General features: G+C 71.9%; 48 protein-coding genes (2 of these 48 cut by a window edge). 18 read left to right on the top strand and 30 right to left on the bottom strand.

The window, feature by feature from the left end; genetic code table 11:
• From JE024_RS09700 to thyX, 3 genes are all read right to left on the bottom strand, one after another.
• Positions 1-1,344 carry the 5' portion of a ribonuclease J gene (locus JE024_RS09700; protein ID WP_205373196.1) on the bottom strand. The gene continues 342 nt to the left of window position 1, outside the view, so 1,344 of the gene's 1,686 nt are visible here — the first part of the coding sequence; the start codon lies at positions 1,342-1,344; its stop codon lies beyond the left edge, outside the window.
• 137 nt (positions 1,345-1,481) lie between these two features.
• Positions 1,482-2,405 (bottom strand): 4-hydroxy-tetrahydrodipicolinate synthase, encoded by a 924-nt coding sequence (gene dapA / locus JE024_RS09705; RefSeq protein ID WP_205373197.1) that lies wholly within the window; start codon positions 2,403-2,405, stop codon positions 1,482-1,484.
• A 188-nt stretch (positions 2,406-2,593) separates the two neighbouring features.
• On the bottom strand, positions 2,594-3,334 hold the full coding sequence (thyX, locus tag JE024_RS09710; RefSeq protein WP_205373198.1) for an FAD-dependent thymidylate synthase: 741 nt from the start codon (positions 3,332-3,334) through the stop codon (positions 2,594-2,596).
• 227 nt (positions 3,335-3,561) lie between these two features.
• Between thyX and JE024_RS09715 the strand changes: the two genes are divergently transcribed.
• Together JE024_RS09715 and JE024_RS09720 are read left to right on the top strand one after the other, a co-directional pair.
• On the top strand, positions 3,562-3,801 hold the full coding sequence (locus tag JE024_RS09715) for a hypothetical protein (RefSeq protein WP_205373199.1): 240 nt from the start codon (positions 3,562-3,564) through the stop codon (positions 3,799-3,801).
• Positions 3,802-3,900: 99 nt separating this feature from the next.
• The gene (locus JE024_RS09720; RefSeq protein ID WP_205373200.1) at positions 3,901-4,449 is read left to right on the top strand and encodes an SCO5741 family PH domain-containing membrane protein; all 549 of its coding nucleotides are present in this window, start codon (positions 3,901-3,903) and stop codon (positions 4,447-4,449) included.
• Between the two features lie 98 nt (positions 4,450-4,547).
• Here the strand turns inward: JE024_RS09720 and JE024_RS09725 are convergent, their stop codons facing one another.
• The 6 genes from JE024_RS09725 to eccD all read right to left on the bottom strand — a co-directional run bounded on the left by JE024_RS09725 (position 4,548) and on the right by eccD (position 11,639).
• Positions 4,548-5,000 carry a tetratricopeptide repeat protein gene (locus JE024_RS09725; RefSeq protein WP_205373201.1) on the bottom strand — a complete coding sequence of 151 codons (453 nt, stop codon included), beginning with the start codon at positions 4,998-5,000 and terminating at the stop codon, positions 4,548-4,550.
• Positions 5,001-5,012: 12 nt separating this feature from the next.
• The gene (gene dapB / locus JE024_RS09730; RefSeq protein WP_205373202.1) at positions 5,013-5,765 is read right to left on the bottom strand and encodes a 4-hydroxy-tetrahydrodipicolinate reductase; all 753 of its coding nucleotides are present in this window, start codon (positions 5,763-5,765) and stop codon (positions 5,013-5,015) included.
• Positions 5,766-5,784: 19 nt separating this feature from the next.
• Positions 5,785-7,164, bottom strand: a complete 1,380-nt coding sequence (locus JE024_RS09735; protein WP_205373203.1) for a M16 family metallopeptidase — start codon at positions 7,162-7,164, stop codon at positions 5,785-5,787.
• A complete protein-coding gene (locus JE024_RS09740; protein ID WP_205373204.1) occupies positions 7,161-9,401 on the bottom strand; it encodes a polyribonucleotide nucleotidyltransferase in 2,241 nt (746 codons plus the stop codon). Before JE024_RS09740 ends, JE024_RS09735 begins: the two co-directional genes overlap by 4 nt.
• A gap of 281 nt (positions 9,402-9,682) precedes the next feature.
• Positions 9,683-9,973 (bottom strand): 30S ribosomal protein S15, encoded by a 291-nt coding sequence (gene rpsO, locus JE024_RS09745; protein ID WP_205373205.1) that lies wholly within the window; start codon positions 9,971-9,973, stop codon positions 9,683-9,685.
• 166 nt (positions 9,974-10,139) lie between these two features.
• The gene (eccD, locus tag JE024_RS09750) at positions 10,140-11,639 is read right to left on the bottom strand and encodes a type VII secretion integral membrane protein EccD (protein WP_372449788.1); all 1,500 of its coding nucleotides are present in this window, start codon (positions 11,637-11,639) and stop codon (positions 10,140-10,142) included.
• Between the two features lie 223 nt (positions 11,640-11,862).
• Between eccD and eccCa the strand changes: the two genes are divergently transcribed.
• From eccCa to JE024_RS09770, 4 genes are all read left to right on the top strand, one after another.
• Positions 11,863-15,837, top strand: coding sequence for a type VII secretion protein EccCa (eccCa, locus tag JE024_RS09755; protein ID WP_205373207.1), 3,975 nt, complete (start codon positions 11,863-11,865; stop codon positions 15,835-15,837).
• A gap of 187 nt (positions 15,838-16,024) precedes the next feature.
• Positions 16,025-16,525, top strand: a complete 501-nt coding sequence (locus JE024_RS09760; RefSeq protein WP_205373208.1) for a hypothetical protein — start codon at positions 16,025-16,027, stop codon at positions 16,523-16,525.
• Positions 16,525-18,801, top strand: coding sequence for a DUF6571 family protein (locus tag JE024_RS09765; protein WP_205373209.1), 2,277 nt, complete (start codon positions 16,525-16,527; stop codon positions 18,799-18,801). The genes JE024_RS09760 and JE024_RS09765 overlap by 1 nt, the downstream gene beginning before the upstream one ends.
• Positions 18,798-19,397 (top strand): hypothetical protein, encoded by a 600-nt coding sequence (locus JE024_RS09770; RefSeq protein WP_205373210.1) that lies wholly within the window; start codon positions 18,798-18,800, stop codon positions 19,395-19,397. The genes JE024_RS09765 and JE024_RS09770 overlap by 4 nt, the downstream gene beginning before the upstream one ends.
• Positions 19,398-19,497: 100 nt before the next feature.
• Here JE024_RS09770 and JE024_RS09775 read toward each other — a convergent pair whose 3' ends face one another.
• The 7 genes from JE024_RS09775 to eccB form a co-directional block, all read right to left on the bottom strand.
• Entirely contained in the window at positions 19,498-19,800 is a 303-nt protein-coding gene (locus JE024_RS09775; RefSeq protein WP_147988414.1) for a WXG100 family type VII secretion target, read from the bottom strand.
• Between the two features lie 69 nt (positions 19,801-19,869).
• Positions 19,870-20,223 carry a WXG100 family type VII secretion target gene (locus tag JE024_RS09780; RefSeq protein WP_205373211.1) on the bottom strand — a complete coding sequence of 118 codons (354 nt, stop codon included), beginning with the start codon at positions 20,221-20,223 and terminating at the stop codon, positions 19,870-19,872.
• A 120-nt stretch (positions 20,224-20,343) separates the two neighbouring features.
• A complete protein-coding gene (locus tag JE024_RS09785; RefSeq protein ID WP_244882734.1) occupies positions 20,344-21,612 on the bottom strand; it encodes a S8 family serine peptidase in 1,269 nt (422 codons plus the stop codon).
• 25 nt (positions 21,613-21,637) lie between these two features.
• On the bottom strand, positions 21,638-23,434 hold the full coding sequence (locus JE024_RS09790) for a YML083C domain-containing protein (protein WP_205373212.1): 1,797 nt from the start codon (positions 23,432-23,434) through the stop codon (positions 21,638-21,640).
• 6 nt (positions 23,435-23,440) lie between these two features.
• On the bottom strand, positions 23,441-23,881 hold the full coding sequence (locus JE024_RS09795; protein ID WP_205373213.1) for a DUF2563 family protein: 441 nt from the start codon (positions 23,879-23,881) through the stop codon (positions 23,441-23,443).
• Positions 23,882-24,116: 235 nt separating this feature from the next.
• Positions 24,117-25,391, bottom strand: a complete 1,275-nt coding sequence (mycP, locus tag JE024_RS09800) for a type VII secretion-associated serine protease mycosin (RefSeq protein WP_205373214.1) — start codon at positions 25,389-25,391, stop codon at positions 24,117-24,119.
• Positions 25,392-25,402: 11 nt separating this feature from the next.
• Positions 25,403-26,926: a type VII secretion protein EccB gene (gene eccB / locus JE024_RS09805; protein ID WP_205373215.1), complete on the bottom strand. Its 1,524-nt coding sequence runs from the start codon at positions 26,924-26,926 to the stop codon at positions 25,403-25,405.
• 179 nt (positions 26,927-27,105) lie between these two features.
• Here eccB and eccE point away from each other — a divergent pair, with 179 nt between their 5' ends.
• The 9 genes from eccE to JE024_RS09850 all read left to right on the top strand — a co-directional run bounded on the left by eccE (position 27,106) and on the right by JE024_RS09850 (position 39,529).
• Positions 27,106-28,458, top strand: coding sequence for a type VII secretion protein EccE (gene eccE, locus JE024_RS09810; protein ID WP_205373216.1), 1,353 nt, complete (start codon positions 27,106-27,108; stop codon positions 28,456-28,458).
• Positions 28,458-29,174, top strand: coding sequence for a hypothetical protein (locus JE024_RS09815; protein ID WP_205373217.1), 717 nt, complete (start codon positions 28,458-28,460; stop codon positions 29,172-29,174). Before eccE ends, JE024_RS09815 begins: the two co-directional genes overlap by 1 nt.
• Positions 29,175-29,486: 312 nt before the next feature.
• Positions 29,487-29,720, top strand: a complete 234-nt coding sequence (locus tag JE024_RS09820; protein WP_205376472.1) for a DUF397 domain-containing protein — start codon at positions 29,487-29,489, stop codon at positions 29,718-29,720.
• 264 nt (positions 29,721-29,984) lie between these two features.
• On the top strand, positions 29,985-33,473 hold the full coding sequence (locus tag JE024_RS09825) for an SCO5717 family growth-regulating ATPase (RefSeq protein WP_205373218.1): 3,489 nt from the start codon (positions 29,985-29,987) through the stop codon (positions 33,471-33,473).
• 200 nt (positions 33,474-33,673) lie between these two features.
• Positions 33,674-35,548, top strand: a complete 1,875-nt coding sequence (locus JE024_RS09830) for an ABC transporter substrate-binding protein (RefSeq protein ID WP_205373219.1) — start codon at positions 33,674-33,676, stop codon at positions 35,546-35,548.
• 3 nt (positions 35,549-35,551) lie between these two features.
• Positions 35,552-36,607 (top strand): ABC transporter permease, encoded by a 1,056-nt coding sequence (locus tag JE024_RS09835; protein ID WP_205373220.1) that lies wholly within the window; start codon positions 35,552-35,554, stop codon positions 36,605-36,607.
• Positions 36,604-37,533: an ABC transporter permease gene (locus tag JE024_RS09840; protein ID WP_205373221.1), complete on the top strand. Its 930-nt coding sequence runs from the start codon at positions 36,604-36,606 to the stop codon at positions 37,531-37,533. The genes JE024_RS09835 and JE024_RS09840 overlap by 4 nt, the downstream gene beginning before the upstream one ends.
• Entirely contained in the window at positions 37,530-38,507 is a 978-nt protein-coding gene (locus JE024_RS09845) for an ABC transporter ATP-binding protein (RefSeq protein ID WP_205373222.1), read from the top strand. Before JE024_RS09840 ends, JE024_RS09845 begins: the two co-directional genes overlap by 4 nt.
• On the top strand, positions 38,504-39,529 hold the full coding sequence (locus JE024_RS09850; protein ID WP_507232743.1) for an oligopeptide/dipeptide ABC transporter ATP-binding protein: 1,026 nt from the start codon (positions 38,504-38,506) through the stop codon (positions 39,527-39,529). The genes JE024_RS09845 and JE024_RS09850 overlap by 4 nt, the downstream gene beginning before the upstream one ends.
• An 89-nt stretch (positions 39,530-39,618) precedes the next feature.
• Here the strand turns inward: JE024_RS09850 and JE024_RS09855 are convergent, their stop codons facing one another.
• The 8 genes from JE024_RS09855 to rimP all read right to left on the bottom strand — a co-directional run bounded on the left by JE024_RS09855 (position 39,619) and on the right by rimP (position 47,869).
• Entirely contained in the window at positions 39,619-40,560 is a 942-nt protein-coding gene (locus JE024_RS09855; protein ID WP_205373223.1) for a bifunctional riboflavin kinase/FAD synthetase, read from the bottom strand.
• Positions 40,561-40,899: 339 nt separating this feature from the next.
• Positions 40,900-41,799: a tRNA pseudouridine(55) synthase TruB gene (gene truB, locus JE024_RS09860; RefSeq protein ID WP_205373224.1), complete on the bottom strand. Its 900-nt coding sequence runs from the start codon at positions 41,797-41,799 to the stop codon at positions 40,900-40,902.
• Positions 41,796-42,233: a 30S ribosome-binding factor RbfA gene (gene rbfA / locus JE024_RS09865; RefSeq protein ID WP_205373225.1), complete on the bottom strand. Its 438-nt coding sequence runs from the start codon at positions 42,231-42,233 to the stop codon at positions 41,796-41,798. The genes truB and rbfA overlap by 4 nt, the downstream gene beginning before the upstream one ends.
• Positions 42,234-42,300: 67 nt before the next feature.
• Positions 42,301-42,594 (bottom strand): DUF503 domain-containing protein, encoded by a 294-nt coding sequence (locus JE024_RS09870; protein ID WP_205373226.1) that lies wholly within the window; start codon positions 42,592-42,594, stop codon positions 42,301-42,303.
• A 134-nt stretch (positions 42,595-42,728) separates the two neighbouring features.
• Positions 42,729-45,797 (bottom strand): translation initiation factor IF-2, encoded by a 3,069-nt coding sequence (infB, locus tag JE024_RS09875; RefSeq protein ID WP_205373227.1) that lies wholly within the window; start codon positions 45,795-45,797, stop codon positions 42,729-42,731.
• A gap of 154 nt (positions 45,798-45,951) precedes the next feature.
• Positions 45,952-46,230: a YlxR family protein gene (locus JE024_RS09880; protein ID WP_205373228.1), complete on the bottom strand. Its 279-nt coding sequence runs from the start codon at positions 46,228-46,230 to the stop codon at positions 45,952-45,954.
• A 137-nt stretch (positions 46,231-46,367) separates the two neighbouring features.
• Entirely contained in the window at positions 46,368-47,369 is a 1,002-nt protein-coding gene (gene nusA / locus JE024_RS09885) for a transcription termination factor NusA (protein WP_205373229.1), read from the bottom strand.
• A 2-nt stretch (positions 47,370-47,371) separates the two neighbouring features.
• Positions 47,372-47,869, bottom strand: a complete 498-nt coding sequence (gene rimP / locus JE024_RS09890; RefSeq protein WP_205373230.1) for a ribosome maturation factor RimP — start codon at positions 47,867-47,869, stop codon at positions 47,372-47,374.
• Positions 47,870-47,993: 124 nt separating this feature from the next.
• Here rimP and JE024_RS09895 point away from each other — a divergent pair, with 124 nt between their 5' ends.
• The 3 genes from JE024_RS09895 to JE024_RS09905 are packed head-to-tail and all read left to right on the top strand — an operon-like array spanning position 47,994 to position 49,926.
• Positions 47,994-48,584, top strand: coding sequence for a hypothetical protein (locus tag JE024_RS09895; protein WP_417842778.1), 591 nt, complete (start codon positions 47,994-47,996; stop codon positions 48,582-48,584).
• Complete coding sequence (locus tag JE024_RS09900; protein WP_205373231.1) at positions 48,581-49,030, top strand: ferritin-like domain-containing protein; 450 nt, start codon at positions 48,581-48,583, stop codon at positions 49,028-49,030. Before JE024_RS09895 ends, JE024_RS09900 begins: the two co-directional genes overlap by 4 nt.
• Before the next feature lie 29 nt (positions 49,031-49,059).
• A complete protein-coding gene (locus JE024_RS09905) occupies positions 49,060-49,926 on the top strand; it encodes an aminoglycoside phosphotransferase family protein (protein ID WP_205373232.1) in 867 nt (288 codons plus the stop codon).
• Between the two features lie 454 nt (positions 49,927-50,380).
• Here JE024_RS09905 and JE024_RS09910 read toward each other — a convergent pair whose 3' ends face one another.
• From JE024_RS09910 to dxr, 6 genes are all read right to left on the bottom strand, one after another.
• Positions 50,381-52,075: a proline--tRNA ligase gene (locus JE024_RS09910; RefSeq protein WP_205373233.1), complete on the bottom strand. Its 1,695-nt coding sequence runs from the start codon at positions 52,073-52,075 to the stop codon at positions 50,381-50,383.
• Positions 52,076-52,140: 65 nt separating this feature from the next.
• Positions 52,141-52,701 carry a GNAT family N-acetyltransferase gene (locus JE024_RS09915; RefSeq protein ID WP_205373234.1) on the bottom strand — a complete coding sequence of 187 codons (561 nt, stop codon included), beginning with the start codon at positions 52,699-52,701 and terminating at the stop codon, positions 52,141-52,143.
• Positions 52,702-52,782: 81 nt separating this feature from the next.
• Positions 52,783-53,625, bottom strand: a complete 843-nt coding sequence (locus JE024_RS09920; protein ID WP_205376475.1) for a GNAT family N-acetyltransferase — start codon at positions 53,623-53,625, stop codon at positions 52,783-52,785.
• Between the two features lie 177 nt (positions 53,626-53,802).
• Positions 53,803-54,960 carry a flavodoxin-dependent (E)-4-hydroxy-3-methylbut-2-enyl-diphosphate synthase gene (ispG, locus tag JE024_RS09925; protein ID WP_205373235.1) on the bottom strand — a complete coding sequence of 386 codons (1,158 nt, stop codon included), beginning with the start codon at positions 54,958-54,960 and terminating at the stop codon, positions 53,803-53,805.
• Positions 54,961-55,122: 162 nt separating this feature from the next.
• Complete coding sequence (locus JE024_RS09930) at positions 55,123-56,421, bottom strand: M50 family metallopeptidase (RefSeq protein ID WP_205373236.1); 1,299 nt, start codon at positions 56,419-56,421, stop codon at positions 55,123-55,125.
• Positions 56,418-57,671: the 3' portion of a 1-deoxy-D-xylulose-5-phosphate reductoisomerase gene (dxr, locus tag JE024_RS09935; RefSeq protein WP_205373237.1), read on the bottom strand. 18 nt of this gene lie beyond the right edge of the window; 1,254 of the gene's 1,272 nt are visible here — the last part of the coding sequence; the start codon falls outside the window, past its right edge; it ends in the stop codon at positions 56,418-56,420. The genes JE024_RS09930 and dxr overlap by 4 nt, the downstream gene beginning before the upstream one ends.

Here is a 57,671-nt window from a genome sequence, read left to right on the forward strand (position 1 = left end):
GTAACCGGCCTGGACCTTGCCGACGATCCGGGCCTTGCCGTCGACGAGGTCGACGACGACGCCGTCCTCGGCGATCACGATGTGGTCCTTCGGCACTCCGGTGAGCGCGCCCAGTTCGGCGTTGGCGCGCAGGTGGCGCCACTCGCCGTGCACCGGCATCAGGTTCTTCGGCTTGCAGATGTTGTAGAAGTACAGCAGCTCGCCGGCCGAGGCGTGGCCCGAGACGTGCACCTTGGCATTGCCCTTGTGGACGACGTTCGCGCCCCAGCGGGTCAGACCGTTGATCACGCGGTAGACCGCGTTCTCGTTGCCCGGGATGAGCGACGAGGCCAGGATGACGGTGTCTCCCTGGACGATGCGGATCTGGTGGTCGCGGTTGGCCATCCGGGACAGTGCGGCCATGGGCTCGCCCTGGGATCCGGTGCAGACGAGCACGACCTCGTGGTCCGGCAGGTCGTCGAGCGTCTTGACGTCGACGACGAGGCCGGCCGGGACCCGCAGATAGCCCAGGTCACGGGCGATGCCCATGTTGCGGACCATCGATCGGCCGACGAAGGCGACCCGCCTGCCGTACTCGTGGGCGGCGTCCAGGATCTGCTGGATGCGGTGCACATGGCTGGCGAAGCTGGCGACGATGATGCGCTTCTGCGCGTTGGCGAAGACCGTGCGCAGCACGTTGGAGATGTCGCGCTCCGGCGGGACGAAGCCCGGGACCTCGGCGTTGGTCGAGTCCGACAGCAGGAGGTCGATGCCCTCCTCGCTGAGCCGTGCGAAGGCGTGCAGGTCGGTGAGCCTGCGGTCCAGCGGGAGCTGGTCCATCTTGAAGTCGCCGGTGTGGACGACCATGCCCGCGGGGGTGCGGATGGCGACGGCCAGCGCGTCCGGGATGGAGTGGTTGACCGCGATGAATTCGCAGTCGAAGGGCCCGATGCGCTCGCGGTGGCCTTCGGTGACCTCCAGCGTGTAGGGGCGGATGCGGTGCTCCTGGAGCTTGGCCTCGATCAGGGCGAGGGTCAGCTTGGAGCCGATCAGCGGGATGTCCGGCTTCAGCCGGAGCAGGAACGGGACGCCGCCGATGTGGTCCTCGTGCCCGTGGGTCAGGACGATGCCCTCGATGTCGTCGAGGCGGTTCCGGAGGGTGGTGAAGTCCGGCAGGATCAGGTCGATGCCGGGCTGCTCCTCCTCGGGGAAGAGGACGCCGCAGTCGACGACGAGCAGGCGGCCGTCGTACTCGAAGACCGTCATGTTGCGGCCGATCTCGCCGAGACCGCCCAGCGGGGTGACGCGCAGTCCGCCCTTGGGAAGCTTCGGCGGTGCGCCGAGTTCGGGATGCGGATGACTCAAAAGACTCTCCTCACCACATACGCCACGTACCGCAGAGGCACGTGGCGTACATGACATTCGTGCACTTGCTGTTGTCAGTTTCCGGCCGGGTCCGGGTGTCGGCGGTGTGCCGTGGCGGTCGCGCCGGCCGGTTTCGCCTATTCAGTTGTGAAGTCTGTGTCCTTGAGCTGTACCCCGCCCGCGGCCAGGTCGAGCTTGAGCTGCCGGGTTTCTTCCGGGGAAAGGCCGACGAGCGGCAGCCGGAGCGGGCCGGCGGGCAGTCCCTGGAGGGTGAGCGCGGCCTTGGAGGTGATCACGCCCTGGGTGCGGAACATCCCGGTGAAGACGGGGAGCAGCTTCTGGTGGATCTCCGTCGCCTTCTGGACGTCGCCGCCGCGGTGGGCGTCGAGCAGTGCGCGCAGCTCCGGGGTGACGACGTGGCCGACCACGGAGACGAAGCCGACGGCGCCGACGGACAGCAGCGGCAGGTTCAGCATGTCGTCGCCCGAGTACCAGGCGAGACCGCTGCGGGCGATGGCCCAGCTCGCGCGGCCGAGGTCGCCCTTGGCGTCCTTGTTGGCGACGATCCGCGGGTGGGCGGCGAGGCGGACGATCGTCTCGGTGTCGATCGGGACGCCGCTGCGGCCGGGGATGTCGTAGAGCATGACGGGCAGTTCCGTCGCGTCGGCGATGGCCGAGAAGTGGCGGAACAGGCCCTCCTGCGGGGGCTTGTTGTAGTAGGGCGTCACGGCCAGCAGGCCGTGTGCGCCGGCGCGCTCGGCGGCGCGGGCGAGCTCGACGCTGTGGCGGGTGTCGTTGGTGCCGATGCCGGCGACGATGTGCGCACGGTCTCCGACGGCTTCCAGGACCGCTCGTACGAGCTGGTCTTTCTCCGCGTCGCTGGTGGTGGGCGACTCGCCGGTGGTCCCGTTGAGGATCAGACCGTCGTTGCCCACGTCCACGAGGTGGGCGGCGAGGCGCTGGGCGCCGTCGAGGTCGAGAGCGCCGTCCGCCGTGAAGGGCGTGACCATGGCGGTGAGGACCCGGCCGAAGGGGGTCTGCGGAGTGGAGATCGGAGCCATGGGTAACACGCTACTCGCTGCTCAGTGCAGGGTGTCCCCTCGGGGGACGTGACGTACGACGTGGCATGGGGAACCCGGCACTGCCTGCTCGGGGGTTCAAGCAGTGCCGGGCCCGTTTGATCAGCCTAGATGAACTTTACGAAACGCCGCAATACGGACACTTCGCCACAAGGTGCGCACACCTGTACCTACGGAGCGATCCGGCCGTTGGCGTTGAACGCCGCGTAGGTCAGCGGCATGAGCTTCGCCCAGTGCTGCTCCATCCTCTCGCCCACCATCTCGATCTCCCGCTGCGGGAACGAGGGCACCTTCGCGTCCTCGTGCTGGGTGCGCAGGCCGAGGAAGTGCATCAGCGAGCGCGCGTTGCACGTGGCGTACATGGACGAGAAGAGGCCGACCGGGAGCACCGCGCGGGCCACCTCGCGGGCGACGCCGGCGGCGAGCATCTCCTGGTACGCCTCGTACGCCCGGACGTAGGAGTCCTCCATCACCCGGCCGGTCAGCTCCTGCTGCGCCTCGGTGCCCTCGACGAAGACGTACTTGCCGGGGCGGCCCTCCTGGACGAGCTTGCGCTCGGCGCCGGGGACGTAGAAGACCGGGTCCAGCTCCCTGTAGCGGCCGGACTCCTCGTTGTAGGACCAGCCGACGCGGTGGCGCATGAACTCGCGGAAGACGAAGATCGGGGCGCTGATGAAGAAGGTCATCGAGTTGTGCTCGAACGGGCTGCCGTGCCGGTCCCGCATCAGGTAGTTGATGAGCCCCTTGGAACGCTCGGGGTCCTTCGAGAGCTCGTCGAGCGACTGCTCACCCGCGGTGGAGACCCGGGCGGCCCACAGCACGTCGGAGTCGCCGGCGGTGTGCTTCACCAGCTCGACCGTGACATCACTGCGGAAGCTGGGCTTGACGTTCTCTGCGGGGGTCTCGCTCACCGGCGGTCCTTCCAATTGCGTCGCTCGGGCGGCGACCACTCTACGGCGCGCCGGGAGAGGCGAGGGGCCCGGCAGGCGCCCCCAGGTGTCGTTGGGCCGATCCGGGGAATTCGGGCACCAAACGACGCGTATGCACGTCTGTACGGATAGAAGCGTTCCGCTGTGTACGGATGACAGCGTTCCGTCCCGAACCCCGCAAGGCCCGAATCCCGCAAGGAGAGTCCCTGATGTTCCGGCGCGAGGCCGTCCCGTTCACGTTCGTCGCCGAGGCCGACGCGTTCCGCAGCAATGTCGCTCCCCCGCCCAGGGAGCGGGCCAGTGCCTCGCAGGTGGTGGCGCGCACGATGATCGGGCTCACCGTGGTGGCCGGGCTCGTCGGCTCGCTGCTGCTCGGCATGCCCGCCCTGGAGTCGGGCACCTCCTCGCCGGGGCACTCGCAGTCGTCGGAGGCCTCGGACCGCCGCTGAGCCACCCCCATGGCCCCCCAGGGGTGGTCCCGTCCGGAGCACCTCGGTAGCCTCACCGGGCACAGCCGAATCAAGCGTGCTGGTGAGTGAGGATCGCTCGTGCCCCTGCCCTTCCTGACGGCCGACCGTGCTTTCGACGCGCAAGCGGACGACATCGCGCTGCCCTTCGACGACCACGACCGCTGGCGGCGCCCGTACCGCCCGGGGCCGTGGCGGGTCGGAGCCGCGGCGCTGGTGCTGCTGCTGGCGTCGTTCGTGCTGATGGCCTCCATGATCATCGCGTTCGCCGGGGCCCTGTCCGGCGCCGCCGTCTGCATGGCGCTCGGTGCGCTCATCGTCCTGGTGGCCCTGCGGCTGCTGCGGATGGGCACCTGGGTGAGCCGGCACGGGGTGCGGCGGGTCGCGTTCTTCACGACCTCGACCGTCGCCTGGAACCGCTCGACCGCGCTGCGGACGGTGCAGCAGCCGGTGCGCTGGCTCGGTCTGCCGCGCACGGTGCAGGGGCAGGCGCTGCTCCTGGTCACCCGTGACGGCAACCCCGTCCCGCTGATGACGGACCACGACGCCGACTTCCTGTCGCGCCTGGAGGCGTTCGACCGGGCGGCCGACACCGTCGAGGCGTGGGGCGCCGAGTACCGGGCCGGCTGACACCCCCGGCACCCGTACACACGAAGCGAAACGGACCGGTCCGGGCGGCTCACCGCCCGGACCGGTCCGTTTCGCATGCCCTCCGCGCCGCCGGACGGTCAGCCGGGGACGGGCTTGCCGTCGTGGAGTGCGATGGCCCGCTGCATAGCCCGCCGGGCCCGCGGCGTGTCACGGGCGTCGTGGTACGCCACGGCGAGCCGGAACCAGCAGCGCCAGTCGTCCGGGGAGTCCTCCGTCTCGGCGCGGCGCCTGTCGAAGACGGCGTCGGCGGAGTCCCGGTCGATCCGGCCGGCCGGGGTGCGGACGAGTTCGTCGACGGGCAGGCCGCCCTCCGCGTCCAGCTCCGCGGCGAGCTGGTTGGCGCGGGTGACGAACCGGGTGTTCTTCCAGAGGAACCAGACACCGATCACCGGCAGGATCAGCACCGCGGCACCGAAGACGACGGTGAGGGCGGTGCCCTGGCGGAGGAGCATCACGCCGCGGCTGCCGGCCAGGACGAAGTAGACGACCAGGACGGCCGCCGTGACGAAGTAGGTGATCTTTGCGCGCATCCGAGGTACCGGTCAGCCCAGGTCGAGGAAGTGCTCCAGGCCGAAGGTGAGGCCGGGAGCGGAGGTGACACGGCGGACGCCGAGCAGGATGCCCGGCATGAAGCTGCTGTGGTGCAGCGAGTCGTGCCGGATGGTCAGGGTCTCGCCCTCGCCGCCGAGCAGGACCTCCTGGTGGGCCAGGAGGCCGCGCAGCCGCACGGCGTGCACCGGGACGCCGTCGACGTCCGCGCCGCGGGCGCCGTCCAGGGCGGTCACCGTGGCGTCGGGCTGCGCGGCGAGCCCGGCCTGGGCACGGGCCGCGGCGATGAGCTGGGCGGTGCGGGTGGCGGTGCCCGAGGGGGCGTCCACCTTGTTCGGGTGGTGGAGCTCGACGACCTCCACCGACTCGAAGTACCGCGCCGCCTGCTGGGCGAAGGCCATGGTGAGGACGGCGCCGATGGAGAAGTTCGGCGCGATGAGCACACCGGTTCCCGGGGAGGCGGCCAGCGAGGTGTCGAGCTGCGCGAGGCGCTCGTCGGTCCAGCCGGTGGTGCCGACGACGGCGTGGATGCCGTGCCGGACGCAGAAGTCGAGGTTGCCCATCACGGACGCCGGGGTCGTCAGCTCCACCACGACCTCGGCGCCCGAGTCGACGAGCGACTCCAGCTTGTCGCCGCGGCCGAGGGCCCCGACCAGTTCCATGTCGTCGGCGGCCTCGACCGCCCGGACGGCTTCGGAGCCGATACGGCCCCTGGCGCCGAGGACGGCCACGCGCAGCTTGCTCATCGATGTGCTTCCTTACCGGTTAGGAGACCGCTTCGTGCAGGCGGTCGGCCTGCTTGTCCTTCAAGGGGCCGATGACCGACAGCGACGGACGCTGCCCCAGCACGTCCCCGGCCACCGCGCGCACCTCGTCGGGCGTGACCGCGGATATCCGGGCGAGCATCTCGTCGACCGACATCTGGGTGCCCCAGCACAGCTCGCTCTTGCCGATGCGGTTCATCAGCGCGCCGGTGTCCTCCAGGCCGAGGACCGTGGAGCCGGAGAGCTGGCCGATCGCCCGGCCGATCTCCTCGTCGGAAAGGCCCTCCGAGGCCACCCGGTCCAGCTCGCCTCGGCAGATCTTCAGCACGTCGTGGACCTGGCTGGGCCGGCAGCCTGCGTAGACGCCGAAGAGGCCGGTGTCGGCGAAGCCCGAGGTGTACGAGTACACGCTGTAGGCGAGGCCCCGCTTCTCGCGGACCTCCTGGAACAGCCGGGAGGACATGCCGCCGCCGAGCGCCGTGTTGAGCACCCCGAGCGCCCAGCGGCGGTCGTCGGTGCGGGCCAGGCCGGGCATGCCGAGGACGACATGGGCCTGCTCCGTCCGGCGGTTCAGGTGCTCCACCCGGCCCGCGGTGCGCAGGGCGCGCCGTCCGTCGCGGGGCGCGATCGGCACGGCGTCCGTGCGGTCGAGCGCGCCGGCGCGCTCGAAGGCGCGGCGGACCTGGCGCACGACCGTGGCGTGGTCGACGTTGCCCGCGGCCGCGACCACCAGATGGGTGGGGTCGTAGTGCTTGCGGTAGAAGCGGCGGACCCGGTCGGCGGTCAGGGCGTTCACCGTGTCGACGGTGCCGAGGACCGGGCGGCCCAGCGGGGTGTCGCCGTACATGGTGTGCGCGAACAGGTCGTGCACGCAGTCGCCCGGATCGTCCTCCGTCATCGCGATCTCCTCGAGGATGACGCCGCGCTCGGCGTCCACGTCCTCCTGGAGGATCAGCGACCCGGTGAGCATGTCGCACACCACGTCGATGGCGAGCGGCAGGTCCGTGTCGAGCACGCGTGCGTAGTAGCACGTGTACTCCTTGGCCGTGAACGCGTTCATCTCGCCGCCGACGGCGTCGATAGCGGAGGAGATGTCCAGCGCGGAGCGGCGGCGGGTGCCCTTGAACAGCAGGTGTTCGAGGTAGTGGGTGGCGCCGCCGAGGGAGGGCGTCTCGTCGCGGGAGCCGACGTGCGCCCAGATGCCGAAGGTGGCGGAGCGCACCGACGGCAGGGTCTCGGTGACGACGCGCAGACCGCCGGGCAGGACCGTGCGGCGGACGGTGCCGATGCCGTCCTTGCCCTTGAGCAGTGTTTGGGTACGGGCGACGGCCCGCGCCTCCGAGGAGGTGCGGGCCGTCGCCTGCGGACTACGGGACGTCACTTGTCGGTGCCCCCGGCGGAGCCGTCGTCCGATGCCGTCTTCTTCTCGTCGCCCTCTTCGCCCTCGACCACGGGGATGAGGGAGAGCTTGCCGCGGGAGTCGATCTCGGCGATCTCGACCTGGACCTTGGCGCCCACACCGAGCACGTCCTCGACGTTCTCCACGCGCTTGCCGCCGGCGAGCTTGCGGATCTGCGAGATGTGCAGCAGGCCGTCCTTGCCGGGCATCAGGGAGACGAACGCGCCGAAGGTCGTCGTCTTCACGACGGTGCCCAGGTAGCGCTCGCCGACCTCCGGCATGGTCGGGTTGGCGATGCCGTTGATCGTGGCGCGGGCGGCCTCGGCCTGCGAGCCCTGGGCGGCACCGATGTAGATGGTGCCGTCGTCCTCGATCGTGATGTCGGCGCCGGTGTCCTCCTGGATCTGGTTGATCATCTTGCCCTTGGGGCCGATGACCTCGCCGATCTTGTCCACGGGGATCTTGACGGTGATGATCCGCGGGGCGTTGGGGGACATCTCGTCCGGGACGTCGATGGCCTCGTTCATCACGTCCAGGATGTGCAGACGCGCGTCACGGGCCTGCTTCAGCGCGGCGGCCAGGACCGAGGCGGGGATGCCGTCGAGCTTGGTGTCGAGCTGGAGCGCGGTGACGAAGGTCTTGGTGCCGGCGACCTTGAAGTCCATGTCACCGAAGGCGTCCTCCGCACCGAGGATGTCGGTGAGGGCGACGTAGTGGGTCTGGCCCTCGATCTCCTCGGAGATCAGGCCCATGGCGATACCGGCGACGGGGGCCTTCAGCGGCACACCGGCGTTCAGCAGCGACATGGTGGAGGCGCAGACCGAGCCCATGGACGTCGAGCCGTTGGAGCCCAGCGCCTCGGAGACCTGGCGGATCGCGTAGGGGAACTCCTCGCGCGTCGGCAGCACCGGCACGATGGCGCGCTCGGCGAGCGCGCCGTGGCCGATCTCGCGGCGCTTGGGCGAGCCCACGCGGCCGGTCTCACCGACGGAGTACGGCGGGAAGTTGTAGTTGTGCATGTAGCGCTTGCGGGTCACCGGGGAGAGGGTGTCCAGCTGCTGCTCCATGCGGAGCATGTTGAGGGTGGTGACGCCCAGGATCTGGGTCTCGCCACGCTCGAACAGCGCCGAGCCGTGCACGCGCGGGATGGCCTCGACCTCGGCGGCGAGCGTACGGATGTCCGTGATGCCGCGGCCGTCGATGCGGACCTTGTCCTTGATGATCCGCTCGCGGACCAGCTTCTTGGTCAGCGCGCGGTAGGCCCCGGCGATCTCCTTCTCGCGGCCCTCGAAGGCCGGGAGGAGCTTCTCGGCGGCGAGCTCCTTGATGCGGTCGAGCTCGGTCTCGCGCTCCTGCTTGCCGGCGATGGTGAGCGCCTGGGCGAGCTCGCTCTTGACCGCGGAGGTCAGCGCCTCCAGGACGTCGTCCTGGTAGTCGAGGAAGACCGGGAACTCGCCGGTGGGCTTGGCGGCCTTGGCGGCGAGGTCGGCCTGCGCCTTGCACAGGACCTTGATGAAGGGCTTCGCGGCCTCGAGACCGGCGGCGACGACCTCCTCGGTCGGCGCCTCGGCGCCGCCCTTGACGAGCTCGATCGTCTTCTCGGTGGCCTCGGCCTCGACCATCATGATCGCGACGTCGCCGTCCTCCAGGACGCGGCCCGCGACGACCATGTCGAAGACGGCGTCCTCGAGCTCGGTGTGCGTCGGGAAGGCGACCCACTGGCCCTTGATCAGCGCGACACGGGTGCCGCCGATGGGGCCGGAGAAGGGCAGGCCGGCGAGCTGCGTGGAGCAGGAGGCGGCGTTGATCGCGATCACGTCGTAGAGGTGATCGGGGTTGAGCGCCATGATCGTCTCGACGATCTGGATCTCGTTGCGCAGGCCCTTCTTGAAGGAGGGGCGCAGCGGGCGGTCGATCAGGCGGCAGGTGAGGATCGCGTCCTCGGAGGGGCGGCCCTCCCGGCGGAAGAAGGAGCCGGGGATCTTGCCGGCCGCGTACATCCGCTCCTCGACGTCCACCGTGAGGGGGAAGAAGTCGAGCTGGTCCTTGGGCTTCTTGGAGGCGGTGGTGGCCGAGAGCACCATGGTGTCGTCGTCCAGGTACGCCACGGCGGAGCCGGCGGCCTGCTTGGCGAGGCGGCCCGTCTCGAAGCGGATGGTGCGGGTGCCGAAGGTGCCGTTGTCGATGACGGCCTCGGCGTAGTGGGTCTCGTTCTCCACTAGCGATGTCTCCTACGTTCGTCTTTTCGTCCGCCGCCCGTGTGGCGGCGGACCGTCTGCGGGAGAAGCGCCTTGTGTGCGGGCCGGTCTTCGATCGAAGCACCCGGTTCTGTGTCGTCCGGGGGCCACTACCGAGGACCGGCGGCGATCAGGCGTCTTCTCGCGCGCCGAATGGTGCGTTGTGTGACCAGACTAAGTGCCGTGCCGTACGTCGCGCACGCACAGACGCATGTACGGCAAAGGGAGCGGTCCCTGTCGGGAACCGCTCCCCTGCGTGCGAGCTACTTGGCGCCGCCGGCCGCACCGCGGCGGATGCCGAGGCGGTCGACCAGCGTACGGAAGCGCTGGATGTCCTTCTTGGCCAGGTACTGCAGAAGGCGGCGACGCTGGCCGACGAGGATCAGCAGACCACGACGGGAGTGGTGGTCGTGCTTGTGCGTCTTGAGGTGCTCGGTCAGGTCCGAGATGCGGCGGGACAGCATCGCGACCTGGACCTCGGGGGAGCCGGTGTCGCCCTCCTTGGTGCCGAACTCGCTGATGAGCTGCTTCTTCGTAGCGGCGTCGAGAGACACTCGGTACTCCTCATGATGTTCTGTGCGCCCGCGAGTGCCCCTGGTCTTGGTCTCAGGGGAGCTTCCGTGACTCGGAGGCGAAGGTCCGATGGGCGCGGATCCCAGAGGCACCGAGGCTTCCGGGAACGCGTACACAAACGGCCGTCGTACAGCGTACCAGCCCGGATCAGGAGGTCAGCGCGCGGATGGAGTGGTAGACGTCGAAGACGGCGAGGGTCAGCGGCACCAGCGTCAGCAGGACGAACGTCTCCGCGACCTCCAGGAAGCGGCCCCAGAAGGGGGTGACCCCCTTGCGGGGCACCACCAGGCCGATCGCGGTGATGACCGCGGCGACGCCGGCGATGGCGGCGGACAGCCAGACGGTGCGGATGTCCAGCGCGGTGCCGTCGCCCTTGAAGGCGGCCTGGATCATCTCCACCGGCGGGTTGAGGCACAGGCCGAGCCCGAGGAGCACCAGGGCGCCCAGCCCGGCGGCGAGGGCGCAGCCGACCTGCGCGGTGTAGCGGAAGAGGTGGGCGCGCATCAGCATGGCGACGCCGGTCGCGAGGGCGAGGAGCTGGCCCCAGACGCTGTCGGAGAAACCGAGCACCGCCGCGGCGCCGACGGCGACCAGGGCGCAGCCGCCGACCAGGCCGACCAGCAGCTCGTGGCCGCGGCGGGCCTGCGCGGCGATCCGGACGGCGTCCACCGGGCCCTGCTGCTGCTCGGGGTCGGAGCCGTAGCCGCCGGCGCCGGAGCGGGGCGGCTCGAAGCCGATCGGCAGGCGGGCGAAGCGGGTGGAGAGCCCGGGCAGGAAGGCGAGGAGCCCCACGGCGACCGGGGCGCAGACGGCGGCGGTCTCGGAGGGCCGCAGCTCGGTCAGGATGGCGACGAAGGTGACCAGCAGGCCGATGGCCGAGGCGAAGACGAAGGCGACGAAGGGGCCGTCGCCGGCCGGGGCCAGGATGGTGAGGACGACGGAGCACAGCAGGACGGCCGCGCAGGCGAGCAGGAACTGCAGCTTGCCGATGCCCTCGCCCTGGCCGAGCGGCAGCAGGCCGGCGCCGGCGACCCCGGCGTTCGCCATCGCACCGACGCCGAGCGCGACCGCGGAGCCGCGGTCGTCGTAGACCCGCACGCGCACACCGGCGAGCGCGAGCAGCAGGACGGCGGTGACCGCGGCAAGGATGCCGGGCAGCCCGTGCATGTCGTGGCGGGGGTCCGCCGACCAGAGCACGAAGGCGAGCAGCACCATCAGGACCGAGCCGCCGACGAGGCCGGCGCCGCGCATCAGCGCGTCGCTCCACAGGGTGCGGTCCTTGGCGACGGCGGAGGCGACCGCGTCGGACACGTCGTCGAAGACGGCGGGCGGCAGCGAGTCGGCGAAGGGGCGCAGCGAGAGCAGTTCGCCGTCGAGGATCCGCTGCGCGGACAGCGAGCGGCCGCCGTCGAGCACGGTGCCGTCCCGGCGCACCAGGTGGTAGCCGACGGGGGCGCCCTGCTCGGGGGTCTGGCCGGAGAGGCGCAGGATCTCCGGGTACAGGTCGGCGACGGCGATGTCCTCGGGCAGCGCGACGTCGACGCGGCCGTCGGGTGCCACCACCGTGACCCGGCAGAATCCCGTGCCGCCGCCGGACACGGTCGCGGGCGCGGACCGGGGTCCGCCGGTAGTGGCTGGGGCCGTCATACTCACCTGTTGCTTCCCCTCGTGGTGATCCTGGCCGGCTGGCCTGACAATGCGCTCCGAATGACCCTTTTTTTGCGGTAGTTCATGGCTGCGCAAATCCGTCGCGCCACCCTACCGCCCACCCGTCACTGCTGACGCAAGTAGGATCCCTGACCGCGGAGGGGGCCCGTCGCCACGGGGGCGCCGATAGGAAGTTTCCCTCCGCCAAGGGAATTGGTGAGCTGTGAGTCAGATCGTCGTCAAGCGCCCACCACGGGCCCTGCCGTCCGAAGTGCCCGGCGAGCAGGTGCAGCTGCAACCACCGCCCGAGCTGCCCCGCGGACAGCAGGAGGGCGCCCTGATGCAGCTCCTGCCGATGCTCGGCATGGGCGGTTCGGTCGTCTTCTTCTTCATGACGCCGAACCCGATCATGCGGATCATGGGCATGGTGATGATCGCGTCCACGGTCGCCATGGCCATCGCCATGCTCGTGCGCTACCGGCGCGGCACCCAGGGGCAGCTCGCCGACCTGCGGCGCGACTATCTGAAGTATCTGACGCAGACCCGCCGTTCCGTGCTGCGCACCGCTCACCTCCAGCGTGACGCCCAGTTCTATCTGCACCCGTCGCCCGAGCAGCTCTGGGCGCTGGTCGCCGAGGGCAGCCGGGTCTGGGAGCGGCGGGTGGCCGACGTCGACTTCGCGCAGGTGCGCATCGGGCTCGGCAGCCAGCAGCTCGCGACCCCGCTCATCGAGCCCGACACCGCGCCCGTCGACGAGCTGGAGCCGCTCACCGCGGGGGCGATGCAGCAGTTCCTGAACGCCCACGGCACGGTGGACAACCTGCCCATGGCGGTGTCGCTGCGGGCCTTCTACCACCTGACCGTCACCGGGGACGCCGAGTCCGCCCGGTCGGCGACCCGTGCCATGGTCGGCTCGCTGGCGGCGCTGCACTCCCCCGAGGACCTGGTCGTCGCCGTGGCGACGGCGACGACCGCGGCGCCCGGGTGGGAGTGGACGAAGTGGCTCCCGCACGTCCAGGACACCGGGCCCGGCGACGGGGCCGGCTCCCGCCGTCTGATCACCACGGACCCGCGCGAACTCCAGGACATGCTCGCCACCCGCCTGGAGGGCCGCCCGCGTTTCCAGGCCGGCGGCCACCCGCTCCTCGACCAGCCGCACATCGTGGTCGTGCTCGACGGTCAGTCGGTGCCGCAGGCGTCCGCGCTCGCCGCCCCCGAGGGCCTCCAGGGCGTGACCATCATCGAGGTGGTGCCCGGGGACCAGAACGGCCCGCGCGGCGGACTCTCGGTGACCGTGCACCCCGACTCGCTGCAGCTGGAGTCCGGGCACGGCCTCGTCTACGACGGTGCCCCCGACCGTCTGGGACTGGAGGCCGCCGAGGCTCTCGCCCGGCAGCTCGCGCCGCTGCGCATAGGAAGCGGCGGGGACGACGACGAACCGCTGCTCGCCAACCTCGACTTCACCGACCTGCTCAACCTCGGCGACGCCGCCTCCGTCGACGTGGCCCGCACCTGGCGGCCGCGCTCGCAGTCCGAGCGGCTGCGCGTGCCGATCGGCGTCGGCGAGGACGGCAGCCCCGTGATGCTCGACCTCAAGGAGGCCGCGCAGGAGGGCATGGGCCCGCACGGTCTGTGCGTCGGCGCCACCGGATCCGGCAAGTCGGAGCTGCTGCGCACCCTGGTGCTCGGCCTGGCCGTGACCCACTCCTCGGAGACGCTGAACTTCGTCCTCGCCGACTTCAAGGGCGGCGCCACCTTCGCCGGCATGTCGCAGATGCCGCACGTGGCCGCGGTCATCACCAACCTCGCCGACGACCTCACCCTGGTCGACCGCATGGGCGACTCCATCCGCGGCGAGCTCAACCGCCGGCAGGAGATGCTGCGCGACGCGGGCAACTACGCCAACATCCACGACTACGAGAAGGCCCGTGCCGCGGGCGCCCCGCTCCAGCCGATCCCCTCGCTGGTGCTGGTGATCGACGAGTTCAGCGAACTGCTGACCGCGATGCCGGACTTCATCGAGATGTTCGTGCAGATCGGCCGTATCGGCCGGTCGCTCGGCGTGCACCTGCTGCTCGCCTCGCAGCGGCTGGAGGAGGGACGGCTGCGCGGCCTGGAGACGTATCTGTCGTACCGGATCGGTCTGCGGACGTTCTCCGCCGCCGAGTCGCGCGCGGCGATCGGCGTGCCGGACGCGTACACCCTTCCCAACGTCCCCGGTTCCGGCTTCCTGAAGTACGGCACCGACGAGATGGTGCGCTTCAAGGCCGCGTACGTCTCGGGCGTCTACCGCACCAACCAGCACGCCGCCGTCCCCGGCGGTCCGCTGCCCGTCGACCGGCGCCCCGTCGTGTTCACCGCGGCTCCGGTGGCGGTCCGCTACGTCGAGCCCGCCGCGCAGCCCCGCGTCCCGGACGCGCGGGCACCGGAGGACGACGCGCTCGCCGACTCCGTCCTGGACGTGATCGTCCGCCGGCTGGAGGGCCGGGGCGCCGAGGCGCACCAGGTGTGGCTGCCCCCGCTGGACAACCCGCCGCCGCTGGACGAGATCCTGCCGGGGCTCGCCGGGGTGGAGGGCCGCGGACTCACCCAGCCCGGGTTCGAGGGCGCGGGCAAGCTGGTCGTCCCGCTGGGCGTCGTCGACAAGCCCTTCGAGCAGCGACGTGACGTGCTGTACCGGGACTTCTCCGGTGCGGCGGGCCACATGCAGATCATCGGCGGTCCGCAGTCCGGCAAGTCGACGCTGCTGCGGACGCTCGTGTCCGCGTTCGCGCTCACCCACACCCCGCAGGAGGTGCAGTTCTACGGGCTGGACTTCGGCGGCGGCGGCATGTCCTCCATCGCGGGCCTGCCGCACGTCGGCGGGATCGCCTCCCGGCTGGACCCCGAGCGGGTGCGGCGCACCGTGGCCGAGGTCTACGGCATCCTGTCCCGGCGCGAGGAGTACTTCCGCAGCGCCGGCATCGACTCCATCAACACCTACCGCAGGCTGCGCGCCCGGGGCGAGATCTCGACGACCGAGCAGCCGTGGGGCGACGTCTTCCTCGTCATCGACGGCTGGGGCAACTTCCGCAACGACTACGAGGGCCTGGAGTCCGCCGTGGTCGACATGGCGGTGCGCGGGCTCGGCTACGGCATCCACGTCATCCTCACCGCCTCGCGGTCGATGGACGTGCGGTCGAACATCAAGGACCAGCTGCTGAACCGGCTGGAGCTGCGGCTCGGCGACACCATGGACTCCGAGGTCGACCGCAAGCTCGCCGTCAACGTGCCGCAGGGGGTGCCCGGCCGCGGCCTGGTCCCCGAGAAGCTGCACTTCATGGCGTCCGTGCCGCGCATCGACAGCATCCAGTCGGACAGCGACCTCGCCGAGGCCACCGCGGCCATGGTGCAGGAGATCAGCCGCCACTGGACGGGGCCCACGGCGCCGAAGGTGCGGCTGCTGCCGCGCGAGTTCCCCGCACAGCAGCTCCCCGCCGGCTTCGCCGAGCCGCGGCGCGGGGTGGCGTTCGCGATCGACGAGAACAACCTGGAGCCGGTCTTCGTCGACTTCGAGCGCGACCCGTTCTTCCTGGTGTTCGGCGAGAGCGAGTCCGGCAAGTCGAACCTGCTGAGGCTGCTCATCAAGCAGATCACGGAGCGGTACGACGGGAACTCCGCGAAGTTCTTCGTGATCGACAACCGGCGCGCCCTGCTCGACGTCACCCCCGCCTCGCACCTCGCCGAGTACGTGCCCATGTCCAACAACATGGAGCACCATGTGGACGCCCTCGCGGAGCTGATGCAGCGCCGCGCGCCGTCCGCCGAGGTCACCGCCCAGCAGCTGCGGGACCGGAGCTGGTGGCAGGGGCCGGACGTGTTCGTGGTCGTCGACGACTACGACCTGGTCTCCACGTCGAGCGGCAACCCGCTGGCGAAGCTGGCGGAGATGCTGCCGTTCGCGCGGGACGTGGGCGTGCGCTTCGTCATCGCCCGCAGCTCGGCGGGCGCCGCCCGGGCGGGCTACGAGGCGTTCATGCAGCGCATGATGGAGCTCGGCGCCCAGGGCGTGCTGCTGTCGGGCGACCCGACGGAGGGTGATGTGCTCGGCGGCGTCCGGATGCGGCCGATGCCGCCCGGCCGCGGCGTCTTCATCTCCCGCCAGCGGGGGAACCCGCTGGTGCAGACGGGGTTGGTGCCGACGGAGTACTCGTCGTGACCGGGGCGGCCGCCCGCGAGAGGTTCGCGGGCGGCCGCCTTCGTGCGGGAGCCGGCCGTGGACGGCCCGGCCCGCACGGCGACGCGACGCGGGCCGTGAACGCCCCTTGCGGACCGTCACGGCCCATCGCATAGGTTGAAACCGGAATTCGAACGTCCATCGTTGTACGGGGGAAGGAGCCCTGCGAATGGCTTGGGACGAGTGGGACCAGCTGAAGGCATCGGCGGCCGACAAGGGGTCGGCGCAGATGCAGCTCAACGGCATACCGGACGAGGACAAACCCAACTCGGGCAACCCGAACGCAGGGGATCTGAGAGTCGACCAGCAGGATCTCGCCGCCATCGGCGACGAGGCCTTCAAGCTGTACAACCGGCTCTGGAAGGAGGCCCGGGTCACCAGCACGGACACCACGGCCAGCGACCTGTCCGGGCAGGGTTTCGCGCTCGGGGCAGCGCTGCAGCACGTGTCGACCCGCTGGGACAAGCAGCTGGGTTCCGTGATGGACGCCTGCGCGCTCATCTCCAACCACATGGACTACACCAAGAACGCCCACGCCGGGGACGAGGTCTTCATCGCCCGGCGGGTCAGCTCGATCCACACGCTCGACGCGGGCTTCGACGAGGCGTGGGCGGCGCCCGGGAAGCCCAACGGCATCTACGGCGAGAAGCCGAAGAAGGACGAGGACTGATGAACTTCGACGACCTTCATTCGGCGAACTTCAAGACGCTCGACGACACGGTCGGCGACTGGACGTCCATGATCACCAAGCTGGGCGAACTCAAGCGGGACGCCGACGACGGGCTTCGCAAGAAGGCGCTCAAGGCGAACTGGGCGGGCGACAACGCCACCATCAGCCGTGAGTTCGTCGGCAAGACGGCCGGGGAGTTCGGCGACGCGGTGACCCAGGCGACCTCGATCCGCGACATCATGCGGGACACGAGGGACGAGCTCAAGACGCAGCAGCGGCTGCTCAAGGAGGCCGTCGAGCGCGGCCGGGGCAAGCATCTGTCGGTCACCTCGTCCGGCGGCGGATTCACCGTCCGGGAGAACCCGGACCAGAAGGCGCCCGGCGGGCAGGAGGACGTCACCGGCCTCCGCAACGAGCTCCAGGGGATCCTGGACAAGGCCACCGAGATCGACACCACGGCCTCCACGTCGCTCAAGGCGCTCGTCGACCTCACGGACCACGGGTTCTCCGACGCGGTGTACAAGGACCGTGACTCGGCGACCGCGGCGATCAAGGACGCCGAACGGCTGGCCGCCATCGCGAAGAAGAAGCCCGAGGACCTCACGCCCGCGGACTTCGACGCGCTCAACAACGGTCTGAAGACGCACGCCGGCGACCCGATCTTCGCCGAGCACTTCGCGGACAAGCTGGGGGCCAAGGGCACACTCGACTTCTGGGCGGGTCTCAACGACCCGCGTCTCGCCTACGAGGTCGGCTCCGAAAGGGTCGAGAAGTACGGCGAACTCCAGAAGAACCTGAGCCTGACCCTCGCCCAGGCCACCCAGGCGGACACCCCCGAGATGTCCCGCTGGAAGGTGGACATGGTGAACCTCGGGGACCAGCCGGTCTCCAAGAACGGCTCCACCATGGGTTTCCAGGTGATGAGCAACCTCATGCGGTGGGGCGACTACGACGACCGCTTCCTCACCGACTACGGCAGCAAGCTCATCGAGACCGAGAAGAAGCTGACCGACAACGGCCGGCACGAGCCCATGGCCTGGCACCAGATGGGCATGGACCCCATGCTCAACCGGACGGGCACGGACTCGGGCGGCGACCCGATGACGGGCTTCATGAAGGCGCTCGCCAACAGCCCCGGCGCGGCGACGGACTTCTTCAACGCCGACTTCGTCACCAAGGACGAGGACCACGAGTTCGAGCGGGACACCGACGGCAACGGCAAGAACGGCAAGGTCGGACTCAGCAACTTCGAGTACCTCTTCGAGGAGCGGGACTGGCCTCAGGACAGGGACGACAAGGGCGAGGAGAGCATCACCGGCCGCAACAACCTCGCCATGGCGCTGGAGGCGGCCACGACCGGGCACCCGGCGGGGCAGATGCCGACGGAGGACACGCCTCCGCACTCGCCGGAGCAGGCCCGGCTCATGTCGGACATCGTCGCGTCCGTCGCGGACGACCCCAAGCGGCTCACGGACCACTCCTACATGTCCGACAGCATCGGGCAGATCACCTCGGAGTATCTGCCGGACATCAACCGCGCGATGGCGGACGACCCGCACGGCAACACCGAGAAACTCTTCCCGCTCGTCGGCACCCAGGCCGATCTCAACCACCAGGACGTCAACGCCCTGCTGATCACCGTGGGCCAGAGCCCCGACGGCTATGCCGCCGTCGAAGTCGGCCAGAAGGCCTACATGGCCGGCCTCCTGGACTACCACCTCAACCCGGACCTGCCCGCCGACCAGCGGTATCCGCATTCGCCGCAGGAGACCGTCGAGGCGATCACCCGTCGTTCGGGGGAGGTCAGCGGTTCGCTCGCCATCGGCATGCAGGAAGCCGTGCTGGGCGACGCCTCCAAGGAGGCGAAGGAGTTCTCCGACTCGGTCTCCCAGCAGAAGAACGCCTGGTCCGGGGCGATCGGGACGGGCATCGGCGTGGGCGTCAGCTTCATCGCCACGCCTGTGGGCGGAGCTGTCGCGGGCGGTGTGGCGAGCACGGTCACCGGCATGGTCCTGGAGCACATCTTCCAGCAGTCCGAGACCGACGTCCTGACCGAGGCGAGTCAGGACGCCGGCGAACTCTGGGAGAAGAGCCGGGACATGAACGCCGAGCAGAACCAGCTCGCCGCGATCAGGGCCGCCGAGGCCCACGGCGTCGACTACCGGGACCAGATCGCCGACTGGGCCCTGACCGGGCGCGACAACGGGTTCAACGACGCCGCGGTGAACGCCCGGCACATGGCGGACCATCTGACGACGGAGGTGCCCGCATCATGAGCTCGCCCCACGCCCCGACCGCCTCCGCACCGGATCGGACCGCGCGCCGCGGCCGTGTCCGCCGCGTCGCGGGAGCCGCTGTGGTCGCCGCCTCCCTCGCGCTGGCGGGGACCGCCTGCTCGGGCGACGCGGAGAAGCGGTCCTTCACCGTGCCGTCGGACCTGTGCGGAACACCGGTGCCCACGGCGGCCCTGGACCCGGTGCTGCCGACGAGCGGCGAGAAGCTGACGGCCGACGCGGAATCGCAGGAGGTCGGGGACACGCACTGCCGCGTCGCCGTCGACGGCGAGAGCGTGCTGAGTGTCTTCTCCGAACGGCGGGCGGACCCGTCGGTGGCGAAGGTGGCCCGGGGCAACCCGCACATGGACCTCTCCGAGCACACCAGCGAGGACGGTACCTATATGTGGTCCGGCCAGGGGGGTGTGCGCAGCATCGCGTGCCCGGCCGTCTCGAAGGACCATCCGGACCGGGGCCACGTGTTCGTCCGGGTGCTCATCTACGACGAGAAGCGTGCCGACGCCGACGCGGCGAAGGACCTCGTACTCGCCGTCGCGAAGTCCGTCGCCGCATCGGAGGAGTGCACCTCCGGCGCGTAGGGACCGTGTCCCGCGCCGGACACACCAGGGGGTGGGCACCCCTCGCGCGTGCCCACCCCTGTGCGGTGTCCCGAAGCGTCCGGCCGAGGCCGGGAACGGATCAGGCGAAGTAGCTGGCGGCCTTCTTGTCGCCGCCCATGTAGTCGCCGCCCGCGTTGGCCACGACCTGGCCGATCTGCATCAGGGCCTTGTGGATGTCGGCGGCCTCCTTGTCCCACTTCACCTGCTCCTGGACGTACGCGTTGTGCGCCTCGCCCTCCCAGCCGGCGGCGACGGTGGCCATGGCCGTCTTGATCTCCCGAAGGTCCTCTTCGAGCTTCTTGGCCTGGTTGCCCAGCGTGGTCGCCGCCACGTCGAGGCCGTCGTACTTGACGACGAGCTCGTCGCCGGAGTTCATGCCCATGATTCCCTCATCTCACGTTGTGTGGTCACCCGGCGGGCCTCCGCCCGGGTGGAGTGCGCCCAGCGGGCTCTAGAGGCCGGCGAGACCGGACTTGGGAGCGGCGTTGGTGCCGACGCCGAGGTCGACGTTGATCGCCTGCACGGCGGCGCGGACGTCGTCCTCGGTGCCGTCCTTGATCTTCCGCGACTGGCTCATGGCGTCGAGGAACTTCGCCAGGATGTTGCCGAGGCGCACCATGGAGGTGTTGATCTCCTGCTGCTTCGAGTTGAAGGCCCCGGCGCCGATGCCCTTCCACTGACCCTCGAGGCTGTCGATCGTGCCCTGGATCTGGGTGAGCTGGCCCTTGATCGAGTTGAACTTCTCGAAGAGCTGCTTCTCGAGCTGGATGACTTGCTGGTCTGAAAGCCGCTGGCCCTGAGACACGATGGGGTTCCCTTCTGAACTTCTTGGGTTACTGGCTGGTCGTGCCGTACCCCGGATGCCGGCGTGCGGCACGACCGTGAGGTGAAGGTCCGAACGGGCCTGGCCGGCCCGGCCGTTCCGTCAGGCGCTGCGGCGCTTGCGTACGACGGCGAACGCTCCGCCCGCGAGCACCACGACAGCGGCGGCGGCGCCGATGGCCCAGACCGGCAGGCCGCTGTCGTCCGACTCCGCACCGGAGCCTGCCACGACGGTGTCGTCACCGGACGTGTCCGCCGGGGCTTGTGACGAAGCTGGTGCAGACGGGTCGGGTGTGGCGGACGAGGCGTCGCCGCCGGCGGTGCCTTCCTTGCCGCCGACCCTGGTGTTGGTCAGCGGGCTCATGTCCGGGTCACCGGGCTCGCCCACACCGCGGTTGATGTGCGCACCCGGCCGGACGATGCCGTGCCCGAGGTAGTTGCTGACCGTGCCTTCCTTCCAGTCCTCGCCGCGTCCGGCGGACTCGAACATGACACGGAGGACCTGGTTGGCCGTCCAGTCGGGGTTCTTGGACCAGATGAGGGCGGCGGAGGCGGAGGCGAGTGCGGTGGCATAGCTGGTGCCCTCACCGACGCAGTAGCTCCGCAGGTTCTTGTCGCACCACTCGGGAACGTCGGAGCCGGGAGCGGCGATGTCGATGAAGTCGCCGTGGGTGGAGTAGTTGGCGACCTTGCCGTCCTTGCCCGTGGCACCCACCGCGACAGCCGCCGGGTAACCGGCGGGGTACTGGATCTTGTTGACCTCGTCGGCGTTGTTGCCGGCTCCCGCGAAGAGCAGCTTCCCCTTGGCCTGGGCGTACTCGACAGCCTGTCGGATCGGCGAGCTGTAGAAGTCGCTGGCCATCGAGACGTTGATGATCTGGGCGTCGCTGTCCGCAGCCGCCTTGATCGCGTCTCGCATGTCGAAGGCGTTCACCTTCTCGTTGTTCTGCAACTCGGTGTCGCTGACACGGTAGGACATCACCTTGGCGCCGGGCGCGAGGCCTTTGATTCCACCACCGGCGCCGGTACCGGCGATGAGTTCGGCGATCGTCGTTCCGTGGCCGGAGTAGTCGTCCGCCTCGTCGCCTGATGCCTCCGCCACATCGAGGCCCTTCAGGACTTGGCCCTTGAGGGACGAGGTGTCCGGATTCACGCCGCTGTCGATGACGACGATCTTCATGCCCTCGCCCGTCGAGGTCTTCCAGATCTCCTCGGCGTTCATGGCGTCCAGATACCACTGATTCGCCTGGGCGTCGGCCGCGTGGGCCACCGGGGCGGTGCCGGCGAAGCCCGCCGTCAGCACGGCCAGCGCAGCGGCGGTGCCGAGGCTGCGCCGCCGCGTCGAGCGGGCCGTCATCGTACGTGCCGTCATTCTTTGCTTCCGAGCCTTCCCGTGGTCAGCCGATCACCGGCGGGACGGGGCCGCGCCGGTGATTCGTCCTGGTCTCTTCGTCTTCGGTCGGGTGGTCGGAGCGCTGGTCGCCGCCCCGCGCATCGGTGGGCCGGGCACCGGCAGCGCGCGGGGTGCCGACGACACCGTTCGCGCTGGGCGTGCCCCGGCCCGCCGGCTTGGCGGGACGGTTCTGGGTGTTGGCGCCCACCACGCCCGCCTGGCTGGGACGGCCGGTCGCCGGGCGTCCGGTGGTCCGGGAGTCCCCGCCGATGACCGTGCCCCGGGGAAGCTGCGAGCCCGCGCTCTTGCCGGTGGTGCGCTGCGGCGTGCCGCCGACGATTCCGTTGGGACGGCCGGCGGTCGGCGAGGCCGGTCCCTTGCGGCCGTTGGCGGACTGTGCCGGGCCGCCGCCGACGGGACGTCCCGTGATCGGTGACTGGCTGCGGCTCGTGGCGGGGTTCTGGCGCCCGGCACCGGGCACCCCGGGACCGCCGCCGGGGCGGCCGACCATCGGTGACTGGCTGCGGCCGGTGGCGGGCGTCTGACGGTTCTGGCCACCGCCGGGCATGCCCGGGCCACCCGGGCGCCCCACCATCGGCGACTGACTGCGGCCGGTGGTGTTGGAAGGGCCCGTGGTCGTCGGTGTCATCGGCCTGCCGTATCCCTGGGCGGTGCGCCCCGTCTGCTGGGAGGGACCGGGCACCCCTTCCCGTCCGACCGGCTTGAACGTCCTGGCGTTGGCCGTGGTGGGGCCGGTGGAGCGCCCGGGCGGGCCGAACGCGGTGATCGGCGGTCCGGCGACCGGGCCGGTGGTGGGGTTGGTCGTGGTCACGACGGGCTGCGACTGGCTGGGATTGGTGGTCGTCGGCGGGGGCGCCGTGGTGACGTTGTCGATCTTCATCGCAGTGTCGGTGACGGCGTCCACCCTGCCGGGAGTCCCGGGGCGCTGGACGGTGTCCCTCTCGCCGGACTCGCCGGTGGAGACGAAGGCGGACGAAGGCTGCGTCGAACGGGCTCCGGCGTAATCGCCGTCACCCCCGCTCCCGTTCTTCACACCGCCCGCAGGCTGCGGCACCGCCGCCCTGAACCCCTCCGGCGGCTTCGGCATCTCCTGGCCCGCCAGCGTCCCCTCCGACACCGCGTAGAACGACGCCAGGCGGTTCATCTGGTTGATGGCCTCCTGCCGGTTCTTCTCGACCTGGAGGGCCTTCTGGTAGTCGGGGTTGTCGGCCGTCTGCTCCGGGACCGCGAAGTCCTTGGCGTCCTTCTTGATCACGCGGTCGTCGCGCGGCGGACGGGAGTTGCGGACGGAGGCGAGGCCCTCGCTGGCCACCTTCATCTGGGTGCCCGCGGCGTTGGCCATCTTGGCGATCGCCCACGCGTAGCTGACGACCTCGGCTCCGTAGCGGCGGAACTCCTCCGCGCCCTCGCCCTCCCAGTTGACGTCGCCGACGGTCTTCGCGAGGTCCTCGGCGGCCCGGTTGATGTCGGCGTTGGCCTTCACCAGGGCTTCGCTCGCGCCCTCCAGGTGCTCCGGGTTGGCGCTCTCCAGGAAGTCGAGCATCACGTTGAGCTTGAAGCCGTCGAAGGCGGTGGAGCCGAAGACGCTGCCGTTGGAGCCGATGCCGAACAGGCCGCCGAACATGTCCGGCAGGCGCTCCAGCATGTCGGTGGCGGCGAACTGGCCCTCGATCTGCTCCTGCTGCTCGGTCTGCTCCTGGACGTGCTGCTCCGCCGTCAGGGGCTTCTCGGTGCCGGGCGCGGGCTGGGTGCCCGGGGCGGGCTGCTTCTCGTCACTCATCACTCATCACCCCAGATCCGTGGTGCCGGTCTTGGAATCCGTACGCGGGGCCTGCGGCGCGACCGGCTTCTGGCCCTGCTCCTGCTCGGTCATCGCGTCGCGCTCCTCGTCGAGGCGCGCGTTGATGGTGTGGAAGCGCCGGCGCTCGTAGTCGTCGACGTTGTCGTAGCCGACGTCGGCCCCGTGCACGCCGATGGAGAGCACCTCGATCTGGTCGCTCAGCGACTTCGAGAGGTCGACGAGGGCCTTGTGGACCCGGTTGTACTCCTTGTAAAAGCCGTCCGCCTCCGCGAAGGGGAGACCGGTGCCGAACGATCCCCGGGTGACCTGCTCGGCCGCCACCTTCGTCTTGCCGCCGTCACCGCTCTCCAGCGAGGAGAGCACCTGGTCGACCGCGGCCCGGAACTTCTTGAGCTCACCGACACCGCGCTTGAGGTCAATGGCCATTGCCGCCCCCGTCACCACATGCCCTGGGCACGAGTCATTCCTCCCCGTTTGCTACCACTGCCATACATTGCGATCGCGGCGCACCGCTTCCCGTTGATCGCCTCGGTTACCACTCTAGCCACCGGCTACGACAGTCCCAAGTGGCTTGTTGGTCACAGGAATTCGTTAAAACTTGAAGAACGGCCCATGTGCTGCCGCAAAGTCACTGTCCCGTACCGATTGTGCTACAACCCGCTCAGCCCATCGCTCCCCTGGCGACCCTCCGCCTGCGCCGGCGGGAGTCCCGGAGCGCCACCGCGCCGCCGGAGACCGCGGCGACCAGAACGCCGCCGCCCACGACGACATAGGTCGCGAGCCGGGCCGAGCGTTCCTCGGGGCTCTCGCCGGGGTGGAGTTCGGCCGGTGTCGGCGCCTCGGCGCGGGTGACGCCCTCGTGGGCCTCCGGCTTCTCGATCGGCCGGTCGTCCTCGGTCAGGGCGCGGACCGGGTCGACCACGCCCCAGCCCACCAGCCGGTCGTGGCCGGCGACCGAGCGCTCGGCGGTCTGCTGGATCTGGGCGACGATCTGCTGCCGTGTCCAGTCGCCGTGCTTGGCCTTCACCAGGGCTGCCAGCCCGGCCACATAGGGCGCGGAGAAGCTGGTGCCGTTGTCCGCGCAGTGCCCGCCGCCGGGGACGGTGGAGATCATGTCGACGCCCGGTGCCGCGACGCCGACGAAGTCCCCCGACTGCGAGAACGCGGCGCGCTCGTTGTTGCGGTCGGAGGAGGCGACGGCGAGGACGCCCTCGTAGGAGGCGGGGTAGGTCCGCTTCACATTGCCGCCGAGCCCGTCGTTGCCCGCCGAGGCCACGACGACGATCTCCTTGGCCAGCGCCGCGTCGACGGCCTCCTTGAGCGCGGGGGCCGGCTCCACGGCGTTGGCCGTGTCCTGGGAGATGTTGATGACGTCGGCCTCCTTGGCGATCGCGTGCCGGATCGCCTGGGCCAGGGTGGCCGCGGTGCCGCGCCCGTCCGCGTCGTTCTGCTGGATCGGGATGATCGTCGCGGCGGGGGCGAGACCGCTGAATCCGGTGCCCTCGGCGGGCCGGGCCGCGATGATGCCGGCGACCTTGGTGCCGTGGCCCACGGTGTCCGTGGTCCCGTCCTCCTTGCCGCGCTCGATCTTGTTGCCGTTCGCGTCCTTGGCGTTCTTCGGGATGAGGTTGATCCCGGCGCGGGTGTCGACGGCAGGCTTGAGCTGGGGGTGGCGCACGTCGACCCCAGTGTCGATGACCGCGACCCGTACGCCCTTGCCGGTGGACTGCTTCCACACCTCGTCGAGCAGCACCCGCTGGAGCGACCAGGGGCGGCCCTCGTAGACCTTGCCCGGGTAGGTGCACTGGGTGACGTCGTCGGCCACGGCGGTGGACAGGGGGAACCCGACCACGGTCAGCGCGGTGGCGGCCGCGACGGTGAGCAGGCGGCGGGCCGCGACGGCACGGGCCGTCGGGCCGGTCGTCCTCGTCGTCATCGTCGCCGCCCTCACGAGCCCTGCGGCTGGGTGGCCGCGCCGGTCGAGAGCCGGGGCCCGGTGGGGAGGAAGGTCGACCACTGCGCCGGGACGGGCAGCGGGGTGACCTCCTTGTAGCCGAGCCGGTTCTGCGCCTGCGCCGCCTCGTCCTGCCGGGCCCGCTTCTCCTCCTCGGAACCGGAGGAGCCGATGCCGGAGGCGTCGGTGGCGCTGTCGCCGTTGGACTGCATCGCGTACCGCAGCCCGGTGTCGGTGACGAGGAACAGGAAGCCCGTCTTGGTGTCCGAGCCCTTGAACTGGCGGAAGAGCTGGCCGGATCCGGGGGTGACGTAGGCGCTGGTGGAGCCGGTCGGCAGGGGGGCGGGGAAGTCCGTGCCCGCCCAGGTGGTCAGGGTGGTGGCGCCGTTGTCCTCGTCGACGTCGCGGAGCACGTTGCAGACGGTGTTCCTGCTGCCCTGCGCGGTGCTCGCGTCGTTGACCGGCTTCGGTTCGGCGGCAGGCCACTTCTTGTCCTGGCCGAACGGCTGCCCCGGGGCGAAGGCGCCGGCGCTGACGGCGGTCTCCTGGCCGTTCTGGCCCAGTTCGACGAGCTGACGGCTGTTGAGCAGCAGCTTCGCGGTGAAGTCCGATATGGGGGCGACGCGTCCCTGGAGGACCACGTAGCGCTGCTTCTTGGTGCCGTCGGTGGCGGAGAGCACCGTGCCGACCTTGTTCACGGCCTCGGCGAGACCGGGGGCGCCGGCCGGGGCGCCGGGGGTGCCGGGGACCTCCGGGAAGGAGATGGTGTCGCCCCGGTGCAGGGTCTCCAGCCAGGCCGCCGAGACGCGCTGGGCCACCCGGTTGTGGCCGACGAGCTGGCGCAGCAGGAGTTCGTCGTCGGCGGTCGGGTAGGCGGTCCCGCCGGCGTCGACGACGTACCTGGCCTTGTCGGGGCCCTCGACATAGAGGAGGTCGCCGCCGGTGAGCCGGGCGGCGCCCTCGGTCTTCTTCGCGTCGCGCTCGGCGAGCACGAACGCGGCCTTCTGGATCGTCCGGCCGCCCTCGCCCGGGCGCTCGCACACGGCCCAGCGCTTGGCGGCTCCGGCCACCTTGGCGTCGGGCAGGCGGTCGGGGGCGTAGGGGATGCCGAGGGTGGCGCCGTGCGGGATCTTCCCGTTGTCGAGCACCGACTCGTCGACGTTGATGACCTTCCCCTTGTCGGGGTCGAGCAGCAGCTTGGCCGACGACATGTTGAGGACCGGGTGGAGCTGGACCTTGTCGCCGGTCTTCAGGACGACGTAGCGGGTGGTCGACTTGCTCGCGATGATGACGTTCTCGCCCGGGGTGTCCCAGCCCTTGGGCGCCACCGGCTTGAACATCCCCCAGGCGCCGAACACCGCGAGGACGACCACACCGACGATGGCACCGGGGACGACCGCCCGCAGAGGGCGCGGGGCGCCCTCCTCGGAGCCCGTCGCGTTCGGCTGAAGGAACTGTGCGATCAGCCTTCGCTTCGCGAAGGTGTAGGCGTTCAGTTCGTCCCGACGTGATGCCATCTGTACGCAGTCCCTCTCCCCGCTGGGCGACCAGGTTCCCACACTCGTCGTGGCGGCCCGTCGCCGTGCCGCCCCTACTATGCCTGTCGGCGCTGGCGTCTTACTGCTCAGGTACGCTGATCGCCCGGTCAACGCCCAGGGGAAATTGCTTAATACGGACACGAGGGGGCAACGCGGCGATGGGTACGGCGACGCGTACGCACAACGGGCGGAGCACCGGCCGGGACACGAGAACTTCCCGGGGGCAACGCAGCAACGATCCCGGCGCACCCGCTCCCCGGCCCGCCTCGCCGGCACAGGGCGCCCCCGCGTCGACGACCCTGCGGCCCCTGTCGCGGACGAGCCGGGTCGGCCCCGTCCAGCTCCGGCAGCTCCTCCTCGTGGAGTCCGCGCTGGCCCTGGTGGCGGTCGGCTTCGCGCTCGGCGGCCTGTGGCTCGTCCCCACCTGCACCGTCGCGGGTCTGCTCGCCCTGCTCGCCGTGATCCGCCGGCGCGGGCACGCGCTCCCCGACTGGCTGGCCACGGCCCTCGCGTTGCGCACGCGCAGACGCAACAGCGCCCCCGCGGCCCCCGACACCGACCCCTCGCTGGCGCCCGTCACCGAGAGTCTGCCCGGCTTCGGCGCCGTCCCCTACATCGACCGGGACCGCCGCACCGTCGGCATGCTCGGGGACGGCAGCTTCCTCACGGCCGTGGTGCGCGTGGAGGCGAGCGGCTCGGCCCTGCGCCCCGCCTTCGGCGCCCGCGCGCTGCCGCTGTCGCTGCTCGGTGACGCGCTCGAGGTCGACGACATCGTCATGGAGTCCGTGCAGTTGGTGCAGCAGGTGCGCGCGGCTCCCGCACCGCATCTGCCCCAGCAGTCGGTGGCCCGGCTGTCCTACGCCCCGCTCCAGGAGAAGACCGGCGCGCCCGCGCTCCGCATGACCTGGGTCGCCGTGAAGCTGGACCCGGAGCTGTGCCCGGAGGCCGTGCAGGCGCGCGGCGGCGGCCTGGAGGGCGCCCAGCGCTGCCTGGTGCGCATCGCCGACCACATCGCCAGCCGGATCACCGGCGCCGGATTCCAGGCGGTGGTGCTCGACCAGGAGGAGCTCAACTCCACCGTGGCCACGGCCGCCTGCGCGAGCCCCCGCGCCGCGTCGCGCGCCGGCCGCCCCGACACCGCGCCCCAGCGCCGGACGGCGGAGACCTCCCGGGTGTGGCGGTGCGACGACCGCTGGCACACCTCCTACGCGGTGGGCCGCTGGCCCGAACTCGGCCGGGGCGCCGTGCCGTTGCCCAAGCTGGTCTCGCTGCTGACGGCCGTGCCCGCGTACGCGACCACGATCAGCCTCACCGTCCGGCGCGGCACCCGCCAGGGCACCATGGACATCGGCGGCCATCTGCGGATCACCGGCGGCTCCGACACCGAACTGATCGGTGTGCGGCGCGCCCTGGAGCAGGCCGCGCGCGGCGCGAAGGTCGGCCTGCTGCGGCTCGACCGCGAACAACTGCCGGGCGTACTGGCGACGATGCCTCTGGGAGGTGCCCGCTGATGGGCCGCACGGGAACGCCGAAGGGGCTGCGGGCCATGATCGGCCCCCGCCACGCGGGGCATTCGATGCCCGCCGACCATCTCGCCGCGCTCTCCCTGCCGGTCGGCGACGACGGGGTGGTCATCGGCGAGGACGCGGAGGGCCGGCCCCAACTGGTGGGCTTCCACCGCTCGACGCCGTACGACGTGCTGCTCATCGGCGGGCTGTGGACGGCCCAGGTGCTGGCGCTCCGGGCGGCCGGCACGGGCGCGCGGGTCGTCGTGGAGACCGGACGCCGCCAGGAGTGGACGATGCTGGCGCAGGCCGCCGGCGCCGGGCTGGAGTGCATCACCCTGCACGACGTCGGGCGGGTGCCCCCGATGGGCGCGACGGTGGGCAGCCCGGTCGTGGTGATCCGCGACTGCGGTATGCGGCCCCCGCGGGGGCGCGTGGTGTCGTCGCCGTGGCAGTCGGTGCTCACCCTGCTCCCCTATCTGAGCCCCGTCGCACCGCGGTTGATGCGCTCCTCGACCCTGGTGGGCGTGCAGCGGGTGTCACCGCAGGAGGCGCAGCAGATCGGCCGGATCCTGGGGCTGACCCAGCCGGAGGTCGCCGCCCTGCCGACCCTGGCGGACGGTGTGACCCTGTGGTGCTCCGGACGCGAACGCCACTGGGTGATGACGAGCGGTACGGACGCCGAGTCCGGACTCCTCGGCATGGCACGCCGGATGGACTGACGCACCTCCGCGCGCGCGGCGGGCCGGTGACGAAGCCCCGTGAAGCTCACGCACCTCCGCGAGGGTCGCGCTCCTTGGCGAGGGCCGCGGTCGTCCGCCAGGGGTGCGGTCGTCCGCGAGGAGCGCGATCGTCCGCCATCCGGTTGTGTGCAGGCCGTGCGAAGGCCCCCCGGAGCCGCCCCGGCCTCGCCTACGATCGGCCGTGGCGTGCTGCGACGCGTCGGCGCGGCCGTGACATGCGGCAACGCACCGGCCGCCCGGGCGCCGTGCGGCGTTCCGGGCGTTCGTCCGGCCGTGACCGAAAGGAAGCAGATGGGCAGCGCGCAGGAGAAGGACGAGCTGTACGCCCTGGACATCTCCGGTGTCGAGTGGCTCGGGGCCCCGGGCACGAGCCCGGACGAGGAGCGCGTGGAGATCGCGCACCTCCCGAACGGGGCCGTCGCGATGCGCTCGTCCCTCGACCCGGACACGGTGCTCCGCTACACGGAGGCCGAGTGGCGGGCGTTCGTACTCGGTGCCCGGGACGGCGAGTTCGATCTGACGTGACGGCGTGAAGGTTCGGGGCCGCCGGGATCCGGTCGGCCCCGTTCTTTTGTGCCGATTCGCCCGGGAAGTCTTCACGCTCCGGGGTGCGTGTGTCACGTCGGGGTCCTGCGTGACGCACAGGACAGTCACGGCGGGCGGGCGGGCCTGCCGGACGGGTGGTGTCGGCGATTAGGGTGGGTCGGGGGGAGAGCCGGGCCGATCGGACGTCAGCGGTGGCCCCCACCCACGACGGCACAAGGGTGCTCGACCACACCAGGAGGCAAAGTGAACGGCGATCGGGACGAGATCCACGGGGACTGGAACCTTCCCGTCGACGAGTCCGACGCGGATCCCGCCGAGCTGACGGGTGAGTTCACCATCGACTACACCCCTCCCGCCTGGTACACGCAGAACGCGTCGGGTGACACCTCGGGCGGAGCGGGGGGCGGCGGGCACACGCCGCCTCCGCCGCAGGGTGCCCCGGTGGCGGTGCCCGGGCTGCCCGCGGGCAGCGGCTTCGAGCCCAACTGGTCCACGCCCCCGGCCGGGCAGGGTGCCGCGCCGCACGAGCCGGGCCCGGCCGTGCCGCCGCCCGCGCACGATCCCGTCGCGCCTGCCGCAGCCCACGAGCCCGTCACGCCTCCCGGCCCACAGGAGCCGGTCACGCCTCCTGCCGCCGCCGTGCCCCTGCCCGCCGAGCCGGCACCCGTGGTCCCGCCCGCCGAACCGGCGCCCGTCGCCCTTCCCGTGGCCGGCCCGTCCGCCCCGGCCGGTGCCGACGACACCGGCAGCGGCGACCTGGAGAGCGGGGCGACGATGCGTTTCTCCGCCGCCGCCCTGAAGCGAGAGATCGCCGAGCGGGCCGTGGCCGAGGAGGCCGCGGCCGGCCGGCCCGAGCCCGCGGACGCGCCCGGCACGGACGCCTCCGCCGGTGCGGACGCCGAACTCCCGAAGCCCGACACCACCGACGGCTCCGACGGCGCCGACGGCACGGCCGCGGACGACGCCCCGGTGGCGGCGCACGACGGCGGCCGGGACGGCGACGCCGGTCCGGTCGCCGCGGACGACTCGGCGCCGGACGACGCCGGATCCGGTCCCGCCCCGGACACCTTCGGCCCGGACGTGTACGCCGCGGACACCTTCGGCGACGACACGGGCGACGCCGTCGACCCGGTCGGCTCCGGCACCGGACCGGACTCCGCCGACGACGCCTCTCCCGCCCCGGCGGACGACGTCCAGGACGCGGTGCACGCCGAGGAGCCGCAGGACACCCCGCCGCCGTCGCTTCCGGCGCCCATCGCACTGCCCGCGACGGAGCCTCCGGCCGCCGATCCGCAGCCGTGGGCCCCGGCCCCCGCCGCGCCCCAGGCCGGCCTGCCGCCGCTGCCGCCCGCCTACCAGCCGGCCGCTCCGGCCGCCGCGCAGCAGTGGCCCGCACCGACCGCGGACGCGTCCGCGCCGCCCGCCGCACCGCAGGCCCCGGGCGCTCCGGCACCGTGGACCGGCGGGCAGCCCGCCGGTCCGGGCGTCCCGCAGCAGGGCGGTTACGGCTTCCCGCAGGGTGGCGGCAACCAGCCCGGGGCGCCCATGCCCGCACCGCAGGACGGCGGTTACGGCTACCCGCAGCCCGGACAGCAGCCCGGCGCGCAGTACGGACAGCCCGGCGGCGCCCCCGTCCCGCCGGCGCAGGACGGCGGTTACGGCTACCCGCAGGCCGGACAGCAGCCCGGACAGCCGGGCACTCCGTCCCAGGACGGCGGTCACGGCTTCCCACAGGCCGGTCCCACAGCGCCCGCCCCGGCCCCGCAGGGCGGCTACGGCTTCCCCCAGGGCGGCGGCGAGCAGCCCGGAACACCCGCGCCGCAGGGCGGTTACGGCTTCCCGCAGCAGGGCCCGCCGGCACCGCACGGAGGCCCCGCGGCCCCTGCCCCCACGGCGCAGGGCGGCTACGGCTTCCCCCAGCCCGGCGCACAGCCCGGACAGCAGCCCGGAGTACAGACCGGCGCACAGCCCGGACAGCCGGGCGCGCAGGGCGGTTACGGCTTCCCGCAGCCCGGACAGCAGCCCGGCCACCCGGGCGCCCTGCCCCCCGCCGCGATGCCGCCGCAGCAGCACTCCCCCGCCGCCGGTCCCCCGGTGCCGGCCCCGCACGCCGGACAGCCGGCGCCCGGCCAGGCGCAGCCCGGCCAGGTCCAGCCCGGTCAGCCGCACCCCGGTCACCCGTACCCGGGTCAGGTGCCCCCCGGCGTGCCGGGGGCTCCCGGACAGGTGCCGCCGCCGGCGCAGGGTGCCCCCGGGCAGCCGCACCAGGGCCAGGGCGCTCCCGGCGCGCCGGCCGACCCGAGGGCCGGCGGTGCCTGGCCCTCCCCGGTCACCCACGACCAGCGGGAGCGCTCCGTGCCGGGCGCGCCGCTCGGCTACACGGCCGCCGTGGAGCTCTCCTCCGACCGGCTGCTGCGCAACAACCGGCAGAAGCCGAAGTCGAGCCGCAACCCCGCCGCGGCCAACCGCTTCAAGCTCGGCGGCAAGAAGGAGGAGGCGGAGCGGCAGCGCAAGCTCGAACTGATCCGCACGCCGGTCCTCTCCTGCTACCGGATCGCGGTCATCTCCCTCAAGGGCGGTGTCGGCAAGACCACCACGACCACCGCCCTCGGCTCCACCCTCGCCACGGAGCGGCAGGACAAGATCCTGGCGATCGACGCCAACCCGGACGCCGGCACGCTCGGGCGCCGGGTGCGCCGGGAGACCGGGGCGACGATCCGCGACCTGGTGCAGGCGATCCCGTACCTCAACTCGTACATGGACATCCGCCGGTTCACCTCGCAGGCGCCCTCCGGCCTGGAGATCATCGCCAACGACGTGGACCCGGCCGTCTCCACGACGTTCAACGACGAGGACTACCGGCGCGCGATCGAGGTGCTGGGCAAGCAGTACCCGATCATCCTCACCGACTCCGGCACCGGTCTGCTCTACAGCGCCATGCGCGGGGTGCTGGACCTCGCCGACCAGCTCATCATCATCTCCACGCCGTCCGTGGACGGCGCGAGCAGCGCGTCGACGACGCTGGACTGGCTGTCGGCGCACGGCTACGCCGAGCTGGTGCAGCGTTCGGTGACGGTCATCTCCGGGGTGCGCGAGACCGGCAAGATGATCAAGGTGGACGACATCGTGGCGCACTTCCAGACCCGCTGCCGCGGTGTGGTGGTCGTGCCGTTCGACGAGCACCTGTCGGCGGGCGCCGAGGTGGACCTCGACATGATGCGCCCCAAGACGCGCGAGGCGTACTTCAATCTGTCGGCGCTCATCGCCGAGGACTTCGTCCGCGCCCAGCAGCAGCAGGGCCTGTGGACGGCGGACGGCAACCCGCCCCCGCAGTCCGCGCCGCCCATGCCGGGCCACCAGGGCCAGCCGTGGCAGCAGCAGCCCGCCCCCGGGCAGCCGATGCCAGGACAGCAGGTGCCGGGACAGCAGGTCCCCGGGCAGCCGATGCCGGGACAGCAGATCCCGCACCAGCCCGCGCCCGGTCAGCCGTACCCCCAGCAGCCGCCGCAGCAGCAGCCGTACGGCGGTCCCCAGCAGCCCTATCCGCCCCAGGGCTGGCACCCGTCACCGCCGCCGCAGCAGGGTCAGGCGCCGGCCGCCCCCGGGGGTCCGCCGCAGGGTGCGCCCGCGCATCCCGGCGCCCCTGGTCAGACGGATTCGGGGGCTCCGGTGCCGCCGCCCGGATGGCCCGGGCAGCAGCCTCCGCAGGCACCGCCAGCCCCTCAGCAGTAGGGCTACAGAGGTCTGAACCAATAAGGGCCCGCACCGGCCACCCGGTGCGGGCCCTCGGCGTATTCCCGCAGACCACACGTGGTTTGGACGGCCGTTGACGCGGCATGACCACCCTGATAAACCTTCGCTTCACCAGCTGGCGAACCCGAGATCACCAACCCGCCTTCTTCGAGCGAGTCATGACGCGAGGTCACCGTCCCATGGTCACACAGGCTCCACCACCCACCGCCCGGCACCGTTCCCGCTTCCGGCGGACCGCGGCCGTCGGCACCGCCGCGTCCGCGCTGCTGCTGGCGGGCCTGATCGTCCCGCACGCGCAGGCGGCGCCCCAGGACCGCACCGCGGCGCTCGCCCCGGCGCAGGCCGCCGACGACAAGGACGTGCTCACCGTCGCCGTGTCGCAGAGCGTGGACTCACTGAGCCCGTTCCTCGCCTCCCGGCTGCTGACCACGTCCATCCACCGGCTCACCTACGAGTACCTGACGAACTACGACCCCAAGGACGGCCGCACCGTCCCCGGGCTCGCGACGGAGTGGAAGCCGTCCGCCGACAAGCTGACGTGGACGTACACCATCCGGGACGACTCCACCTGGTCGGACGGGAAGAAGGCCACGGCCGAGGACGCCGCCTGGACCTTCAACAAGATGATGACCGACCCGAACGCGGCGACCGCCAACGGCAGCTTCACCGCCAACTTCGCGAAGGTCACCGCACCCGACCCGAAGACGCTCGTCATCACGCTGAAGAAGCCGCAGGCGACGATGACGGCGCTGGACGTGCCCATCGTCCCGAAGCACGTCTGGGAGAAGGTCGGCGACTTCTCCACCTTCAACAACGACAAGCAGTTCCCGATCGTCGGCAACGGCCCCTTCGTCATCACCGACTTCAAGGTCGACCAGTACGTGAAGCTCGCGCCCCAGAAGGACTTCTGGCGCGGCACGCCCAAGTTCGACGAGCTGGTCTTCAAGTACTACAAGGACGGTGACGCCGCCGTCGCCGCGCTCCAGAAGGGCGAGGTCTCCTTCGTCCAGGGCCTGACGCCCGCCCAGGCCGACGCCCTGAAGAACGCCGAGAACATCAAGGTCAACGACGCGCCCGGCCGCCGCTTCTTCGCACTGGCCACCAACCCCGGCGCCCGGTCCAAGGACGGCAAGACCTTCGGCAACGGCCACAAGGCACTGCTCGACCCGGCGGTCCGCAAGGCGCTGTTCCACGCCACCGACCGCACGACCATCGTCGACAAGGTCTTCCAGGGCCACGCCGTCGAGGGCGAGGGCTACATCCCGCCGCGCTTCTCCTCCTACTTCTGGAAGCCGTCGGCCGAGCAGAAGATCGGCTACGACCCCGCCAAGGCCGCGCAGTTGCTCGACCAGGCGGGCTACAGGAAGAACGCGGACGGCAAGCGCGCCGGCAAGGACGGCAAGCCGCTCGACTTCCGGATCCTGTGCCACGCCACCGACCCGAACGACAAGGCGATCGGCAAGTACCTCCAGGAGTGGTGGGGCGAGCTCGGCATCGGCCTGAAGGTCGAGTGCCTGGACAACGTCTCCGACCCGTGGCTGGCGGGCGACTACGACCTGGCCTTCGACGGCTGGTCCGTCAACCCGGACCCGGACTTCGTGCTGTCGATCCACACCTGCGCCGCCCTCCCGGCCACCCCGAAGGACACCGGCGCCACGGACAACTTCATCTGCGACAAGCAGTTCGACGAGCTGTACGCGCAGCAGGCCGCCGAGTACGACCCGGCCAAGCGCACCGAGCTGGTCAAGCAGATGGAGTCCCGGCTGTACGACACGGCCTACATGAACGTCCTCGCCTACCCGAACGCGCTGGAGGCGTACCGTACCGACCAGATCAAGTCGATCACGACGATGCCCGAGGCCGCGGGCAACATCTACGGGCAGGACGGCTACTGGAGCTGGTGGTCGGCCGAGCCGGCCGGCGCCGAGGAAGGGTCCGGCGGCGGTTCCTCGACCGGGATCCTGATCGGTGTCGGCGCCGTCGTCGTGCTGGCCGCGGCCGCCGGTGTCTTCGTCGCGATGCGGCGCCGTTCCACCGCGGAAGACCGTGAATAGTCGATGAGCACCACGAGCACCACCGGCACGACGACCGCCGTGGCGCGGGCCCCCGAGGCCCGCGCCGCGAGCGGCGCGGGCGCACGCGCCTACCTCGCCCACGCGGCGGGCAAGCTGGGCGGCGCGGCGGTCTCCCTGATCGCCGTGCTCGTCACCAGCTTCTTCCTGTTCCGGATCATCCCGGGCGACCCGGTGAAGGCCATGACCCACGGCGTGCCGACGTCGGCGGAGCAGATGGCCACGCTGCGCCGCCAGTTCGGCCTCGACCAGCCCCTGTGGCAGCAGTTCACCGACTACTGCGCCAAGGCCCTCACCGGCGACCTGGGCATGTCGTACCAGTTCCGCGCGCCGGTGGGCGATCTGATCCTCCAGAAGGTGCCCGCGACCCTGCTGCTGACCGGTGTCGCCGTCCTCGTCTACTCGGCGATCGGCCTCTGGCTGGGCACCCGGTCGGCCTGGCGCCACGGCAGCCTCGGCGACCGGGTCAACACCGGGGTGGCGCTGACCCTGTGGTCGGTGCCGTCGTTCTGGCTGGGACTGCTGCTCATCATCACCTTCTCCGTGGGCATCGGCCCGATCCCGGGCATGTTCCCGACCGGCGGCATGGAGTCCGGGAACGAGACCGGCTTCGCCCATGTGCTCGACGTGGCCCACCACATGGTGCTGCCCGTGGTCACCCTGGTCGCGGTCGGGTACGCGCAGACCCTGCTGGTGATGCGCTCCTCGCTGCTCGACGAGATGGGCAGCGACTATCTGACGACCGCACGGGCCAAGGGCCTGCGGGACGACGCCGTGCGCCGCCACCACGCGGTGCCGAACGCGCTGCTGCCCACCGTGACCATGGTCTTCATCAACCTCGGCCATGTGGCCGCCGGTTCGATCCTGGTGGAGACGGTGTTCTCCTGGCCGGGGCTCGGCGGCCTGTTCTACCAGGCGCTGAGCGTGCCGGACCTGCCGCTGGTGCAGGGCCTGTTCGTCGTCTTCGCCGGAGCCATGATCGTGATGAACCTCCTCGCCGACCTGCTGTATCCGCTGCTCGACCCCCGGGTGGGCCGATGACGACGACACCGGCCGCACCGGCCGCCGGGAGCCCCCGCTCCGCCCGCTCCCTCGCCTGGGAGCGCAGGCGCCACTCGCTCGCCCGCTTCTGGACGGCGTACCGCACCCACCGGGCGGGCCTCCTCGGGCTCGGCGCCCTGGCCCTGATCGCCCTGGTGGCGCTGACCGCGCCGCTGCTGGTCGGCTCCGACGTGCAGAGCGTCACCAACGCGCCCGGCTCCGCCCTGGAACGGCCCAGCGCGGAATTCCCGCTCGGCACGGACCAGTTCGGGCGCTCCCTGCTCGGGCTGCTGGTCTGGGGCGCGCGCATCTCGCTCACCGTGGGGCTGCTGGCCGCCGCCCTCTCCGTGGCCATCGGCACCCTGGTCGGCGTCGTGTCCGGGCACTACGGCGGCTGGTTCTCGACCGTCGTCATGCGGATCACCGACTGGTTCCTGGTGATGCCGACGCTGGTGCTCGCCATCGTCCTGGCGACCGTGATGTCACGCAGCATGTGGACGGTCATCGTGGCCATCGGCGTCACCACCTGGCCCACCACGGCCCGTCTGGTGCGCGCCCAGACCATCGCCGTCGAGTCCCGGCCGTACATCGAGCGGGCCAAGGCGCTCGGCGGCGGGCACGGGCACATCATGAACCGCCACGTCCTGCCGAACGTGATGCCGCTGGTCCTCGCGCAGACCACGCTCGGCATCTCCAGCGCCATCCTCACGGAGGCGACCCTCGCCTTCCTCGGGCTCGGCGACCCGACGGTCGTCTCCTGGGGCGGCATGCTCCAGGACGCCCGGGAGGCGGGCGCCGTCTCCTCCGGCCACTGGTGGTACCTGGCCCCGCCCGGAATCGCGATCGCCGCCGTGGCCCTCGCGTTCACCCTGTGCGGACGCGCCGTCGAATCCGTCCTCAACCCGAAGCTGGGGGTCGCGCGGTGAGCGTGCTGGAGGTCAAGGACCTGCATGTGACGTACGGCAGCGGGCCGGCGGCCGTGCCCGCCGTGCGCGGCGTGGACCTCAGCCTGGCCGCGGGCCGCAAGCTGGGGATCGCGGGCGAGTCCGGCTGCGGCAAGTCCACGCTGGCGCTCGCGCTGCTGCGCCTGCTGCCCGCGTCGGCGCGGCTGTCCGGGGAGATCCTGCTGGACGGCGAGGACGTGCTCACCATGAAGTGGGGCCGGCTGCGGGCGGTCCGCTGGGCCGGGGCGTCCATCGTCTTCCAGGGCGCGATGCACTCGCTGAACGCCGTGCACCGCGTCGGCGACCAGATCGCCGAGCCGATCCTGCTGCACGGCACCGCGTCCACCCCCGCCGCCGCCCGGACCAGGGTCGGCGAACTGCTCCAGCACGTCGGACTGCCGGTGTCCCGGGCGGACGCCTATCCGCACGAGCTGTCCGGCGGCCAGCGGCAGCGCGTCATGATCGCCATGGCGCTGGCCTGCGACCCCCGGCTGATCGTCGCGGACGAGCCGACGACCGCGCTCGACGTGATGATCCAGGCGCAGATCCTGCGCCTGATCGAACAGCTCGTCGCCGAGAAGGACATCAGCCTGCTGATGATCAGCCACGACCTGGGCGTCCTCGCCGACACCTGCGACGAGCTCGCCGTGATGTACGCGGGCCGGGTGGTCGAGGAGGGTCCCGCGCGGGCCGTCTACGACGCGGCCCGCCACCCGTACGGCCGGGCGCTGTCCGCCGCCTTCCCGAGGATCGGGGACCCGGCCTCCCGCCGTGCCCCGCGCGGCCTGCCCGGCGACCCGCCGGATCCGGCCGACCTGCCGGGCGGCTGCGCCTTCCATCCCCGCTGCCCCGTCGCCCTGGACAGCTGCGCCCACGAGGACCAAGGCCTCGTCGCCGCCGGCGAACTGCGCCGCGCGGCCTGCGTCCACGTGGGAGCCGGGGTGGAGCAGCCGTGACCGCATCCATCGAGAAGGACGCCCCCGTGACCGGCACCCCCTCCCTGCTCTCGGCCGCCGGACTGCAGGTCACCTTCCCCGGGCGCCGCGGCGCCCCGCCCGCCCGCGCGGTCGACGGCGTGGACCTGGACATCGGCGCCGGCGAGATCGTCGCCCTGGTGGGCGAGTCCGGCTGCGGCAAGACCACCCTGGCCCGCTCGCTGCTGGGCCTGGTGCCGCCCACCGACGGGCGGGTCTCCTTCGGCGGAGCGCCCCTGGACTACGGCAGCCGCGCCCTGAAGAAGTACCGCAAGCGCGTCCAGCTCGTGCTCCAGGACCCGAGCGGCTCCCTCAACCCCCGGCACACCGTCTACGACGCCGTCGCCGAGGGCCTGCGGATCCACGGGTACACGGGCGACGAGCGCGAGGCCGTGGCCGGGGCCCTCTCCCGGGCGGGCCTGCGCCCACCGGAGCGCTTCTTCCTGCGCTACCCGCACGAGCTCTCCGGCGGCCAGCGGCAGCGCGTCGTCATCGCCGGTGCCCTCGTGCTGGAGCCCGAACTGATCGTCGCGGACGAGCCGGTGGCCTCACTTGACGCCTCGGTGCGCGGCGAGATCCTGGCGCTGCTGCTGCGCCTGCGCGACGAGCTGGGCCTGTCGGCGCTGGTGGTGACCCACGACCTGGGGCTGGCCTGGAACATCGCCGACCGGGTCGCGGTCATGTACCTCGGGCGGATCGTGGAGTCCGGTCCGGTGGAGGAGGTCCTCACCTCGCCCCGGCACCCCTACACGCAGGCGCTGCTCTCGGTGCTGCCGGAGTCCGGGAAGCCGCCGGTCGTCCTCACGGGCGAGCCGCCGGACCCGGCGCGCATCCCGGGGGGCTGCCGCTTCCACGCCCGCTGCCAGATCCTGGCCTCGGGCGAGGCCGCGCAGGCGGGCGTAGCGGACGCCTGCCGCACGAAGCCGCTCCCGGTCCTCCCCCACACCACCGCGGCCCAGGTGGCGTGCCACTGGTCCGGACGACAGAGCCCGTCCGGCGATTGAGGACACCGCGCGGAGCGCGGTGCCGCCCCCACCGGGCCGGTGGGGGCGCAGGACCCCGGCCCCCACCCGCGCCGCGCGCTCCCGCGCGGCTACTCGGAGGTCAGCTCCCGGCAGCGCTTCACGTCGTCGCCCATCGCCACCAGCAGCGCCTCGATGGAGTCGAACTTCTTCTGGCCCCGCACGTACGCCAGGAAGTCCACCGTCACATGGAGCCCGTACAGCTCCAGCCCCACGCGGTCGATCGCGTACGCCTCGACCGTGCGCTCGGTGCCGTCGAACTGCGGGTTGGTGCCGACCGAGATCGCCGCCGGCATCCGCTCGCCGTCGGCGGTCAGCCAGCCCGCGTACACCCCGTCCGCGGGGACGGCGGTGTGCGGCAGGGTCTCCACGTTGGCCGTGGGGAACCCGAGCTCGCGGCCGCGCTGCGCGCCGCGCACGACGACGCCCTCGACCCGGTGCGGCCGCCCGAGGATCTCGGCGGCGCCCGTCACGTCGCCCTCGGCGACCAGACGGCGGGTGAGCGTCGAGGAGAACGGCTGCCCGCCGCCCGCCTCACCGCTCACGAAGAGGTCGATGACCTCGACCTCGTAGTCGTAGGTCGCGCCGAGCTCCCGCAGGAGGTCGACGTTGCCCGCGGCCCGGTGTCCGAAGCGGAAGTTGGGGCCCTCCACGACCGCGCGAGCGTGGAGCTTGTCGACCAGCACCTTCACCACGAAGTCGGCGGGCGACAGCTTGGAGAACTCGAGGGTGAAGGGGAGGACGAGCACCGCGTCGACGCCCAACTCCTCCATGAGTTCGGCGCGCCGGTGGTGCGGGGCGAGCAGCGGCGGGTGGCTGCCGGGGCGGACGACCTCGCTGGGGTGGGGGTCGAAGGTGACGACGACCGCCGGCACACCCAGCTCGCGGGCCTTCTCCACGGCACGGCCGATGATGAGCTGGTGCCCGCGGTGCACCCCGTCGTAGGAACCGATGGTGACGACGCTGCGCCCCCAGTCCTGGGGGATGTACTCCAAGCCACGCCAGCGCTGCACTGTGACCGCTCCTCGCCCGAACCTGTGCCCGAATACCGATACCGACTGCGCAGGTCTAAGACTGCCATGCCCGCACCCCGCGGTCGGCATCGGCTCCTGATCCGCCCTGCCCGCGCCGTTCCCCCGCGCACCCCGCGCACCGCCGTCCGCGGTCTCCCGGTGCCCCGACGCAAAGCGCCCCCCTTTCACGCCCACAGGTCCTCCGAGCGCCCGCACGATGAGGTGAATTCGGGCGGGCGGATGGACAGACCTGCTGTGGGGGAAACCAGGGGGGTCGTGGAACGGGCAGCACCGCTGCCCGTTCCACGAGAGGCACACCGCGAGGGCGGCCCTCCGTCCTCAGACGAAGACCGCGAGGCTCTTCGCCTTGCCCTTCTGCTCCTCGACCAGCGCCAGGAAGCGCCCGTCGGGGCCGAAGACGGCGACCGGCGACCGCTCCTGCGGAGGCATCTCCAGCCGCACACCGTTGACCAGCAGCTTCGCCTGCCGGGCGTCCACGTCCCAGCGGGCGAAGGCGGCGGCCGCCGCGTCCGCGATCGGCATGACGGTCAGCTCCTCCTGGAGCCGGTCGAGCGTCCTGGCCGCGTCCAGCCCGTAGGGGCCGACCCGGGTGCGCCGCAGGGCCGTGAGATGGCCGCCGACGCCGAGCCCGGCTCCGAGGTCACGGGCGAGCGCCCGGATGTAGGTGCCGGAGGAGCAGACGACGGAGACGACGAGGTCGACGACGGGGGTGCCGTCCTCGGCGGTGGCCTCCCGCACGTCGTACACACGGAACGAGGAGACGGTCACCGGCCGCGCCGGGATGTCGAACTCCTCGCCGCCGCGCACCCGCGCGTAGGACCGCTTGCCGTCGATCTTGATGGCGCTGACCTTGGACGGCACCTGCATGATGTCGCCGGTGAGCAGGGCCACACCGGCGTCGATCCCCTCCCGGGTGACCGCGGAGGCGTCGGTGGAGGACGTGATCTCGCCCTCCGCGTCGTCCGTGACGGTGTTCTGCCCCAGGCGGATGGTGCCGAGGTACTCCTTCTCCGTCAGCGCGAGATGGCCGAGGAGCTTGGTGGCCTTCTCGACCCCGAGGACGAGCACCCCGGTGGCCATCGGGTCGAGGGTGCCCGCGTGGCCGACGCGGCGGGTGCGCGCGATGCCGCGCATCTTGGCCACGACGTCGTGCGAAGTGAAGCCCGACGGCTTGTCGACGATGACAAGGCCGTCGGGCGTGGGGATGCGCTCTGTCATTCCGAGGCTTCGTCCTCGGGCTTGCGGTACGGGTCGGCCTCGCCGGCGTACGCGGCGCCGGAGGACGCCTCGCGCACCTGGGCGTCCGACGCCCGCGCCTTGTCGAGGAGGTCCTCGATCGTCTTGGCGTTCTCCGGGAGCGCGTCCGGCACGAAGGTCAGGGTGGGCGTGAACTTGGTGCCCGCCGCCGCCCCGACCGCCGAACGCAGGATGCCCTTGGCGCTCTGGAGCCCGGCTGCCGCGCTGGCGCGGTCCTCGTCGTCGCCGTAGACCGTGTAGAAGACCGTGGCCTCCCGCAGGTCACCGGTGACACGCGTGTCCGTGATGGTCACGTGCGTGCCCAGACGTGGGTCCTTGATGCCGCGCTGGAGCTTCTCGGCGACCACCTCCCGGATGAGGTCCGCCAGCTTCTTCGCCCGCGCATTGTCGGCCACTGGTCCTTCTCCTCTTGCTGCTGTTGCTGCTGCTGCCACTGGTACTGCTGCTCGTGGTGCCGCTCATTCAGTCTTCGTCGCCGTGGAGTCTGCGTCGAACCGAGAGCAGTTCCACTTCCGGCCGGGCGGCGACGAGCCGCTCGCACCGGTCGAGCACCTCGCTGAGGTGCCCGGTGTCGCCCGAGACCACCGCGAGCCCGATACGGGCCCGCCGGTGGAGGTCCTGGTCCCCCGTCTCGGCCACGCTCACCGCGTATTTCCGCTGGAGTTCGGCGACGATCGGACGGACCACCGACCGCTTCTCCTTCAGCGACCGTACGTCGCCGAGAAGCAGGTCGAAGGAGAGTGTCCCCACATACATGTATGCCCGGATGTCCCGCCGGTGCGGGTTCATGACGCCTGCCAGCGCTTGGCAGGAGCATCAGAACGGTACACGCAACGGCCGGGGCCGATCGACGGAAATATCTCCGCCGACCGGCCCCGGTGAGGTGTGCGTCAGCCGCGGGGCTTCTCGCGCATCTCGTACGTCGCGATGACGTCGTCGATCTTGATGTCGTTGAAGTTTCCGAGGTTGATACCGCCCTCGAAGCCTTCGCGGATCTCGGTGACGTCGTCCTTGAAGCGGCGCAGGCCCTCGATGTTGAGGTTCTCCGCCACGACCTTGCCGTCGCGGATGAGGCGGGCCTTGGTGTTGCGCTTGACCTCGCCGGACCGGATGAGAACACCCGCGATGTTGCCCAGCTTGGACGAGCGGAAGACCTCGCGGATCTCCGCCGTGCCGAGCTCGACCTCTTCGTACTCCGGCTTGAGCATGCCCTTGAGGGCCGCCTCGATCTCCTCGATGGCCTGGTAGATCACCGAGTAGTAGCGGACGTCGACGCCCTCGCGCTCCGCCATCTGCGCGGCACGGCCGGCCGCACGGACGTTGTAGCCGATGACGATGGCGTCGGAGCCCATCGCCAGGTCGATGTCGGACTCGGTGACCGCACCCACACCGCGGTGCAGGACCCGGATGTCGACCTCTTCACCGACGTCGAGCTGGAGCAGCGAGGCTTCGAGGGCCTCGACCGCACCGGACGCGTCGCCCTTGATGATGAGGTTGAGTTCCTGGACCAGACCGGCCTTGAGCACCTTGTCGAGGTCCTCGAGGGACACCCGGCGGACGCGCTTGGCGAAGGCGGCGTTGCGCTCACGCGCGGCGCGCTTCTCGGCGATCTGGCGGGCCGTACGGTCCTCGTCGACCACCAGGAGGTTGTCGCCGGCACCCGGCACGTTGGTCAGACCGAGCACCAGGACGGGAGTCGACGGGGTCGCCGCCTCCACGTTGTTGCCCTTGTCGTCGAGCATCGCCCGGACACGGCCGTACGCGTCGCCGACCACCACGGTGTCGCCGATGCGCAGCGTTCCGCGCTGGACCAGGACGGTCGAGACGGCACCGCGGCCGCGGTCGAGGTGGGACTCGATCGCGATGCCCTGCGCGTCCTGGTCCGGGTTGGCACGCAGGTCGAGCGAGGCGTCCGCGGTGAGGACCACGGCCTCCAGCAGGGAGTCGATGTGCAGACCCTGCTTGGCGGAGATGTCGACGAACATGGTGTCGCCGCCGTACTCCTCGGCCACCAGACCGAACTCGGTGAGCTGGCCGCGCACCTTGGTCGGGTCCGCGCCCTCGACGTCGATCTTGTTGACCGCGACCACGATCGGCACGTCGGCCGCCTTGGCGTGGTTCAGCGCCTCGATCGTCTGGGGCATCACACCGTCGTTGGCCGCCACCACGAGGATCGCGATGTCGGTCGACTTCGCACCACGGGCACGCATGGCGGTGAACGCCTCGTGACCCGGGGTGTCGATGAAGGTGATCGCGCGGTCCTCGCCGTTGACCTCGGTCGAGACCTGGTAGGCACCGATGTGCTGGGTGATGCCACCGGCCTCGCCCGCGACGACGTTCGTCTTGCGGATCGCGTCGAGCAGGCGGGTCTTTCCGTGGTCGACGTGACCCATGACGGTCACGACCGGCGGACGGGAGACCAGGGCCTCTTCGCCGCCCTCGTCCTCGCCGAACTCGATGTCGAAGGACTCGAGAAGCTCGCGGTCCTCCTCCTCCGGGCTGACGATCTGGACGGTGTAGTTCATCTCGTCGCCGAGAAGCTGCAGCGTCTCGTCGGAGACGGACTGCGTCGCGGTGACCATCTCGCCGAGGTTCATCATGACCGCGACGAGCGACGCCGGGTTGGCGTTGATCTTCTCCGCGAAGTCGGTGAGCGACGCACCGCGCGACAGGCGAATGGCTTCGCCGTTGCCGCGAGGCAGCATCACGCCGCCGACCGACGGGGCCTGCATGGCCTCGTACTCCTGGCGCCTCTGCCGCTTCGACTTGCGGCCACGACGGGCCGGACCGCCGGGACGGCCGAACGCGCCCTGCGTGCCACCACGGCCGCCGGGACCACCCGGACGTCCGCCGAAGCCGGGACGACCGCCGCCGAAGCCGCCGCCGCCACCGGGGCCACCGCCGCCGGGACGACCGGCGAAGCCGCCGCCGCCACCGGGACGACCGCCGCCGCCGCCACCGGGACGGCCGGCGAAGCCGCCGCCGCCACCGGGACGACCGGCACCGCCGGGACGACCGGCACCGCCGGGACCGCGACCGCCGCCGCCGGGACCGCCGCCGGGGCGGGGACCGGCCGCGGGACGCTGCGGCATCATGCCCGGGTTCGGGCGGTTGCCGCCGGGCGCGCCGCCCGGACGCGGGGCCTGCGGACGAGGCATGCCACCGGGGGTCGGACGGGCACCGCCCTGGCCCTGCGGACGCGGAGCGCCGCCGGGACCGCCCTGGGGACGCGGGGCGCCGGGGGCGCCGCCGGGACCACCGGGGCCGGGACGGCCGCCGCCGGGACGGGGCGCCTGCGGGCGCGCCATGCCGGTCGAGCCACCGGAGGTGAAGGGGTTGTTGCCCGGACGGGGACCCGCGGGACGGGCACCCGGACGCGGGGCGCCGGAGGCGCCGCCGGGACGGGCGGGACGCTCGCCGCCACGGCCACCGTCACGACCGCCGTCGCGCTGACCGCCGGCCGGGGCCGGACGGGCGGGACGGGGACCGGGAGTGGCGCCCGCGGGACGCGGGGCCTGCGGTGCGGCGGGCTGGGCCGGGGCCGGCGCCGAGAACTCGGCGGCGGGCACCGGAGCCGCCGGGGCGGGCTTGGCCGGTGCGGGCTTCGGGCCCGGAGTGGGACGCGGACCCGGGGAGGGGGCCGCGGCGGGGCTGCTCGCCTGGGCCGGCTTGGGAGCCGGGGCGCCGGGCTTGGGGGCAGCCGGACGGGACGCCTGCGCCGGAGACGGCGCGGACGGCTTGGAGGGCGTCGCCTTGCGGGGCGCGCCCGGCTTTGCTGCGGTCTTGCCGGCGTTGCCGCCGGGACCCTGCAGCGCGTCAGTCAACTTGCGTACAACCGGCGCCTCGATCGTCGAGGACGCCGAACGGACGAATTCACCGAGTTCCTGGAGCTTGGCCATGACGACCTTGCTCTCCACACCGAACTCCTTGGCGAGTTCGTATACCCGGACCTTAGCCACTTCGCTCCTTTTAGGTCCGGGTTACCGCCGGACCGTCGCTACTTCATGGGCGTACTCATCGCGTACTCATCGAGTGCTCATCGCAATCTCGACCTACTTCCGACTCGCGAGGTACCTGACCGCACGGGGTTCCGTGCCGTACTTCTCTTTCGTTTCACTGTGCCGTCTGCTCGACGTGCCGCCGGAGACCGGCGGTGTCGAGCGGTCCCTGGACCCTGAGGGCCCGTGGGAACGCCCTGCGGCGAACCGCCTGATCGAGACAGATCACGGCGGGATGCACATAAGCACCCCGGCCGGGCAGCGTACCGCGATCATCGGGGACGCATTCACTCCCGATCACCACGATGCGCAGCAGATCGTCCTTGGCCGCTCGCTCCCGGCATCCCACACAGGTTCGCTCAGGGCACACGCGGGCATGCGTCCGGCCAGACACGCTTAAGTCTACCTCCCCGCACCGACCTCACCCCTTCGGGGCAAGAATCGAACGGTTGTTGTCCTGATCCACACGGCCCCTGCCCTGCGGCAACGGGGTCCCGCGCGGATTCATTCCACAGTCCCGGTCGGTCCTGGTCAGTCCCGGTCGGCGCCCTGCTCCTGCTCCGTGTCCGGGCGGATGTCGATGCGCCAGCCGGTGAGGCGGGCGGCCAGGCGGGCGTTCTGCCCCTCCTTGCCGATCGCCAGCGAGAGCTGGTAGTCCGGCACCGTCACCCGCGCGGAACGGGCGCCGAGGTCGACGATCTCGACCTTGCTCACCCGGGCCGGGGACAGCGCGTTGGCGACCATCTCGGCCGGGTCGTCCGACCAGTCCACGATGTCGATCTTCTCGCCGAGCAGCTCGGCCATGACGTTGCGGACCCGGCCGCCCATCGGGCCGATGCAGGCGCCCTTGGCGTTCAGACCCGAGCGGGTCGAGCGCACGGCGATCTTGGTGCGGTGACCGGCCTCGCGGGCGATCGCGGCGATCTCGACGCTGCCGTCGGCGATCTCCGGGACCTCCAGCGCGAACAGCTTCTTGACCAGGTTGGGGTGGGTGCGCGAGAGCGTCACGGACGGACCGCGCACACCCTTGGCCACCCGCACGACATAGGTGCGCAGCCGCAGCCCGTGGGTGTACTCCTCGCCGGGGACCTGCTCCTGCACCGGCAGGATGGCCTCCAGCTTGTCGTCCAGCTTCACCAGGACGTTCTTCGGGTCCTTGCCCTGCTGGACCTGACCGGCCACGACATCGCCCTCGCGGCGGGCGTACTCGCCGAAGGTCACGTCGTTCTCCGCGTCCCGCAGCCGCTGCTGGATGACCTGGCGGGCGGTGGTGGCGGCGATCCGGCCGAAGTCGGACGGGGTGTCGTCGAACTCCTTCGGCTCCTGCCCCTCCTCCAGGTCGGACGGGTCCTCCTTGGCCCACACCGTGACGTGGCCGGTCTGCCGGTCGAGCACGACACGGGCGTGACGACGGCTGCCGTCGGTGCGGTGGTACGCGATGAGGAGGGCCGACTCGATGGCCTCGACCAGGAGGTCGAAGGCGATCTCCTTCTCCTGTGCCAAGCCCTTCAGGAGCTTCACATCGATGTCCACGGCTACGCCTCCTCTTCCTTCTTGTCCTTGCGGTTGAACTCGATCTCGACGCGCGCCTTGCCGATCTCGCCGAAGGCGACCCGGCGGGCGGTGGGCTTGCGCCCCTTCACGCCCGGGACCTCGAGGTCGAGCCCCTCGTCGTCGACGGTGAGGATGCGGGCGACCAGCTCGCCGCCCTCGGTGAGCTGGAGCTTCACCAGGCGGCCGACGGCGCGCACGTAGTGGCGGTGCTGGGTGAGCGGACGGTCCGCGCCCGGGGAGGTGACCTCCAGGACGTACTCGTCCTCGCCCATGGCGTCGGTCTCGTCCAGCTTCTGGGAGATCGCGCGGCTCAGTTCCGCGCACGCGTCCAGTTCCACGCCGTCGTCGGAGTCGACCACGATCCTCAGCGTGCGGCGCCTGCCCGCCCGGGAGACCTCGATCTCCTCCAGATCCAGGTCGGCGGCGCTGACGAGCGGTTCCAGCAGCCCGCGCAGCCTCTCGCTCTGGGTGGTGCTCATCCGGGTGACTCCTCGGCCGCGTGTGCTGTTGTGGGATCGTCGCGTGTCGAGTCAAAGGGTATCCGGTCGCGGGGGGTGTTGCCGTCCACCGGCGCCGTGCCCACGGGTACGCTCGCCTGCGGCGATGATCACCATTCGGGCCGAGGAGACAGGTGTGGGGCGCACGGGGACGACACGGCGACGTGCCCTGCTGGCGACGGGCGCGGCCGCCGCGGCCGCGTTGACGGGCTGTTCGAGCGGCACACCCGCGGGCCCGCGGACCGCCGGCACGACGGCCGCTCCCGCCGAGGCCGCCCGCGCCCTGCGCCGGCGCCTCGCGGCACGCAGCACCGCGCTGCTCGGCGAGTACGACGCCGTCACCGCGCGCCATCCGGCGCTGACGGCACGGCTCGCACCGCTGCGGGCGGCGGTCGCGGAGCACGCGGCGGCCCTCTCGGGAACCCGCGCGACACCGCCGCCGGCCTCCGCTCCCGCCTCGCCCCGGCCCTCGGCCACGGGCGCCGCGCCCGCCACCGCCCCGGCCGTGGCGGGGGGATCCGTCCCCGACGACCCCGCGGCGGCGCTCCGGACACTGGCCGCGGCCGAACGCCGGGTGTCGGCGGAGCACACCGCCTCCCTGATGGACGCGGAGCCCGAACTGGCCCGGCTGCTCGCCTCCGTCGCGGCGGCCGGATCGGCGCACGCGTACTTGCTGACGAAGGGTGACGCGCGATGACCGAGGTGGACAGGGCCGGCACGCTGACCGCGGTGCAGGCCGCGCTCGCCGCCGAGCACGCCGTCGTCTACGGCTACGGGGTGGTCGGCGGCCGGGTCGGCGAGGCGCGCGAGCACGAGGCGTCCGCCGCGCACGCGGCGCACCGCGCGCACCGCGACGCCCTGGCCCGCACCGCGCGCGACCTGGGCGCCGTCCCCGTCGCCGCGTCGGCGGCGTACGCGCTGCCCTTCGACGTCCCGGACACCGCGGCGGCGGTACGGCTCGCCGCCGAACTGGAGGACCGGGTGGCGGGCGCCTGGGCCGACCTCGTGCGGGCGTCCGAGGGCCCGCTGCGCCGCACGGCCGCCGACGCGCTGCGCGAGGCCGCCGTGCGCGCGGCACGCTGGCGCGGCGGCGGCGTAGCCTTTCCGGGGCTCGCCGAGCGTGCCGCGGGCAACGGCGGCTGAACGGAAACCGGAAAGGGAACACACGACGTATGGCTTTCGAACCGCCCCAGCGGCTGGTCCGGGCCCTCGGCGACCGCACCGAGTGGCTCGGACACCTCCCGGAGACCGTCCGGGAGGCGGTGGACCGGCGGAAGCTCGACGTCGAGCGCGTGGTGGCGCCCGGGGGCCGCAGCAGTGTCGTGCTGCTCGTCCGGCAGGCCGACGGCACCCCCGCCGCGCTGAAGCTCGCCCCGCCGGCCGCCGCCCCCGCCCTGGAGCACGCGGCTCTCACGGCGTGGAACGGCTGGGGGTCGGTACGCCTCCTCGACGACGGAGACGGCGAACTGCTGCTGGAGCGGCTCCACCCCGAGGTCTCCCTGCGCTCGCTGCCGGAGGCCAAGGCGCTCCTGGAGGCCGCGGGCACGGTCCGCAGGCTGTGGATCGAGCCGCCCGCCGGCCACGCCTTCGAGACGGTGGCCGCGCGCACCGCCCGCCAGGCCGCCGCGATGCCCTCCCCCGACGAGGAGCCCCTGGTCGCCGCCGCACTGGCGGCCCGCGAGGAGCTGGTCGCCGCGCCGGGTGAGGTCCGGCTGCTGCACGGGAACTTCCGGCAGGGCAAGGTGCTGTCCGGCGACCGGGTGCCGTGGCTCGCGGTGGGCCCCGAGCCGGTGGCCGGCGAACCGGCCTACGACCTGGCGCGCCTGGTCCGGGACCGTGTCGAGGACCTCGTCGCCTCCTCCTCGGGCGCGTCGGCGACCCGCCGCAGGCTCACCAAGCTGGCGGACGCCCTGGAGGTGGACCGGGACCGGCTCCGCGGGTGGACGCTGTTCCGCGCCGTCGAATCGGGCACCCGCGCGCTGCGGGAGCGCCGCCACGCGGAGGCCGAACTCACCCTGGAGTTCGCCTCCTGGCTGTGACGCCCGGGGGGCGTCGGCTTCACGGGGCCGCCGGCCCCGGGGGCGGGGGCCTGCACGAGGGCCGCTGGCCCCGGGGGCGGGGGCGTCTGCTTTCGGGGGTCGCTCGCCGCGTGCCGCCGGGGCAGCCGGCCTTTCGGGGGTCGCTCGCCGCGTGCCGCCGGGGTCGTGGGATGTCCAGGGGGCGCCCGCCCGTGGGCCGGGGCAGCCGCTGGCTCAGGATTCTCCGGCCCGTGCGGCCGGTGGTCGCGACACGGCCTGCGGCCGTGTCCTCAAGCGCCGGACGGGCTGGATACTCCAGCCCGTCCGGCGCTCCAGGACCAACCGGCGGCGCGAGCCACTCCGAGCCCGTCCGGCGATTGAGGACACCGCGCGCAGCGGGGTGTGCGACCACCGGGCCGCACGCGGGCGGCTGCCCCGGCTCGACGTGCTCCGGGGGCGCCGCCCGCTCCAGGGCTCAGCGCGCCAGGCGGGTGATCGCCTCCGCGACCGGGAGCTCCTCGCGCTCCCCCGTGCGGCGGTCCTTCAGCTCGACGACGCCCTCGCCCGAGCGCCGCCCGGCGACGAGGATCTTGGGGACGCCGATCAGCTCGGCGTCGGTGAACTTCACGCCCGGGGAGACCCCGGCCCGGTCGTCGACGAGGACGCGCAGCCCCGCCGCGCCGAGCTGCTCCGCGACGTCGAGCGCCAGCTCGGTCTGGAGCGCCTTGCCCGCCGCCACGACGTGCACGTCGGCAGGGGCGATCTCGGCGGGCCAGCACAGCCCCTGCTCGTCCGCGGTCTGCTCGGCGAGCGCCGCCACCGCGCGGGAGACGCCGACGCCGTAGGAGCCCATGGTCACGCGGACCGGCTTCCCGTTCTGCCCGAGCACGTCGAGCTGGAAGGCGTCGGCGTACTTGCGTCCGAGCTGGAAGATGTGGCCGATCTCGATCGCGCGGTCCAGCTTCAGGCCGGTGGCGCACTTCGGGCAGGGGTCGCCCTCCTCGACGACCACGACGTCCAGGTAGTCGTCGACCTCGAAGTCACGGCCGGCGACGACGTTCCTCGCGTGCTTGCCGTCCTTGTTGGCGCCGGTGATCCAGGCGGTGCCGGGCGCGACGCGGGGGTCGGCGAGGTAGCGGACCTTGTCCAGGCCCTGGGGGCCGACGTAGCCGCGGACCAGGTCGGGGCGGCCGGTGAAGTCCTCGGCGGTGACCAGTTCGACGGTCGCGGGCGCCAGGTGGTCGCCGAGCTTGCCGAGGTCGACCTCGCGGTCGCCGGGGACGCCGACGGCGACGATCTCCCCGTCGACCTTGACCAGGAGGTTCTTCAGGGTGGCGGAGGCCGGTACGCCGAGGTGGGCGGCGAGCGTCTCGATGGTCGGGGTGTCGGGGGTGTCCAGCTCCTCGACGGGGCCGTGGGCGGCCGCGTCGGCGGGGGCGAGCGCGAAGGTGACGGCCTCGGTGTTGGCGGCGTAGTCGCAGGAGGGGCAGTAGACGAAGGTGTCCTCGCCGGCCGCGGCGGGGGCGAGGAACTCCTCGGACGCCGAGCCGCCCATCGCGCCGGAGACGGCGGAGACGATCTTGTGCCGCAGCCCGAGGCGCTCGAAGATCCGCACGTACGCCTGGCGGTGCAGCGCGTACGACTCGGCGAGGCCCTCGTCGGTGGTGTCGAAGGAGTACGAGTCCTTCATCTGGAACTCACGGCCGCGCAGGATGCCCGAGCGCGGACGCGCCTCGTCGCGGTACTTGGTCTGGATCTGGTAGAGGATCACCGGCAGGTCCTTGTAGGACGTGCACTGGTCCTTGACGAGCTGGGTGAAGATCTCCTCGTGCGTGGGGCCGAGGAGGTACTCGGCGCCCTTGCGGTCCTTGAGGCGGAACAGCTCGGCGCCGTACTCGTCCCAGCGGCCGGTGGCCTCGTAGGGCTCCTTGGGGAGCAGGGCCGGCAGCAGGACCTCCTGCGCGCCGATGGCGTCCATCTCCTCGCGGACGACGCGGCTCACGTTCTCCAGCACCCGCTTGCCGAGCGGCAGCCACGACCAGATGCCCGCGGCGTTGCGGCGGACGTAACCGGCGCGGACGAGGAGCTTGTGGCTGAGCGTCTCCGCGTCCGCCGGGTCGTCGCGCAGTGTCTTGACCATCAGACGGGACATGCGCTGGACCTGGGCCATGGTGAACTCCTGCTCGGAACGTGTGATGTGCAGGAGGTTAGCCGGGCGGCACCGGCAGGCGGAAATCAGTTGCCGCGCGCACCGCCCCGGCGCAGCGGCAGCGGCGCTCCCATGACGGCGTAGGGGCTCGGCGCGCTCGGGAAGAGGACCCGCCGGGCGAGGTCCTGGTAGCCGAGGCTGCGGTAGAGGGCGCGGGCCGGGCTCTCGGTGTCGATGGCGGAGAGGATGGACCGCGGCTGGTCCGCCGTGTCGGTGAGGGCGGTGATCAGTTCGCGCCCGATGCCGCGGCCCTGGTGGGCGGGGTGGACGTGCAGTTCGGTGATGACGAACGAGTCGTCGAGCCAGCCCTCGCTGCCGCCCGCCCGCAGATAGGGCTCGACGACGGTGGACCACCAGTGGCCGCGGTCGTTGGGCATCCCGTAGACGAAGCCGACCAGCCGGCCTTCGGGGGTGGTGGCGCCCAGCGCGCGGGCTCCCGGGCTGGTCAGGTGCCGCAGCACGATGTAGCGGCGGATGTCGATCTCCTCCTCGCTCAGTCCGAAGGCGAGTGCCTGGACGGCGAGGGCCTCGTCGACGCGGTCCGCGAGGTCGAGGGGGCCGGTGGCGACGTCGGGATCAGCTGCCATGGCCGCACCCTACTGGCCCGGCGGCCCCCGCCGTGCGGGGCCGGGCCTCCCGGTGGCGCCCGGCCCGGGCGCGGGGCCGGGTCAGAAGAGCACGCTCATGAAGGCGCCGACCTCCTGGAAGCCGACGCGGCGGTAGGCGGCCCTGGCGGGGGTGTTGTAGTCGTTCACGTAGAGGCTGACGAGGGGGGAGACGTCGGCGAGCGCGTGGCGCAGGACGGCCGCCATACCGGTCTCGGACAGTCCGCGGCCCCGGTACTCGGGGGCGACCCAGACGCCCTGGATCTGGCACGCCTGCGCGGTCGCGGCCCCGATCTCGGCCTTGAAGACGACCTTGCCGTCCTCGATGCGGGCGAAGGACCGGCCGCCGGCCACGAGTTCGGCGACCCGGGCCTGGTAGAGCAGTCCGCCGTCGCCGGCCGTCGGGGAGACGCCGACCTCCTCGGTGAACATGGCCACGCAGGCGGGCATGATCAGGTCCATCTCGTCCTTGCGGATCCGGCGGACGTAGGGGTCGGGGGCGATGTCGTCGGGGAGCCGGTCGGCGACCATGAGCGGCTGGTTGGCGCGGACGTCCCTGGCAGGTCCCCAGCTCGGTTCGAGCAGCCGCCACAGGGCGGCGGTCGGTTCGGCGGGGCCCACGATGGACGAGCAGCGGCGGCCGGTCCTGCGGGCGCGTTCCGCGAAGGCGCGCACCGCCTCGGGACCGGCGCAGATGGGCACCAGGTTGGCGCCCGAGTAGCACAGCGAACGCAGCGTCCCGCCCTCGTACCAGCCCCACAGCTCGCCGCCGAGACGCCAGGGGTCGAGGCCCGCCACCTGCACGCGGGCGGTGACGAAAGCATTCGCCACGGGCTCGCTCTCGAGGACGGCGAGCGCGGCGCCGAGTTCGCCGGGGTCGAGGACCCGGGTGGTGGTGTGCGTCAACACAGGGGTGCCTCACCATACGGTTCGCTGGTCATGGCACTGTACCCGCCGACCCGGCCCGCGTGCCTCCGGCCGGAGGAAGCGGGGGCTGCCGGGGCCGGAATCCGCCGGGGACAGGCGTGGGCCCCGCTCCCTCGGGCCTGGAGGGAGCGGGGCCCCGGGACTGCGGGGTGCCCGTCAGCCGGCGACGGAGATCTGGGGCTCGCCGGAGGCGACGCCGTCCTTCTCCATCTGCTCGGCGATCTTCATCGCCTCGTCGATCAGGGTCTCCACGATCTTGGACTCGGGCACGGTCTTGATGACCTCGCCCTTCACGAAGATCTGGCCCTTGCCGTTGCCGGAGGCGACGCCCAGGTCCGCCTCGCGGGCCTCGCCGGGGCCGTTGACGACGCAGCCCATGACGGCGACGCGCAGCGGGACCTCCATGCCCTCCAGCCCGGCGCTGACCTCGTCGGCGAGCTTGTAGACGTCGACCTGGGCGCGTCCGCAGGACGGGCAGGAGACGATCTCCAGGCGGCGCTGGCGGAGGTTGAGGGACTCCAGGATCTGGATGCCGACCTTGACCTCCTCCGCCGGCGGGGCGGAGAGGGAGACGCGGATGGTGTCGCCGATGCCCTCGGCGAGCAGCGCGCCGAACGCGACGGCGGACTTGATGGTGCCCTGGAAGGCGGGGCCGGCCTCGGTCACACCGAGGTGCAGCGGGTAGTCGCACTGGGCGGCGAGCTGCCGGTAGGCGTTGACCATCACGACGGGGTCGTTGTGCTTGACCGAGATCTTGATGTCGCGGAAGCCGTGCTCCTCGAAGAGGGACGCCTCCCACAGGGCGGACTCGACGAGGGCCTCGGGGGTGGCCTTGCCGTACTTCTCCAGCAGGCGCCGGTCCAGCGAGCCGGCGTTGACGCCGATCCGGATGGGGGTGCCGGCCTCGCCCGCGGCCTTGGCGATCTCCCTGACCTTGTCGTCGAACTGCTTGATGTTGCCCGGGTTGACCCGGACCGCGGCGCAGCCGGCGTCGATCGCGGCGAAGACGTACTTCGGCTGGAAGTGGATGTCGGCGATGACCGGGATCTGCGACTTCTTCGCGATCGTGGCCAGCGCGTCGGCGTCGTCCTGGGTGGGGCAGGCCACCCGCACGATCTGGCAGCCGGAGGCGGTGAGCTCGGCGATCTGCTGGAGCGTCGCGCCGATGTCGGACGTCCGCGTCGTCGTCATGGACTGCACCGAGACCGGCGCGTCGCCGCCGACCGCGACGGAGCCGACCTGGATCTTCCGGCTGACCCTCCGGTCGGCGAGCTTCGTCGGAACGGACGGAATTCCGAGAGAAATTGCAGTCATCTGCTGTGCAACCCCAAGGTATGGATCGAGGTCCCGAGATCGGCGGGCTCCAGCACCCGAGATTACGGCACTGGCGTTCGGCCGGGCACATCGCACACCGATGTCCCCCCAAAGGGGACGGCCGGACACGAAGGGTGTCCGGCCGTCGTACGGGTGCTCCCGTCAGCTGATCTTGACCGGATTCACGATGTCCGCGACGAGCACGAGCAGCGTGAAGCAGATGAAGATGCCGGCCACCACATAGGCGACGGGCATCAGCTTGGCCACGTCGAAGGGGCCCGGGTCGGGCCGCTTGAACAGCCGGGCGAAGCCGCGCCTGACGGACTCCCACAGGGCGCCCGCGATGTGGCCGCCGTCCAGGGGCAGCAGCGGCAGCATGTTGAAGAGGAACAGCGACAGGTTGAAGCCGGCGAGCAGCATCAGGAACGTGGCGACGATGTTCTGCGTCGGCATGTCCAGGTTGAGCACCTCGCCGCTGAGCCGGGCCGCGCCGACGACGCCGACCGGCGAGTCGTCCTTGCGCTCGCCGTCGCCGAAGGCCGCGTCCCACAGGTCGGGGACCTTGGTGGGCAGCGCGATCACCGACTCGACGCCGTTCTCGATCATGTCGCCCATCCGGCCGACGGAGGCGCCGAAGGACTGCGGGAGGATCTCCGTCCGCGCGGCGAACCCGAGGTAGCCGGCGGTCTCGTAGCCCTCGACGACCTCGCCGTCGGCGTCCTTCTTGACGACCTTGTTGGGGATGAGCGTCGCTTCGAGCGTCTGCTCCCGGCCGTCGCGCTCGACGGTGATCGTGGCGGGGCCGACGGTCTCCCGGATGCGCTGGGAGAGCGTGTTCCAGTCGTCGACCGGCTTGCCCGCGAAGGCGGTGATCCGGTCGCCCTCCTTCAGCCCCGCGAGCGCGGCGGGCGACTCGGGGTCGCCGGCGGCGCACTCGTCGCGCTTCTCGCTCTGCTCGATGACGCACTGCTGCACGCCCGCGACCTCGGTGGTCTGCACCGGGGTGCCGAAGGTCATCAGCACCCCGAGGAAGATCGCCACGGCGAGCACGAGGTTCATGAAGGGGCCCGCGAACATGACGATCACGCGCTTCCACGGCTTGCGCGTGTAGAACAGCCGCGTCTCGTCGCCGGGCTTCAGCTCCTCGTAGGCGGCCGAGCGGGCGTCCTCGATCATGCCGCGCCACGGGGAGGTGCTGCGGGCCTCGATGCGGCCGTCCGCGCCCGGCGGGAACATCCCGATCATGCGGATGTAGCCGCCCATCGGGATGGCCTTGATGCCGTACTCGGTCTCGCCCTTGTGCCGGGAGAACAGGGTCGGGCCGAAGCCGACCATGTACTGCGGCACACGGATGCCGAACATCTTCGCCGTCGACAGATGGCCCAGCTCGTGCCAGGCGATGGAGAACAGCAGCCCCACACCGAACAGCACTATGCCGAGGACCGTCAACAGAATCGTCATGCGCGAGCCTCCGCAGGCCGTTCGTCGCCGCTGTGGGCGTACTTCGCTGCCGTCTCACGGGCCCTGGCGCGGGCCCAGGCGTCCGCTTCGAGGACGTCCGCCACCGTGAGGGAGGTTCCCGCGGCGGGGACGCCGTGCGCGGAAACCACCTCGGTGACCGTATCCATGATGGCGTTGAACGGCAGCCGTCCGGCGAGGAATGCCTCCACGCACTCCTCGTTCGCCGCATTGAACACCGCCGGGGCCGTGCCGCCCAGCTCGCCGACGTGCCGGGCGAGTCCCACGGAGGGGAAGGCCTCGCCGTCCAGGGGGAAGAACTCCCAGGTCGAGGCCGTGGACCAGTCGAAGGCGGGGGCCGCGTCGGGCACCCGCTCGGGCCATCCGATGCCGATCGCGATCGGTCCCCGCATGTCGGGCGGGGTGGCCTGGGCGAGCGTCGAGCCGTCGTCGAACTCCACCATCGAGTGGACGTAGGACTGCGGGTGGACGACGACCTCGATGCGGTCGAAGGGGATGTCGTAGAGCAGATGGGCCTCGATGACCTCCAGGCCCTTGTTCACCAGCGTCGCGCTGTTGACGGTGATCACCGGGCCCATCGCCCAGGTGGGGTGCGCGAGGGCGTCCTTCGGGGTGACGTTCTCCAGCTCGGCCCGGGTGCGGCCGCGGAAGGGGCCGCCGGAGGCGGTGACCACGAGCTTGCGCACATCGGCGCGGGTGCCGGCGGCGAGGGCCTGGAAGAGGGCCGCGTGCTCGGAGTCGACCGGGATGATCTGGCCGGGCTTGGCGACCGCCTTGACCAGCGGGCCGCCGACGATGAGCGATTCCTTGTTGGCCAGCGCGAGGGTGCGGCCGGCCTCGAGGGCGGCGAGGGTCGGGGCGAGGCCGATGGAGCCGGTGATCCCGTTGAGCACGGTGTGGCACGGGGAGGCCGCGAGGTCGGTGGCCGCGTCCGGGCCCGCCAGGATCTCCGGCAGCGGCTCGGCGCCGTACTGCTCGCGCAGTGCCTCGCGCAGCGCGGGCACGGCGTCCTCGCGGGCGACGGCCACGGTCCGCACGCCGAGGGCGCGTGCCTGCTCGGCGAGGAGGCCGACCCGGCCGCCGGCGGCGGACAGCGCGGTGACGCGGAAGCGGTCGGGGTTGCGCAGGACGAGATCGATCGCCTGCGTGCCGATGGACCCGGTCGAGCCGAGCACGACGATGTCGCGTCGCCCCGGCGCGGGGTCGAAGACCAGATGCGGATCGGCGAGAGG

Source organism: Streptomyces zhihengii, assembly GCF_016919245.1.
Classification (GTDB): Bacteria; Actinomycetota; Actinomycetes; order Streptomycetales; family Streptomycetaceae; genus Streptomyces; species Streptomyces zhihengii.

Bases quoted from the DNA above. Each gene is read 5' to 3' on its own strand.
- JE024_RS09930 (WP_205373236.1), bottom strand. From the start codon at position 56,421: ATGACGATTCTGTTGACGGTCCTCGGCATAGTGCTGTTCGGTGTGGGG.
- ispG (WP_205373235.1), bottom strand. From the start codon at position 54,960: ATGACTGCAATTTCTCTCGGAATTCCGTCCGTTCCGACGAAGCTCGCC.
- JE024_RS09830 (WP_205373219.1), top strand. From the start codon at position 33,674: ATGGTCACACAGGCTCCACCACCCACCGCCCGGCACCGTTCCCGCTTC.
- JE024_RS09770 (WP_205373210.1), top strand. From the start codon at position 18,798: ATGAGCTCGCCCCACGCCCCGACCGCCTCCGCACCGGATCGGACCGCG.
- JE024_RS09835 (WP_205373220.1), top strand. From the start codon at position 35,552: ATGAGCACCACGAGCACCACCGGCACGACGACCGCCGTGGCGCGGGCC.
- JE024_RS09790 (WP_205373212.1), bottom strand. From the start codon at position 23,434: ATGAGTGACGAGAAGCAGCCCGCCCCGGGCACCCAGCCCGCGCCCGGC.
- mycP (WP_205373214.1), bottom strand. From the start codon at position 25,391: ATGACGACGAGGACGACCGGCCCGACGGCCCGTGCCGTCGCGGCCCGC.
- JE024_RS09775 (WP_147988414.1), bottom strand. From the start codon at position 19,800: ATGGGCATGAACTCCGGCGACGAGCTCGTCGTCAAGTACGACGGCCTC.
- rimP (WP_205373230.1), bottom strand. From the start codon at position 47,869: ATGAGCACCACCCAGAGCGAGAGGCTGCGCGGGCTGCTGGAACCGCTC.
- dapA (WP_205373197.1), bottom strand. From the start codon at position 2,405: ATGGCTCCGATCTCCACTCCGCAGACCCCCTTCGGCCGGGTCCTCACC.
- JE024_RS09840 (WP_205373221.1), top strand. From the start codon at position 36,604: ATGACGACGACACCGGCCGCACCGGCCGCCGGGAGCCCCCGCTCCGCC.
- JE024_RS09785 (WP_244882734.1), bottom strand. From the start codon at position 21,612: ATGACGGCACGTACGATGACGGCCCGCTCGACGCGGCGGCGCAGCCTC.
- eccE (WP_205373216.1), top strand. From the start codon at position 27,106: ATGGGTACGGCGACGCGTACGCACAACGGGCGGAGCACCGGCCGGGAC.
- JE024_RS09915 (WP_205373234.1), bottom strand. From the start codon at position 52,701: ATGGCAGCTGATCCCGACGTCGCCACCGGCCCCCTCGACCTCGCGGAC.
- JE024_RS09760 (WP_205373208.1), top strand. From the start codon at position 16,025: ATGGCTTGGGACGAGTGGGACCAGCTGAAGGCATCGGCGGCCGACAAG.
- truB (WP_205373224.1), bottom strand. From the start codon at position 41,799: ATGACAGAGCGCATCCCCACGCCCGACGGCCTTGTCATCGTCGACAAG.
- eccD (WP_372449788.1), bottom strand. From the start codon at position 11,639: ATGACGGCCCCAGCCACTACCGGCGGACCCCGGTCCGCGCCCGCGACC.
- dapB (WP_205373202.1), bottom strand. From the start codon at position 5,765: ATGAGCAAGCTGCGCGTGGCCGTCCTCGGCGCCAGGGGCCGTATCGGC.
- JE024_RS09900 (WP_205373231.1), top strand. From the start codon at position 48,581: ATGACCGAGGTGGACAGGGCCGGCACGCTGACCGCGGTGCAGGCCGCG.
- eccB (WP_205373215.1), bottom strand. From the start codon at position 26,926: ATGGCATCACGTCGGGACGAACTGAACGCCTACACCTTCGCGAAGCGA.
- JE024_RS09795 (WP_205373213.1), bottom strand. From the start codon at position 23,881: ATGGCCATTGACCTCAAGCGCGGTGTCGGTGAGCTCAAGAAGTTCCGG.
- JE024_RS09725 (WP_205373201.1), bottom strand. From the start codon at position 5,000: ATGCGCGCAAAGATCACCTACTTCGTCACGGCGGCCGTCCTGGTCGTC.
- JE024_RS09820 (WP_205376472.1), top strand. From the start codon at position 29,487: ATGGGCAGCGCGCAGGAGAAGGACGAGCTGTACGCCCTGGACATCTCC.
- JE024_RS09905 (WP_205373232.1), top strand. From the start codon at position 49,060: ATGGCTTTCGAACCGCCCCAGCGGCTGGTCCGGGCCCTCGGCGACCGC.
- JE024_RS09895 (WP_417842778.1), top strand. From the start codon at position 47,994: ATGATCACCATTCGGGCCGAGGAGACAGGTGTGGGGCGCACGGGGACG.
- JE024_RS09765 (WP_205373209.1), top strand. From the start codon at position 16,525: ATGAACTTCGACGACCTTCATTCGGCGAACTTCAAGACGCTCGACGAC.
- JE024_RS09815 (WP_205373217.1), top strand. From the start codon at position 28,458: ATGGGCCGCACGGGAACGCCGAAGGGGCTGCGGGCCATGATCGGCCCC.
- JE024_RS09910 (WP_205373233.1), bottom strand. From the start codon at position 52,075: ATGGCCCAGGTCCAGCGCATGTCCCGTCTGATGGTCAAGACACTGCGC.
- JE024_RS09715 (WP_205373199.1), top strand. From the start codon at position 3,562: ATGTTCCGGCGCGAGGCCGTCCCGTTCACGTTCGTCGCCGAGGCCGAC.
- JE024_RS09870 (WP_205373226.1), bottom strand. From the start codon at position 42,594: ATGTATGTGGGGACACTCTCCTTCGACCTGCTTCTCGGCGACGTACGG.